Origin of the sequence: Streptococcus sp. 449_SSPC, assembly GCF_001073005.1 — a bacterium.
Classification (GTDB): Bacteria; Bacillota; Bacilli; order Lactobacillales; family Streptococcaceae; genus Streptococcus; species Streptococcus salivarius_F.
Genome location: NZ_JVGR01000015.1, coordinates 1 through 56,165, shown reverse-complemented (window position 1 = coordinate 56,165; position 56,165 = coordinate 1). Strand labels below are relative to the sequence as shown.

Sequence of the window (56,165 nt, the reverse complement as noted above, 5' to 3'; positions counted from 1 at the left end):
CCAAAGAAGCTGCTGAATTAGAAAAAGCTAAAGAAGAAGCTTCAGATAAAACAGAATAAAATAAGCTTTAGAGAGGGAGTTCACACTCTCTGCTAAGGTAGCTGATAAAGGTGAGAATAGCGCTGCTATTGTCAATAGAACAAAAGAAAGGTAATACTAGTGGTTGACGTAAATCGATTTAAAAGTATGCAAATCACACTAGCTTCACCAACTAAGGTCCGTTCATGGTCTTATGGTGAAGTTAAGAAACCTGAAACAATCAACTACCGTACGCTCAAACCAGAACGCGAAGGTCTCTTCGATGAAGTAATCTTTGGTCCTACTAAAGACTGGGAATGTGCGTGTGGAAAATACAAACGTATCCGTTATAAAGGTATCGTTTGTGACCGCTGTGGTGTTGAGGTAACACGTGCTAAGGTTCGTCGTGAACGTATGGGTCACATCGAGTTGAAAGCACCAGTATCACACATCTGGTACTTCAAGGGAATCCCTTCTCGTATGGGATTGACTTTGGACATGAGTCCTCGTGCGCTTGAAGAAGTTATCTACTTCGCAGCTTACGTGGTTATCGATCCAAAGGAAACACCACTTGAACCAAAATCTCTCTTGACAGAACGTGAATATCGTGAAAAATTGCAAGAGTATGGACATGGTTCATTTGTCGCTAAAATGGGTGCAGAAGCTATCCAAGATCTCTTGAAACAAGTGGATTTGGAAGCTGAAATTGCTGAACTCAAAGAAGAGTTGAAGACAGCAACTGGTCAAAAACGTGTTAAGGCTGTTCGTCGTTTGGACGTTCTTGATGCCTTCTATAAGTCTGGTAACAAACCAGAATGGATGGTTCTTAACATTTTGCCAGTATTGCCACCAGACCTTCGTCCAATGGTTCAATTGGATGGTGGACGTTTTGCGGCATCAGACTTGAACGATCTTTATCGTCGTGTTATCAACCGTAACAACCGTTTGGCTCGTTTGCTTGAATTGAATGCTCCAGGTATCATCGTGCAAAACGAAAAACGTATGTTGCAAGAAGCGGTAGATGCCCTTATCGATAATGGACGTCGTGGTCGTCCAATTACTGGACCAGGTAGTCGTCCACTTAAATCTTTGAGCCACATGCTTAAAGGTAAACAAGGTCGTTTCCGTCAAAACTTGCTTGGTAAACGTGTTGACTTCTCTGGACGTTCCGTTATCGCCGTTGGTCCAACACTTAAAATGTACCAATGTGGTGTGCCACGTTTGATGGCCATCGAACTTTTCAAACCATTTGTGATGCGTGAAATCGTTGCGCGTGAATACGCAGGTAACGTGAAAGCCGCTAAACGTATGGTTGAACGTGGTGATGAACGTATTTGGGATATTCTTGAAGATGTTATCAAGGAACACCCAGTACTTCTTAACCGCGCACCTACCCTCCACCGTTTGGGTATCCAGGCCTTTGAACCAGTCTTGATTGATGGTAAGGCCCTTCGTCTTCACCCATTGGTATGTGAGGCCTACAATGCCGACTTTGACGGTGACCAAATGGCCATCCACGTTCCATTGTCTGAAGAAGCTCAAGCTGAAGCACGTTTGCTCCTTCTTGCGGCTGAACACATCCTTAACCCTAAAGACGGTAAACCGGTCGTAACACCATCTCAGGATATGGTTCTTGGTAACTACTACTTGACTATGGAAGAAGAAGGCCGTGAGGGTGAAGGTATGGTCTTCAAGGATATTGATGAGGCAGTGATGGCTTATCGTAATGGTTATGTTCACTTGCATAGCCGTGTCGGTATCGCGGTAGACAGCATGCCTGATAAACCTTGGAAAGAAAACCAACTTCACAAGATTTTGGTTACAACTGTTGGTAAGATTCTCTTTAACTCAATCATTCCAGCGGAAATTCCATATCTTCAAGAAACAACAAATGAGAACTTGACAGATAGTACACCAGATAAGTACTTCCTTGAACCAGGTCAAGATATCCAAACAGTAATTGATAGTTTGGAAATTAATGCACCGTTCAAGAAGAAAAATCTTGGTAACATCATCGCTGAAACCTTCAAACGTCTTCGTACGACTGAAACATCAGCCTTCCTTGACCGTTTGAAAGACCTTGGTTACTACCACTCAACACTTGCTGGTTTGACAGTGGGTATCGCCGATATCCCAGTTATCGATAACAAACAAGAAATTATCGATGCTGCTCACCACCGTGTTGAAGAAATTAACAAGGCCTTCCGTCGTGGTTTGATGACAGATGATGACCGTTATGTTGCTGTTACAACAACATGGCGTGAAGCGAAAGAAGCCCTTGAAAAACGTCTGATTGAAACACAAGATCCTAAGAACCCAATCGTTATGATGATGGACTCAGGAGCTCGTGGTAACATCTCTAACTTCTCTCAACTTGCCGGTATGCGTGGTTTGATGGCCGCTCCTAACGGACGTATCATGGAATTGCCTATCCTTTCAAACTTCCGTGAAGGTTTGAGCGTTTTGGAAATGTTCTTCTCTACTCACGGTGCGCGTAAAGGTATGACCGATACGGCCCTTAAGACAGCCGACTCAGGTTACCTTACTCGTCGTTTGGTTGATGTTGCCCAAGATGTTATCATCCGTGAAGACGACTGTGGAACAGACCGTGGTCTTCTCATCCGTGCGATTACTGATGGTAAAGAAGTTACGGAAACACTTGAAGAACGTCTTCAAGGTCGTTACACTAAGAAATCAGTTAAGAATCCTACAACAGGTGAAGTAATCGTAGGTCCAGATACTTTGATTACTGAAGACATGGCTGCTGCTATTGTCAATGCTGGTGTTGAAGAAGTAACTATCCGTTCAGTCTTTACATGTAACACACGTCACGGTGTCTGCCGTCACTGTTACGGTATCAACTTGGCAACAGGTGATGCGGTTGAAGTTGGTGAAGCAGTTGGTACTATCGCCGCTCAATCTATCGGGGAACCTGGTACACAGCTTACTATGCGTACCTTCCACACCGGTGGGGTAGCCTCAAACACCGATATCACACAGGGTCTTCCACGTATCCAGGAAATCTTTGAAGCACGTAACCCTAAAGGGGAAGCGGTTATCACTGAAGTTAAGGGTACTGTTATTGAAATCGAAGAAGATGCTGCAACACGTACTAAGAAAGTCTTCGTTCAAGGTAAGACTGGAATGGGTGAATACGTTGTTCCATTTACAGCTCGTATGAAAGTTGAAGTGGGTGACGAAGTACACCGTGGTGCGGCCTTGACAGAAGGTTCAATCCAACCTAAACGTCTCCTTGAAGTACGTGATACCTTGTCAGTTGAAACTTATCTTCTTGCAGAAGTACAAAAAGTTTACCGTAGCCAAGGGGTAGAAATCGGTGACAAACACGTCGAAGTAATGGTTCGTCAAATGCTTCGTAAAGTACGTGTTATGGATCCAGGGGATACAGATCTCCTTCCAGGTACACTTATGGACATTTCTGACTTTACAGACGCTAACAAGGATATTGTTATCTCTGGTGGTGTTCCTGCAACATCTCGTCCAGTCCTTCTTGGTATTACGAAAGCCTCACTTGAAACAAATTCATTCTTGTCAGCGGCTTCCTTCCAAGAAACAACACGTGTCCTTACAGATGCAGCTATCCGTGGTAAGAAAGACCATCTCCTTGGTCTTAAAGAAAATGTTATCATTGGTAAGACTATCCCTGCTGGTACAGGTATGGCTCGTTACCGTAACATTGAACCACTTTCAGTTAACGAAGTTGAAGTTATTGAAAACATTGCTGTTGACGAAGCAATTGTGGAATCATCTGAAGACTAAAATGAAAGCAAAAGAACTCACAATGAATTGTGGGTTCTTTTCGTATTTATATGACTAGAATTTCTTCTATTTTTGATAAATATAAAATATAAGACCATTTTTTTTATCTTTTCCAGAAAATTTTGTATAATAAGAACACCAAAGATGAAGTGAGAAAGAAAAATGTACCAAGTAGTTGAAATGAAAGGGGATTTGGAACCGTGGTGGTTCCTAGAAGGATGGCAAGAGGATATCATCAGTACTAAGGAATTTGAAAATTTTTACGATGCCCTCAAGTACTATAAAAAACTTTGGTTTGCGATGGAAGAAACCTTGCCAAGTTATATCAGCCGTAGTAGTGTCATGACTGCTTTTTGGGATCAAGAGGATAAGCACTGGTGTGAGGAGTGTGACGAATACCTGCAGGTCTATCAATCGATTGCTCTTTTGGATGATTGGCAGGAAATTCCTGAGGAAAAATACCGTCCGGGATATGAAAAGCGAAATGACCTTCCAAATCATGCCCACTGTAAAATTAAACGTTAAATAATCCAGAAGCTCGAAAATTTCGAGCTTTTTTTCATTTTCTTAAACTTTTTACGAATAGGTCTATGAGGAGGTCCTTATGGTAACAGAATTTGCTAAGGAAATGATCAAAAATGCTGATAGTTGTGGGGCTCAAGACATTTATGTCATTCCACGTCAGGATAATTACGAGCTCTATATGCGAGTTGGTCAGGAGAGGAGATTAATTGATGTATATCGGCCTGATTTCATGGCTAGTCTTATTGGTCACTTTAAATTTGTGGCGGGAATGATGGTGGGTGAGAAGCGTAGGAGTCAACTAGGTTCCTGTGACTATGATTGTGGTGATGGTCAAAGGGTTTCTCTGCGTTTGTCTACCGTTGGGGATTATCGCGGCTTAGAAAGTTTAGTTATTCGTGTTCTACATTCTGAACGTCGAGAATTAGTGTACTGGAATCAAGGAATCCAGCCTATTATGGATGCTTTGGATTATCGTGGCTTATATCTCTTTGCAGGTCCCGTTGGTTCTGGAAAGACTACGCTTATGCATGAGTTGGTTCAGGAGCGTTTTAAGGGGCAGCAGGTGATTTCGATTGAGGACCCTGTGGAAATTAAACAGGATAATGTCTTGCAACTCCAGGTGAATCAAGCAATTGACATGACCTATGATAATTTGATTAAGCTATCATTACGTCACCGCCCGGATGTTTTGATTATTGGAGAAATTCGAGATAAGGAGACTGCTCGAGCGGTTATTAGAGCTAGTCTGACGGGAGTTACTGTTCTTTCAACTATTCACGCAAAGAGTGTGTCAGGTGTTTATGAGCGTCTTCTGGACCTTGGTGTAGATAAGTCCGAGTTGGATAATGCTCTTCAAGGGATTGCCTACATGCGTCTGATTAAGGGAGGAGGTGTGATAGATTTTGCCAGTGAAAATTTCCAAAGCCATTCGTCAACCAGCTGGAACCAGCAGTTGGAAGGCTTGGTTAAACAAGGATATCTCACTGAAGGGGATATCCAAGGGGAAAAAATTAAAGATTAATCAGCAACTCAAGGTTATCCAGCTTTTCAAACAACTGTTAAAGGCAGGGTTTACCTTGACTGAAATCGTAGCCTTTTTGGAGCGAAGTCACCTGTTGAAAGAATCGTCATTGTCTCTTATGAAAGCGAGCTTAATGCGAGGCGATAGGTTGGACCAGATGTTTGCGGCAGTGGGCTTTTCGGACAATATTGTTACTCAGATTGCCCTTGCTGATAAGCACGGTAATCTTCTAGGGAGTTTAACCAAGATTGAAACCTATATGCTTCGTATGACCAAGGTTCGTAAGAAACTCATGGAGGTAGCAACCTATCCTATTCTACTTCTGGGTTTCCTAGTTCTGATTATGTTGGGGCTCAAAAATTATCTTCTGCCTCAACTGTTAGAGGGGGATGGTAAGGAGAATTGGGCTGTACAGTTGGTTCAAATTTTTCCCCAACTCTTTTTTGTGACTTTGTGCGGACTTCTTGTATTAAGCTTAATTCTCTATCTATGGGTCAAACGCCAGTCAGCCCTTGTCTTTTATCGACGAATGGCCAAAATCCCTTTTATAGGCCAAACTGTCAGGCTATATACGACTGCCTATTATGCTAGAGAATGGGGAAATCTCTTAGGGCAAGGTATTGACTTGCTAGACTTAGTTGCTCTAATGAAAGAGCAAAAATCAAAGCTTTTTCGTGAGCTGGGGGCTGATTTAGAGGAAGCCTTGATGCTAGGACAGAGTTTTCCTGATCGTATTGCTAGTCACCCTTTCTTCACTAAGGAACTATCCTTAATTATTGCTTATGGAGAGGCTAATGCTAGGTTGGGCTATGAGTTAGAAGTCTATGCTGAAGAGGTTTGGCAGGCTTTCTTTAACCGTCTTAATAAGGCAACAACCTTTGTGCAACCCCTCATTTTTGTTATTGTTGCTATCGTGATTGTAATGATTTATGCAGCTATGCTATTACCAATGTATCAAAATATGGAAGGAATGATGTCATGAAAATGATGTTGAAAAAATTGAATGCCGTTAAATTACGAGCTTTTACACTGATTGAAATGCTGGTCGTGCTTCTCATTATCAGTATTCTCCTTTTGCTCTTTGTACCTAACTTGAGCAAGCAGAAGGATTCTGTTAAAGAGACTGGAAATGCGGCTGTGGTCAAGGTCGTGGATTCTCAAGCAGAACTTTATGAAATGAAGAATAACAAGACAGCTAGCTTAGCCGCTCTTGTTTCAGAAGGTCAAATCACGCAAAAACAGGCAGATTCATACAATGATTACTATGCGAAACATGGTGGCGAAAGCCGCTCAGTGGCCAATTAGAGCCTTTACCTTGTTGGAGAGTCTGGTGACTCTAGCAGTGGTTGCCTTTCTCACTCTGAGTTTATCAGGCTCAGTCACAGGTATTTTTCAGCAGGTTGAGACTAATCTTTTTTATCTGCGCTTTGAGTACCTATACCGAGATAGTCAGCGCTTGGCAGCGGCGGAAGGGTCCAATGTTGAATTGCAGTTGTCCAAGGATAAAATCAGTAACGGAAAATCAAGTCTGGTGATTCCTAAAAATATACATCTGGATAAGGGGCAGACGCTAGTATTTGATGCCAAAGGAGGCAACTCTAGCCTCACCAAGATTCGTTTTTCAAGTGATAAGGAGGTGGTGACCTATCAGCTTAACATGGGCAGCGGTAAATATAAAAAGACGGTCTCTTAGAGGCTATATTCTTATCGAAAGCTTGATAGCAATGGCTGTCTTAGTACTCGTCAGTGGTCTTATCTTGGATCAGATTAATACCAATCGTAGGCTAATGGCTAGGAATCTCCACCAACAGGAGGTTTTGAGTGTGGCAACCATGGCAGTTCAGACCAAACAGGATCAGTTGACCTTAAATGGCATCACAGTGACAGTAAAACGTAGCAAGCAAGGTATCGCGGTTTATGAATCAGGAAAGGAGATTATTCATGTCTCTCAATAGCAAGGTTCGTGCTTTTACCCTCTTGGAGTGTCTAGTGGCCTTGTTGGTGATTGCTGGTTCAGTTCAAGTTTATCAAGGTCTGACCACAGTATTGGTGAGCAATGTTAAGCAGGTCAAGCAACAAGAAAGCCAAGACTGGCTTCTATTTGTTCAACAAATGGAGGCAGAGTTAGAAGGTTGTCAGTTGGTAAAGGTAGAAGGGAACAAGCTCTATGTCAAGCAGGATAATCAAGACCTGGCTTTTGGCCTTTCAAGTGCTACTGATTTTCGAAAAACAAATGCTGACGGTCGAGGCTACCAACCAATGCTTTTCAATGTAAAAGCTAGTACAATTAGTCAAAATAACCAGATAGTCACCATCCAAGTGACTCTTAAAAATGGGCTACAAAGGAGTTTTGTTTATGCTTTTGAAAAAACAGGTTAGGGGAGGCGTTCTTCTCTACGCTCTTTTTATGGCTGGCATTTTCACACTTCTTCTGCATGTTTATCTGGAGCGGGTGGTTGCTAGCTCTAGGCAGAACCAAGCGCAAATGATCTCCAGTCAGAGTCGTCTCATGGCAGAGATGACCATGGACTTGGCGGACAAGGAAGCAGGTGCTTTTAGTTTTTCCCAGGGAACTACGACTTACGAGGTTAAGGACAAACAAGTGATTGTTAGAGTTGCCAGTAAAGGCCAAATCAAGACCTATCGTTATGTGAAGAAGCAGGAGCAGAAATAGAAATTCTCTTTCCTTTTTGATATGATAGAAGGACGGAGGAAATCATGAATTTTGAAGCAATTGAGACAGCCTTTGAGCTGTTGTTAGAAAATGTCCAAACCATTGAAAATGATCTTGGAACCCATGCTTACGATGCGCTTATTGAGCAAAATTCCTATTATTTGGGGGCTGAGGTAGCTAATGAAGTCATCATCAAAAACAACGAGAAATTACGTGCCCTTAATCTAAGCAAAGAGGAGTGGCGTCGTGCTTTTCAGTTCTTGTTTATCAAGCTAGGGCAATTGGAAGCCTTACAAGCCAATCACCAGTTTACACCTGATGCTATTGGATTTATCATCCTCTACCTACTCGAAGGTTTGACCAAGGACGACCAATTAGATGTTTTGGAGATTGGTTCGGGGACAGGAAACTTGGCTGAAACTCTTCTAAATAATAGTCAGAAAACCCTTAATTATATGGGAATGGAAGTTGACGATCTTCTTATCGATTTGTCAGCTAGTATTGCTGATGTGGTGAATTCAAGTGCAGTTTACATTCAAGAAGATGCTGTTCGACCACATATTCTCAAAGAGAGTGATGTTATTATTAGTGACCTACCTGTTGGTTACTACCCTAATGATGAAATTGCGAGTCGTTTCAAGGTTGCAGCAACCGGTGAACACACCTATGCCCATCACCTTCTCATGGAGCAATCACTCAAGTACCTGAAGAAAGATGGTATTGCTATTCTTTTGGCACCAACTAATCTTTTGACAAGCCCACAAAGTGATTTGCTTAAGAAATGGCTATCAGGATATGCTGATATTATTGCCGTTATCACTCTTCCAGAAGCAGCTTTTGGCAATAAACATAACATGAAGTCTATCTTTGTGCTTAAAAAACAAACTGAAAATGCTCCTGAGACCTTCGTTTATCCACTTAGTGATTTGCAAAACCCAGAGGTCCTCAAAGATTTTACAGAGAATTTCCAAAAATGGAAATCAGATAATTCCATTTTCTAGCAAAACATGTTAGAATAAGACTATATTATTGAAAGCGTTTTACAAAGAGGTGGCTTATGACAAAAACAATAGCAATTAATGCAGGAAGCTCAAGCTTGAAATGGCAACTATATGAGATGCCAGATGAAGTTGTTCTTGCTAAGGGTTTGATTGAACGTATCGGCTTGAAAGATTCTGTTTCAACAGTAAAATTTGATGACCGTTCAGAATCGCAAACTCTAGATATTGCTGACCATGTTCAGGCAGTAAAAATCTTGCTTGATGATTTGATTCGTTTTGATATTATCAAGAGCTATGATGAAATTACAGGTGTTGGTCACCGTGTGGTTGCTGGTGGAGAATATTTCAAAGAATCAAGCTTGGTGGATGAAGATGCCTTGGCTAAGATTGAAGAATTGTCAGCTTTAGCACCTTTACACAATCCAGGTGCAGCTTCAGGGATTCGTGCCTTTAAGGAGCTCCTCCCAGATATTACAAGTGTTGCTGTTTTTGATACAGCCTTCCATACATCTATGCCGGAAGTGGCCTACCGTTATCCAGTGCCTAATCGTTACTATACAGACTACCAAGTCCGTAAGTATGGAGCACACGGAACTAGCCACCAATATGTTTCTCAAGAAGCAGCTAAGTTGTTAGGTAAGCCAATTGAAGAAACTAAGATTATCACAGCCCATGTGGGAAATGGTGTTTCTATTACTGCCGTTGATGGTGGTAAATCAGTAGACACGTCAATGGGGTTGACACCACTTGGTGGCGTTATGATGGGAACACGTACTGGGGATCTTGACCCTGCGATTATTCCATTTGTTATTGACCGTGAACCTGAGATGGCAGATGCTGAGCGTATCCGTCACGTCTTTAATAAGGAATCAGGCCTTCTTGGCATTTCTGAAAAATCAAGTGATATGCGTGATATCATTGCTGGTAAGAATGCTGGTGATGAAAAATGTGCCTTAGCTTATGATCTTTATGTGGATCGTTTGCGTAAATACATTGCTCAATACTTCGGTGTGTTGAACGGAGCGGATGCTATCGTCTTTACAGCAGGTATTGGTGAAAACTCTGCGGAAGTTCGTGCTTCAGTTTTAGATGGTCTCACTTGGTTTGGTATTGAAGTGGATTCTGAAAAGAATGTCTTTGGACATGTAGGCGACATTACAACAGCAGAGTCAGCTGTTAAAGTATTTGTTATCCCAACAGATGAAGAGTTGGTGATTGCGCGTGATGTTGAGCGCCTTAAAACTAAATAAGTTATCAAAAATTTGATAAGACCAGAAAAGTTGGCCGAGTGATTGGCTAGCTTTTTTGAATGCACTGACAGAATCATTCGAATATTTCTATTTATGTGTAATTCTATAAGTAAAGAAAACTTTACAAAAAATGTAAAAAAGACTTTACAAAACATGTAAAGTGAACTATACTATAAATGTAAAGTTAACTTAACAAAGAAAAGTAAGGAGTTTAACTATTTGAGAATAAACGATAAGGTTGAGGTGCCACATGGAAACAAAAATTCAGGAACTTCGCAAGGCTAATAAGATTAGTCAGGCAGAGTTAGCAGATGAGATGGGGGTCACGAGGCAGACCATCATTTCACTCGAAAAAGGTCGCTATAATGCGTCGTTGGAACTGGCTTTTAAAATTGCTAGATATTTTGGAAAGACTATTGAAGAAGTCTTTATTTTTGAGGAAGATTAAGGAGAAAAGATATGTTTAAACAAGTCATGAAGAAAATTGGTGTTATTGTTTTAGCGCTCACTCTACTAATCTTAGATTTAACACTATTAGGTGCTTTCCCGCTACTTACTCAGGATGGTAAGTTTTCACTTGTGGAGCAAATAGGTTACGGTATTTGGGCATTAGGGAGTTTGGCTATTTTTATCGTGATTGCTTATAGATTTAAACTCTTATCGCTTAAAGAGATTAATTGGAGACGTCTCGTTGCGATTGCTTCTCTTAATCTCGTCATCTTTTTCCTAGGTGATCTTCTAGGGTATTTTATTGGTCAGTTAACACACAATGCGACTATGGAAAATCAAGATGCTTTAAATGCTATCTTTGCCCACGTACCATTCTATCTTTACCTAGTAGTCGCCGGTTTTATTATTCCGATTATGGAAGAAATCATTTTTAGAGGACTCTTAGCCAAGGTGCTCTTTGGAAAATACTTTAAGACGGGTCTTGTTATTTCCAGTCTTCTCTTTATGGCTGGTCACTCAGCATTTACGCTTCAGACAATTGTCATCTATGGTATTATGTCAGCTGGTCTTGCGATAACATATTATAAGACTAAGCGTATCGAGTACAGTATGGGTGTCCATATCTTAAACAATAGCATAGTTGTACTACTCAGCCTTTTCGTTTAAGGTGAATAAGTGTTTAAAGTTGTCAGTGAAAAAAGTTATATTGCTCTTATAAAGGATAATAAAGGGAGTGTTAAGATATGTTAATAAAAATGTTATTAGGAAATAGAAAAACAGAGGCCGAATTTAAGAAATACATTACACGAGTAGCCTGCTCTTTCTTTTCTTTGGGTATTTTGGGATTATTTATTGTTCGCTCTAACAGTCTTAGTGATTATGCTCTAGGCTTAGTTTTAGGACTTACCATTGGGGTTTATGTTTTGTCAATCTATTATTTTGCGACGCTTACTCATCCTAAACGTCTTCACCAGATGTATATTGCTGCCTATGATGAGCGAAATAAACAGATTTTAATGGCGACAGCAGTTGCAACTCTGATTTTAGAGTTTTTGCTTATCTTTGCTTTGATTGCCCTATATGCCTTTGTCAATATTCAGTTGCCATATGTTACAGTCTTATCAGTCTTGCTCTATGGCTTAGTATTGGGATTTGCTCTTATTCGTCTCATCCTATCTAAAATAGGATAAGAGCCTATATTATCTTGAAAAACTCCTCTTTCGTTTTCTTTTTGTCTTGTCAAACAAGTTTCGTTGTATTATAATAAAGATACAAATAAATGATGAAAAGAGGTGGATTCTCATGAACAAAGGGTCAATTCTCAAACGCTTTCTTTATTTTTTACTAGCTTTCCTAATACTAATTATTGATCAAGTTCCAACCATCTATTTAGGTGTCAAAGATATAAGGCTGGTCTGTCTCTTAATTTTTGTCTTGCTTCTTATGAGCGCAGGAGCTCTTTTCTTAGGAAAACATCTTGGGCTTTTCGAAGGCTTTAAGGCCCTTTCTTCCCTGAAGGCCTGGGGTATGATTGGCTTGACCTACCTAGGTATTTATATCGTTACTAGGATTGGTTCTATAGTCATGATGATGGAAGGTGTTAGTAATAGCACCAATCAGGCAGCCATAGAAAATGCCCATATGAATCCCTTCCTTCTCATAACGTTTACAGTAATTATGGCACCAATTGTGGAAGAGCTGGTTTTTCGCGGGCTCCTCATGGGACGCGTCTTTAATCCAGATTCTATTGTTGGCTTGATTGTTAGTAGTTTACTTTTTGGCCTTGTTCATATGCCGAATAGTATCGGTGTTTGGATTGTATATGCAGGTATGGGTCTTGCCCTTGGAATAGCATATCGTAAGTTTCAAAAGTTAGAGTACTGTATCATGGCCCATATCATTAACAATAGTATTGCGGTTTCAATGTTGTTACTCTTACAATTTTTAGCGCCATATATCAAATAAAGCTCGGAAGATTCCGAGCTTTTTTCTTATAGTTTTTTGGCTTTAGCAATGGTTGTATCAATACTTGAAACTACACTATGGGTGAGGCCTGTACGCTCAAGTTCCATGAGACCGGCGATAGTAGTCCCACCAGGGCTACAGACCTTGTCAATAAGATCATGTGGACTGTCGCTACCAAGACTGAGATTTTCAGCAGTAGCTAGAACCGTCTGTGTGGCAATGGTCAGAGCGACCTGCTTACTTAGGCCATTTTTGACACCAGCCTTGGCTAGAGCCTCGATAAAGAGGGCGATGTAGGCAGGGCTAGAACCTGCTAGGGCAGTAAAGGTATCAAAGTCTTTCTCAGCCAATTCAACAGTGGTTCCAAAACTGTCTGTGATTTCCTTGGCAACTGCCAAAAGGTCCTCGGATACCTTATCATTAGTGCAAAGACCAGTAGTGCTTTTGAGGATCTGAGCATTAAGGTTCGGCATGATACGAATAAGAGGAAGGTCTGGACTGGTGAGGGAAGCAAGGCGTTCTAAGGTCACTCCAGCAGCCATACTTATGATAGGTTGATGAAAATTGAGACCGGCTAGTACCTTGTCAAACATTTGAGGTTTGATACCAAGGATGACCAGGTCAGCATTATCCAACAATTCCTGATGGGAAGCAGCCGCTTCAACCTCTAGTTCCTCTGCAAGCTGGCGTGAACGAGCCAAGGAAGACCCTGAAATAATGATACGATGTGAGCTTGTATTTAGGCCGTTGATAATGGCTGTCGCCATTTTTCCGACACCGATAAAACCTATAATCATGGGTTACTCCTTGTCTTAGTAGTTTTTAATTAAATCTACTGTTGAGCGATCCAACTTCTTAACAATAGCTTGTAAGAAGGCCTGTGCTTCTAGGAAGTCATCCATCGCATAAAGGGTTTGGTGCGAGTGAATGTAGCGGGCACAAACACCGATAGTTGTTGATGGAACACCAGCATTCTGCAAGTGAGCGGCACCAGCATCTGTTCCGCCCGCAGCACAGTAGTATTGGTATTTGATACCAGCTTCTTCAGCTGTAGTCAAAAGGAAATCTTTCATATTGGGCAACATGATGTGACCTGGATCGAAGAAACGAATAAGGGTACCATCGCCTACCTTACCTTGATTACCATAGATATCTCCTGCAGGAGAACAGTCCACTGCAAAGAAAACTTCAGGATCAAATTTAGTGGTAGAGACATGGGCACCACGTAAACCAACTTCTTCTTGAACATTGGCACCAGCGATTAGAGTATTATTGAGTTCTTGATCCTTAACGTTTTCCAAGAGTTCACGAATCATGAGAACACCATAACGGTTATCCCAAGCTTTAGAAATGACATTCTTTTGATTGGCTGTGAGAATCGTTTCTGATTCAGGAATGATGACATCACCTGGGAAAACGCCGTAGGCATTAGCCTCTTCTTGGTTGGCAAAACCAGCATCAAAGACGATATCAGAAACACTAGGAAGACTTGAAGCTCCACCGCTAGCACGTAAGAAATGAGGTGGCACTGAACCTGAGATGACAGGATAGACACGACCGTCACGAGTGTGTAGGGTGAAGCGTTGTGAGCTGACAACCAGTGGGTTCCAACCACCAAGTTCGACGACACGGAAAGTCCCGTCTGCTTTGATTTCCTTAATCATAAACCCAACTTCATCCATGTGGGCAGCCACAAGCACCTTAGGGGCATTTTCTGCTTGGCTATGCTTGATACCGAAAATACCACCGAGACCGTCTGTTTGGACCTCATCTACAAGTGGGGTGATGTTTTTGCGAAGGTAGTCGCGTACAGGAGCTTCAAAGCCTGAAGTAGCACTGAGCTCGGTTACTTCTTTAATTTTGTCAAATAGGGTAGTCATAAAATCCTCCTTGAGTAGTACTTGCTACTATTTTAGCACGATTCTCAAGAGATAGGTAGCCTCTCCCCATTCGTCTAAAATTATGGTAAAATGTTTCTTATGAAACGTAAAACATTGGCCTTGTTTGCTGGAGGCGTAGGAGCTTTAGGTCTCTTGGCAATGGCAGAGAAGTATAGACAGTCACGTGCAGAAATGAAGAAGGCTGCATTAATCCAAGATATTAGACAAGAATTATCTCACTTGGGGACTATCGCAGTCCTTTATACAAATCCCACTGATAAGGAAAATCCAGGACTTACAGGAGGTATCGTCTTAGAGGATGGACGTTCCTATAGCTTTGTTTATGCAGAGGATATCTTGACCTATGAGGAGGAGCAGGCATGATTATTCCTAAGAATCTTGAAGAATTGGCAAGCTATGTTGAAAGTGATCAAAAGGTGGTTTTCTTTTTCACTGCTGATTGGTGTCCAGACTGCCAGTTTATCTATCCCGTTATGCCTGAAATTGAAGCCCTCCATCCAGATATGACCTTTGTGCGTGTTAACCGTGATGATTATATGGCTTTGGCACAAACTTGGAATATCTTTGGTATTCCAAGTTTTGTCGTGACTCAGAAAGGTCAGGAATTGGGACGCTTGGTCAATAAAGCTCGTAAAACCAAAGAAGAAATCAATGCCTTTTTGTCGGAGATTTAAAAGATGAAAATCAATCACTTTCCTAATATCTCTCTTGATATTTCAGAAACTAAAGAAAAGTATCTGACAGAAAAAAATGAGGAGATCATCGAAGAATTATGCCAAATTTTAGTAGAGCATTCCAAAATTGAAAGTGATATCTTCCTAAAACACCAAGAAATAAACACCTACAAAAAGGAAAATAATCTTCCTACACATCAAACTATTCCTGGAGAAATGGAGTTATTTGATGAATTTAAAGAGAAGTTGACTCCTTTAGCTCAAAAACACTTGACTGATAACTGTTATAAAAGAGGTTTTTCAGCTTCTTTTGGTTCTCCAGGCACCTATGATTTTGTGTTAGAGCCCTGTCGAGTTAAGTTTATTATGAAGAGTAAGGCTAAGATGTTTCTCGAATTTTCTTATGGGAATGACTTTTGGTACCATAAACAATTTATCGTAAAATTAACAGAGAGTGACTGGAAAATTGACAAGATTAGTTATCGCTATGGTAGTAATGACGATTCTTGGCATGTCAGTCGATTTTAAAATCTATAAAAGAACTATTGAAGGAGAACCCATGATTTTTGCATACAATAAGGAACAAGTTGGTGACGTTTTGTTGGTTATCTTGGAAGATACTAAGGACATCAAACGTAGCGTAGAACGTAAAGGTAAAGTGGCGCGTGTCACAGCTGATGAAACAGGCAAGACTCTTGCTTGGAATATTTTTGAAGCGTCAAGCCTCATTGATATCGAAGGTAACGGTCAAGTTTTCTTGTCAGACCAAGATGTAGCTGTCTTGAACGAAGAATTGGCTAAAGAGGGCTTTGAAGAGCGTTTGGAAAACACACAAGGACCAGTCTTTGTGGTTGGACAAATTGATGAAATGGTTGCACATCCAGACAGTGACCACCTTAACATCTGCCAAGTGAACATCGGTGATAAGAAGGTCCAAATCGTTGCAGGAGCACCAAACGCAGCGCTTGGTCTTAAAACTATTGTAGCTCTTCCTGGTGCTATGATGCCTAGCGGTGCCCTTATCTTCCCAGGAAAACTTCGTGGTGAAGATAGTTATGGTATGATGTGTGCCCCACGTGAGTTGGCCCTTCCAAATGCCCCACAAAAACGTGGTATTATTGAACTTGATGATTCAGCAGTAGTCGGTGAGGCTTTTGATCCAGCTAAACACTGGAAAGGGTAAATAAGACAAGAAGCGGTAAGTATATACCGCTTTTTTTTAGGAGAGCTCGTCTTGGCAAATGGTTCAAAATTTCGAGAACCTCTTTATGCTTACCAAGTTCATCATCAAAATATAATAGTATTGCTCTCAATCTCTATTATTTGCCAAAACAACTTTATCCGAGCAATTATCTAAAAAATGTGGCTTCAAGTTTATTAATCAAGTTGTGTTTTATTTATCTGTCAGACTCAGATTTGGTGATGATTATATAAAGAAAGGAAAGTTCAATGGTTTACAACAAACATAAGGGAGTCCTTGTTTTTATGATTCTCTATACAGTCCTTTTTGTTTTTGACGGTATACGAGTATTTGATGCTCCCTTACCTTCTTCTTTAACGACCTATTTAGTTTATACCATCATGTTTTTGTATGGTTGCTTCTTATTTAAGTCTGAATTGCTCAAAAAGTGGAAAGAGGTCAGAAGTTCTAAAAGAAAATTTTTCTTGGGGGTTTTAAAAGGCTGGCTCTTACTTGTCCTGGTGACCATTTTCTTTGGACTACTATCGGCAATATTGAGGCAGGTTTTGGGACTAAGTGAACAAGGACTAAACGAGGCTAATATACAAAGTACCTTTAAAGAACAACCACTACTGATAGCAGTTTTCGCCTGTATCATTGGACCTTTGGTGGAAGAACTCTTTTTCCGTCAAATTTTATTGCATTGTTTACAGAGACATTTGCCAAGCTGGCTAAGCATTTGTGTGGTAGGATTTGTTTTCGCCTTGACCCATATGCACAGTTTGTCTTTATCAGAGTGGGTCATTGCAGTTGGTTACTTAGGTGGCGGAGTAGCCCTTTCAATTATTTATGTGAATGAAAAGGGAAATATTTACTATCCCTTGATGGTTCATGTGCTAGGAAATATTTTATCTTTTATAGTATTGGTCATTGGTAGTGTGCAATAAGTGAATTCCAAACTATTTCAGCTTACAAAGAAAAGGCAAAGGACTCTCGTCTCTCTTCTATCAATAAAACAACTTCAAAACGGAGTGTTAAAATTATTTTAAGTGGTAATTCTGGGTCAGCAGAGGATGATTTGAGTAAGTAAACTAATGACAAGTTTGTATGGCGATAACTGTTCTTTGAATCGACAGCTCATACCAAGCTTCCTACTTCCTTTGCTAGTAGCTCAGCTCATCTTTAGATGTCTAATATTTAGTGACAAGTACATTTATTGCAGAACTCATCCTGCTTTTCACCCGAATAGATTTTACTTTTTTCTATTTAATTGAAATCAATAATGTGATATATATATCTTATTTTTATTCTTGCTTTTTCAAAATCTGTCACTTTTTTTACTTCTGCTTACGAATAGATAGGTGGAGGTAAAAAAATGTATAACAAAGTTATTTTAATTGGACGTTTGACGGCGACTCCTGAAATGGTAAAAACTGCTAGCGATAGGTCTTTTACACGTGTTACAGTTGCGGTTAATCGTCGCTATAAGACGCAAAATGGTGAGCGTGAGGCTGACTTTATTACAGTGGTTGTCTGGGGGCGTTTGGCTGAGACCTTAGCATCTTATGCTAGCAAGGGGAGTTTAATTTCTCTTGATGGTGAGCTTCGTACTCGTAAGTACGATAAGGATGGTCAAACTCATTACGTTACTGAAGTGCTTTGTTCCTCTTTCCAACTTCTGGAGAGTCGTGCTCAGCGTGCTGTTAGGGAAAATAATCCTGATAATGACTTGGCTGACCTCGTCTTGGAAGAAGAACTTCCCTTCTAGTTTATCCTTTGACTAGCTATCTAGGTCTCCTATCTTTGAAGCAACCTCTCTAAAAAATCATTATCTTGTTCCATACCTTGTTTTGAAGAATTGTTGAAGATAAAATATTAAACACTTGTTAGACTAATAAACAGTAAAATTAGATAAGACTTAGGATGATAGGTGTTTAATAGTGTAGATAGACTAGAAAAAATAGTTTAAGAAGCCTTAAAACGTTGATATATCAACGTTTTAAATGTTAAGCAAAATATTCAACACAATGCATACAATTAACAGTTATTTCTAATGTATATCATTATTTTATTACCGATTTTTAAATTAAATGATAGAGGTTTCATGATAAACTATAGGTGGGTAAGGAAAAAGCTATAAAAGTTACTTTTATAGTAGGCATTATTTGTTTGGAAGGAAAGTGTGAAATATCACAACTATAACGCTATCCTTGCAATTGTTTGAGACAGTTGCATTTTTGTTTATCGTTGTGAGGCCTTAGGCCTATATAATGATTTCACAGACAATTGACTATGACACTCCGACTGACATATGAATTAGGATGTTAAGCGGTCGTTGACTTTTCGTCTAGCCTTGGGGGAACACATTGGTGTGATTCCTAAGACTCACCAGACTAATGTGTTTGAAGCTAGGATGATTCGTCTTAGCTTTTTTTGTGTCCTTTAAAATGGAGGCCTTCGGTATTACTTTTCTTATGCTATAATAGAAGAACTAAGCGAGATATTGTCTCGCAAATCTTGGAACGGGAGTGACACAAATGCTTGACTTTACCCAAGAAGAGAAAGACTTTTTTATGTCTGAAGCTCTTAAGGAGGCCGAAAAATCTCTAGATAAAGCAGAGATCCCAATTGGCTGTGTCATCGTTAAAGATGGCGAAGTCGTAGGTCGTGGACACAATGCACGTGAGGAGCTCAATCAAGCTATCATGCATGCGGAGGTCATGGCTATTCAGGAGGCTAATAGGACTGTGGGCAATTGGCGTTTGTTAGATTGTACCCTCTTTGTGACCATTGAACCCTGTGTCATGTGTAGTGGAGCAATTGGCTTGGCTCGTATTCCTAAAGTGATCTATGGAGCAAGCAATCAAAAGTTTGGTGGTGCGGGTAGCCTTTACGATATCCTAAGAGATGAGCGTCTCAACCATCGCGTAGAAGTAGAGACTGGTGTCATGGAGGAAGAGTGTGCTAAGATTATGCAAGACTTTTTCCGTCAGAGTCGTGAACGCAAAAAAGAAGCCAAACGATTGGCTAAATTGGAAACAAGGCAAGATATGTAAACAAAAGTGCAAGTCCAAAGGGCCTTGCACTTTTTAATGGAAGATGAGTTTTTGTTTTCCTGAAAGCAATTTAGGTCACTCTTTCTATGCTTTATTTTTTTCTTTCTCTCTTGTTAAAAGAAAAATAGGCATAAAGAGAATCAGAGTACCAAAAGCGGACTTCAAATTAGTATCAATAATTGGTGTTCCTAATCGTACATGAAAGATAAGGTTGATTAGGAGTATCAGAAGTAAGCTACTGATAATTCCAGCTAAAGCTATTTTTACGAGCAAATAGTTATTCATTTTAGGTGATTGATTAGCAGTAGTATCATTTGTTTGATTTTTTGTATGTTTCATGAGTTATCATCCTCAAAATCTTTGAGATGTCAGGTGAGTGCTGTTAGTTAGTGGGTGAGGTTATAGAAAGATTTACCTGCGGCATAGCTAAGGTCATAAGTTAGTTTTGCAGCAGCAATGCCAACAGAAATAGCGGCCCAAGGAACCACTCCACCTGATACAGCTTCAAGTTCTTGAGTAGTCATGTTTTTACGATTGTTAATGGTCTTAGTCATTGTTCATATGTCCTTTCTTTTATCGCGCAGAGTCCATGTAGCCATTGTAGGCTCCAAGGCATACCATAGTTCCAATAGGTCCTGAAGTTAGGCAGAGCCCTCCAATGGCAAGGTTGGTCTTCCATCCGCCTCCTGTTACTGAGGCTAGGTCAGCTACCTTCATTTCTTTGTTAATCATTGTCATTCTCCTTTTTTTATTTTTGGTGAGTCTTTAAATCTCATACCCTCTCACCACGAGTTAAGAGATATGTTAAACATGACTTCTCCTTTAAATAAAGTCAGCCATGTCACTAGCTTTTGGTACTTCCTCAAGCTATGGATTTATTATAAGGTGTCGAGAAATAAAAAAGTAGTGACATAAATGTCACCACGGTAAGTCTTATGTTTTATCGAAGTTTAGACTGACCGAAGTAAATAATAGGGATTGATAGGGGTAGGTCTAGCTAGTCTTATCATAAGTTCTCTACTTGCAATCACTTCAATTTATGGTATAATATTTTTCGGAGCAACATCTGTGCGTGAAGCGGGTCAGGGGAGGAATCCAGCAGCCCTAAGCGATTTCAGGTGTGTGCTCTTTTTTTGTGTTAAGGAGGATTTATGGCCAAATTTAGTGTTTTTAAAGATCAAGAAAGTCTTTTTGCGTGTCCTATCTGTCAGGCGCCAATGCATTTGGATTTGTCTAGCTTGGTTTGTCAGAATAGGCATACCTTTAATATCGCCAAGCAGGGCTTTGTCAATTTTTTGAGACAGACTAAGGGAGATAAGAACTATGATATGGCTTCTTTTGAAAAGAGGAGTCAGATTCTTGCGGCAGGCTATTACGATCCTATCCTGGAGGTGATTTCAGAGCGCTTGCGTGACCTTCCTGAACACTCGCACGTTCTAGATGTTGCCTGTGGTGAGGGATATTATAGCCGTCAGTTGGCTCAAGAGTTTGACAAGGATTTCATGGCCTTTGATTTGTCTAAGGATTCTATCCTTCTTGCGGCTCGTCAAAATCCTCATAAAAATGTAGCTTGGTTTGTTGGCGATTTGGCTCAATTGCCTTTACGTGAACACAGTATCGATGTGATTTTAGATATCTTTTCGCCAGCTAATTATCAAGAATTTGGACGACTTTTGTCTGATCATGGCTTGATTTTTAAGGTTATTCCTCATGAGGATCATCTTAAAGAGTTTCGCCAATTGTTACCGGAGGTGCAGGCTTATTCGAACCAGGATGTTCTGGAACATTTTCAAGAGTCCTGCGACCTTTTGGAGCGTGTGACGATTGCTAAGACTTGGTCTATGCCATCAGAGCATGTTCAAACATTTGCCGAGATGACACCTCTTTTCTTCCATGCCAATAAGGATACTTTGGACTTGACTTCAGTGACGCAATTAACCGTTGCGGGAGAACTGCTGATTGGCCGTATTAGAGATGATAAGCAATCCTAACAATCGTTGGGATTTTTTTGATGGGAAATGTCTCAGTTAGCTTGTTTGGTCTTCCTAAAAGGAGTATGATGAGAGCAATAAGTAAGAAAGTTTCAGTAATGGGTAAAAAGCGATGAAAAATAGAGCCTATAAGAACTACATTTTTGATTTTTATGGTACCTTGGTTGATATCCTAACCGATGAGAAGGATCCTGTGTTATGGGATAAACTATGCCAACTATATCAGGCTTATGGAGCGGCTTATGAGGGCGAGACTCTTAAAAAGGCTTATGCTAAGCGCGTGGATCAGGCCCGTAAGGAGTTAATAGATCTCAAAGGAGTTGCTTATCCAGAAATTGATTTAGCCCACATTTTTAACCAGCTTTATGTAGATGCTCGGCCTCAGTCTAGTAGTTCTAATCAGCCGGAAGATTGGGGACAATTGATAGCAATGGTCTTTCGCGTCTTATCTCGCAAACATGTGACGGCTTATCCCCATACCAAGGAGGTGCTAGCCTTTCTAAAAGAGCAGGGCTGTCGGATTTATCTCTTGTCTAATGCTCAAGCAGCCTTTACTAACGCTGAGATTGACCTAATGGCGTTAAGACCTTATTTTGATGCTATTTACTTGTCTTCGGATGCCGGTATCTGTAAGCCACAACCTGAATTTTTAAAGCAAGTTTTGGATGATCATGGGTTAAACCCGTCTGAGACTGTCATGATTGGAAATGACTTGACGACTGATATTGCTGTGGCTGAAGCAGTTGGGATCGATAGTATCTTGCTCAATACCTTCCCTTATTCTCGTCGAGAACTGGAGAATTCCCCAATCAAGCCAGACCGAGTGATTACTGATATAGAGACTCTAAAGACCAATTTTACATAAAAATACACTGTATTTGGCAAAAGCAAAGACAATTATCAGAATTTTTGGTATAATAATTCCTAACTTTATGTGAATGGAGAATCTCATGACTGCACAAAAAATGTCTGCACAAGAAATTATTGCTTTTATCGGTAATGCTGAAAAGAAAACGAATGTTAAAGTAACTTTTGAAGGGGAATTGGCAACTACTGTTCCAGCTTCTGTCACTAAACTTGGTAACATTCTTTTCGGAGACTGGAAAGATATCGAACCACTTCTTGCGAATTTGACTGAAAACAAGGACTATGTTGTGGAACAAGATGGCCGTAACTCAGCTGTTCCACTGCTTGATAAACGTCACCTTAATGCACGTATTGAACCAGGTGCTATTATCCGAGACCAAGTAACTATCGAAGACAATGCTGTCGTTATGATGGGTGCTGTAATCAATATCGGTGCTGAAATTGGTGCTGGTACTATGATTGATATGGGTGCTATCCTTGGTGGTCGTGCTACTGTTGGTAAAAACAGCCATATCGGTGCGGGTGCAGTCCTTGCTGGTGTGATTGAACCAGCTTCAGCAGACCCAGTTCGTATCGGTGATAACGTTCTTGTTGGTGCTAATGCTGTTGTTATTGAAGGTGTTCAAGTTGGTAACGGTTCAGTCGTTGCTGCTGGAGCGATCGTTACTCAAGATGTCCCTGAAAATGTGGTTGTAGCTGGTGTTCCAGCTCGTATCATCAAGGAAATCGATGAAAAAACACAACAAAAAACAGCACTCGAAGACGCTTTGCGTAACTTGTAACATATTGATAGTAGAGGCCTGTAAGGCCTCTATTTCTAGATTCTCTATAAAATAAGACAATAAAAAGGGTAAAAACATGACACTTGATTTAATTAAAATCAGACGAGACCTTCACCAAATTCCCGAAATTGGGTTGGAAGAATTTAAAACTCAGGCTTACCTCTTAGAGCGTATTGCCGAAATGACTGAAGGGAAGGACTTTGTGGAGCAACGTACTTGGCGTACAGGAATTCTTGTCTATCTTCACGGGCATGCTCCTGAAAAAACCATTGGTTGGCGTACAGATATTGATGGCCTCCCAATCGTAGAGGAAACAGATCTTGACTTCAAGTCTACTCATGAAGGTCGTATGCATGCTTGTGGACACGATATGCACATGACCACAGCACTTGGTCTTTTGGACCAGATGCTTCAAGTACAGCCTAAAAATAACATGCTCTTCCTCTTCCAACCAGCCGAAGAAAATGAAGCGGGTGGTATGCTTATGTATGAAGATGGTGCCTTTGGAGATTGGTTGCCAGATGAGTTCTATGGCCTCCACGTCCGTCCAGATTTCAAGGTGGGTGATATTGCGACTAACACAAGTACTCTTTTTGCTGGGACTTGTGAAGTCCTCGTTACTTTCAAGGGGAAAGGTGGACATGCGGCCTTTCCACATGAGGCCAATGATGCCCTTGTAGCAGCTTCTTACTTTATTACTCAAGTGCAAACGATTGTCAGTCGTAATGTTGACCCTATCCAAGGTGGGGTAGTTACCTTTGGTTCTTTCCATGCAGGAACTACTAATAATGTTATCGCTGAAACTGCGGAGGTTTATGGAACTATTCGTACTCTTACTCAGGAAATGAGTCTCCTTATCCAGAAGCGCGTGCGCCAGATTGCAGAAGGTGTAGCAGCTAGCTTTGGTATGGAAGTGGATATCATGTTGAAACAAGGTGGTTATCTTCCGGTGGAAAATAATCCAGCCTTGGCCAAAGAGTTGATGGCCTTCTTTGATGCTAGCCCAGAAGTTAACCTGATTGATTGTCCACCGGCTATGACTGGAGAGGATTTTGGTTATTTGCTTAGTAAAGTTCCTGGTGTCATGTTCTGGTTGGGAATCGACACGCCATATGCACTTCACCATCCTAAGATGAGTCCAAACGAAGATGCCCTCGCTTTTGCAGTGGCTGAAATTGGAAAATTCCTTAAACACAAGGCAGAAGCCTAATCAGAGTCGATAAAGCTAAAAAATCTACCAAGTCTGACTTTTGGTAGATTTTTTGATATGATAAACCTATGAAAAATGAACTTAGAAAAACAGTCTTGGCTCAATTAACTTCACAAGAACCTGAGACTAAGGCTAAGATAGATAAACATCTTTTGGAGCAATTGATTGCCTTACCTGCTTATAAAAAGGCTAAGGTGATTGCGACTTATTTGTCTTTTCCTCATGAATATGATACCAGTCTTTTAATCAATCAGGCTTTAAAGGATGGTAAACGACTTTTGATTCCTAAAACATATAAACAAGGTCGAATGATTTTTGTGGATTATGATCCAGATAATCTTGTTGCAACCTCTTTTGGCTTGATGGAACCTGCGTCTGATTTGGCTGTGGAAAAATCAGAGATTGATTTGATTCATGTGCCAGGAGTAGTTTTCAATGATGAAGGCTATCGCATTGGTTACGGAGCAGGTTACTATGACCGCTATTTGTCTGATTTTGAAGGGAATACAGTTAGTACGGTTTATCCTTGTCAGAAACATGATTTTCAATCAGACAGCTATGATATTCCTGTTAAGGAGGTCGTCACATGCCAGTAAATGAGTGGAAGAAATACCCAGCAACCTATCTATTGTTGGGGCTTACGACGTTGACTTTTATCTGTCAATATCTTTTAAACGGCTTTCAAGCGACCTCGCCTTTGAGCCTTTTTAAGATGGGAGCTATGTACGGTGCGTTTGTTCAGTACAGTCCCTTGAACCTTTGGCGTCTTGTAACACCAATTTTTGTGCATATAGGTGTTGAGCATTTTCTATTTAATATGCTTGCTCTTTACTTTATGGGGAAAATGGCTGAGCAGATTTTTGGGACTCCACGTTTTCTAGGGCTTTATTTGTTAGCTGGGGTTATGGGAAATGCCTTTACCTTACTTTTTACGCCTAATGTTATTGCAGCTGGTGCTTCGACATCCTTGTTTGGACTTTTTGCGGCTGTTGTGATTCTTGGTTATTACAGTCACAGCCCCTTGCTTAATCAGTTAGGCCGTAATTATTTGGCTTTGATTGTTATTAACTTAATCTTCAACCTTTTTACACCTAGTGTTGGGATTACAGGCCATCTCGGTGGTTTAGTTGGAGGTGCTCTTGCAGCTATCTTTTTGGCCAACAAGGTTGAAAGTCGCTTATTTAGTAGAGGTTGGCGTTCTACAGCTCTTTTAACCTATATTTTACTATTGCTGATTCTTCTAGGGTTTACCTATCTTTAAGTCATATGAAAAAACCATCGAATGTCATGTTCGATGGTTTTTATATTAGTCTTTTTTAGCTGCTTTGCCTTCAAGTTTGTGTCCCAAGTCAATGAGGTATTGCTTGAGGTCATCTTTAACTTGAGGATGTTTAAGTGCGTAATCGATAGACGTTTTCATGAATCCGAATTTGTCACCGACATCATAACGGTCTCCAGTAAATTCGCGAGCAAAGACGCGTTGTGTCTTGTTAAGTTTATCGATAGCATCAGTCAATTGGACTTCATTTCCAGCACCTGGTTCTTGAGTTTCCAAAATACCGAAAATTTCAGGTGTTAGAAGGTAACGCCCGATGATAGCAAGATCACTTGGTGCATCCTCTGGATTTGGTTTTTCAACGAAAGTTTCAACACTATAACGTCCATTTTCGCCTTTGCCTTGAGGGGCGATGACACCATAAGAAGACACTTCTTCGTGAGGTACAGGCATAACTGCAATGGTTGATGCGTGTGTTTCCTCATAGTCATTAATGAGCTGCTTAGTCAAAGGTACTGCTTTGTCATTAGTGATATCCATGAGGTCGTCACCAAGCATGACAACGAATGGCTCATTTCCGACAAATGCTTTGGCTTGAAGAACTGCATCTCCAAGACCACGTGGATGGCTTTGACGGATAAAGTGGAGGTTGATAGCAGTGGTGTCATTAACCAATTTCAACAAGTCTGTCTTACCTTTTTGTTCCAAGTTGTATTCTAACTCGAAGTTTGAATCAAAGTGGTCTTCGATAGAACGTTTTGACTTACCAGTAACCACCAAGATATCTTCAATACCTGATTTGAGGGCTTCTTCAACGATAAATTGGATGGTTGGCTTGTCAACGATTGGCAACATTTCTTTGGCCAAGGCCTTAGTAGCTGGTAAAAAGCGTGTTCCGAGTCCTGCAGCGGGGATGATAGCTTTTCTAACTTTTTGATTCTTCATGAGAACTCCTTAGATTTTTATTTTTTATCCCATTCATTTTCAGAGCGCAATTCATTGGACATCATATTGAGAATAGATTCCTTGATATCAGCACCCTCATAGATAGATTTGTAGATTGCTGTTGTAATTGGCATGTAGACACCGAGTTCTTGGGCGATTTCGTAGGCAACCTTTGTGGTTGAAATACCTTCGATTACCATTCCCATGTTACGTTCAATGTCTTCTAGTTTTTCTCCACGACCGAGCGCATCCCCAGCACGCCAGTTACGTGAATGGATAGAAGTTCCTGTAACAATAAGGTCACCAACCCCAGATAGACCGCTGTAAGTCAAAGGATCGGCACCGAGTTTCACACCAAGACGAGTAATTTCTGCAAGTCCACGAGTAATAACGGCTGCCTTAGCATTGTCCCCATATCCCATACCGTGGAGGGCACCTGCACCTACCGCGATAATGTTTTTAAGAGCACCAGCTGTTTCAACACCAATCACATCTGAATTGGTGTAGAGGCGGAAGTAGTTATTACTGAAAATGCCTTGGACATAGCGCGCCACTTCAAGATCCTTAGATGCTGCTGTAATCAAAGTGATATCGCGAACGATAGTTTCTTCAGCGTGGCTTGGACCAGATACGACAACAATGTCACTGCGAAGTTCCTCAGGAATCTCTTCTTCAAGGATTGTTGAAAGACGTTCGTGTGTTCCAGGTTCCAATCCTTTTGAAGCATGCATGACAACAACCTTGTGGTCCAAAAGTTCGGCAACTTGTTTAGCAACTAAGCGAGTAACCTTGGTTGGAACAACAAAGAGAACAGCGTCGACACTATCTAGGGCTTCAGACAGTTCCTTGTAGGCTTTAATGTTTTCATCCAAAACCACATCCTTGAAGTAGCGGGTGTTGGTGTGTTTCTCGTTAATTTCATCAATTTGTTCAGGGATGTTTCCCCAAATACGGACCTCGTGTCCGTTGTCGTTGAGTACCTGAGCAAGGGCAGTTCCCCATGAACCAGGGCCCAAGACAGCGATTTTTTGTTTTTTCATCATTAGGTCTCCCTTTAGGTCCTTTCTGACAAAGTAGAAAAAGACTGTATTCTTTCTCATTATAACATAAGAAAAGCATGTTTGTCTTGTACTCTCTGTTAGGAAGGCTGATGGCTATTTATTTTTTCAGCCAATTTTGGGCAATGTAGCCTCCAATGAGGGCAGCCATGAGCGTTCCTCCAATCAGGATTAAGATATGACTGCCTGTAAAGGGAACCATAACTTGATTTACATAATCTTGAGTTTTCCCTTTGGCCAGGAGTTGTGCGATATAAGCTTTGGGCGCAAGCCACATGGTGATAATGGGTGCTAAGTTTCCTAGAGAAAAGATCATATAGGAGAGTAGATTAAGTTTATTATTCTCATAGTTCCCTTTCTTAGCTAGAAAATCAGCGACAAGGCCAGCTAAAAAGCTAGGAAGAAAGGCTAGAACAAAGTGCCCAGAGGCAAAGAAGAAGAGGGACATAAAGATACCCAGACAGGTAATAGCTCCAAATTGTTTAGTTTTTCTGATAAGCCCCAAATAGACCCAACCTGCAAAGATAGCAGCTAAAGCAGGCGTATGATACATATTTTTGACTTTGAAAAAGATTAAATCAATGGCAACTGCAAGGGCTAGGCAAATAAAATATAGTAGAATAGCTAGACTGGTTTGTTTGATGAATGTCTTTTGACGCATGAGGTCTCCTAATCAATGTGAGGTGTTTTAGTTTTATTGAGCCAAGAGTATGCCAAACCAATGAAAATACCTCCGCCAATCCAGTTACCGAAGAAAACGACTATCCACTGACGTAGAATATTTGCCAAAGTGAAATTATCCACAGCGTCACGCACACCGTTGAAACCGAGCAACATGAAAGAGGCAAAGTTAGCAATCAAGTGTTCATTAATTAAAAATACAAACATGAAGATAGCTGATAGCGCAATGAAAATCTTAGCAGATTCTTCTTTGAGGAGCATGTAGCCCAAGATGGCAATATTAACGAACATATTCGCTGTAATACCTTCTGTAAAGTTCATCCAATCTGTTTTTCCAAGCTTGGTTGAGACAGCAGTAACTAAGAAGCTCTTGTCAGTCAAATGTTGGAAAGAGAAGGATTGGTTGAAGAACCAGGCCAAGATAAGGGCGCCGACAAAATTAAAGAAGGTACAGTAGAGGAGGATGGTACACACCTTGCTCCATTTGATTTTACCATAATAGGCACCACTGGTCAGGAACATCATGTTTGAAGTAGCCAACTCTCCATTGAATATGAGAACGAAGACCAGTCCGATGGCAAAGATAAAGGCAAAGACAAAACGAGAAAGGGCTGGAATACCTGTTGCGATAACATCTGCACCAATAATTCCTACAGCAGTCGACATGGTAAGATAAGCTCCTGCAAGCATAGAACGCAAGGCATAGCGCCCCAGGCTTTCGTCAAAGAGAGCTTCTTTTTTAGCACAAGCAGCGAATACTTTTTCTTGAAATTGAGACATAGTTTTACCTCTAAAATATGTGGCATGGAGCATGGCAAATGCGCAAGCTCGAGTGAAACTTAATCTAGGATGACCATGAAAAAAAGTCAGGACAGTTGTCCCAACTTTTCCAAGTCTTAATATGAGGATGCTCCAGATGTGGCATCTGCGGCTGGGGCTGCGTCGCCACCATGACCACCCGCATCTGATGCACCAGATGTGGCGTCGCTACCGCCATGACTAGCTGCAGCTGGTGCAAAAGGACCGCTTCCTCCGACAAGGCGTTGACCAGTTGTTTCGAGATACCAGTCAAGCCATGGTTTAAAGTTAAAGACGATTTCATTGATTCCTGCATAAGAACCATCATCATAGTACATAGCCTGATAGTTATGCGTATTGATAACTCCTTCAGGTGACCCTGGAACAATCGTACGAACATATTCTTGGTTACCATTACGAAGTGTACCGATAACCCATTCCACATTTTTCATACGAGCTGGTGGAAGTGAGCCGTGAACAGTTGACATACGGCTACCAGATTGAGGTGGTACACGTTTGGCGAACATAGTATCAGGATCTTGATGGGCGTTATTGTAGTAGAGGAACTGGTTGTTATCATCGGCATAGGTCAATTCAAATGGCATAGCCTTGAGGAACATGTCAATTTGATTAACCGTCAAAATACCGTGGTCCAATTTCACGTAGGTATCACCAGATACCGCACCAGTGATTTCAGCTACTTTTTCTACCCACTCTGGATCGTCAGGATCAACATCGGTAACAGTTGTAGCGATTGGGTTGTTACAATCCAAGTCTTCAGGTTCAATTGGTTTTGGTTTTTTCAATTTAGAAACCACTCCTACATATTGGATGAAATTGTCTAAGCATTGTTCAAGGAAATTAATAGTACCTTCGTTGGTAATGTTTCCCTCAAGGTCAAAGGCTTCTTTAGCCTTTCCAAGCAAGAATTCATTACCTGGAAGTGTATAGGCATTGACACCAGGTGCTTCAAGGATTTTACGCAAATGCACTTGGGCACGTGAAGTCCCTTGATCGTAGTAAGAAGCACCAACAATCATTACAGGCTTGTTTTCAAAAGGGTGCACTTCGAATGATAGCCACTCTAATACTGATTTAAGTGCTGCAGAGATAGTGTGGTTGTGCTCAGGTGTTGCAATGATGACACCGTCAGCGCGTGTAATTTTGTTATTAAGTAAGCGAAGTTGGAAACTTTCATCCCATTTTTCATCTTGGTTAAACATAGGGACTTCATCAATTTCTAAAACTTCAAGTTCAAATTTAATTTTAAAATGTCTTCTGATAAATTCGAGCAGTTTACGGTTATATGATTGATCATAATTTGCTCCAACGAGTCCAACAAATTTCATAGTTTATATTCTCCTGTCCTATAGGCTTTCCCAGTCGAAGTCTTCAGCTTCTTTATGTAATAACTCTGTAGCATGTGAGAGTTTACCAGTAATTTTGACGTAGAGACGGAAGTCATCGAAAATAGCATCTAATTTTTTGATGACATCGAGGTCAACTAAATCGCCGTTGCTATCAAAAGCTTGAAGGGAATGTGAAAGCAAGAATTCGTCTGGAAGCACGTTAGCTTTGATTTCTGGAGCATTCAAAATTTGACGAAGTTGTAGCTGTGCACGAGAAGCTCCTAGAGTTCCATAAGAAGCTCCTGTAATCATAACAGGCTTATTCAAAAGAGGGAAAACACCGTATGAGACCCAAGCTAAAGCATTCATGAGAACAGCTGGAATTGAGTGGTCATACTCAGGTGTTCCAATAATAACCCCATCAGCCTCATCGATTTTTTTAACGATTTCAAGGACACTTTCTGGCAATTGTTTGTTAGCGGGTTTGTTAAAGACAGGGAGGTCTTTGATTTCAACAAGTTCGATGTCTGCCTTATCTGCAAAATGTTTCTGAATATATTGCAATAATTGTCTATTAGTTGAACGTTTTGAATTCGTACCAACAAGTCCGATGAATTTCATGACAATTCTCCTTAAAAGTATTATATCTATTATTATGTTAGCGTTTTCCTGGTTAAAAGTCAATCTTCGTTTAATGAGAAAGTGATTAGACTATTACCTTTGTCATCTTATTTCGAATAGATTATAATAGGATAGATTTAAAAGTCTGAAGCTAGCATGGCTAGTTTTACAAGAATTAATTTATAGATGTATCGAAAGGAAAAATAATGACAAAAATTCGTGGATTTGAACTTGTATCAACCTATACCAATCAGGACTTGCTTCCAAAACGGGAGACAGCCCATGCAGCTGGCTACGACTTAAAGGTGGCAGAGCGCACAGTGATTGCACCAGGAGAAATCGTCCTCGTCCCAACTGGGGTCAAGGCTTATATGCAAGCGGGTGAGGTGCTATATCTTTATGATCGTTCTTCTAATCCTCGCAAAAAAGGTCTGGTCTTGATCAACTCTGTTGGAGTTATTGATGGCGATTACTATGGAAATCCAGGGAATGAAGGTCACATCTTCGCCCAGATGAAAAATATTACGGATCAGCCCGTGACTCTTGAAGTTGGGGAACGCATCGTTCAAGGTGTCTTTATGCCCTTCTTAATTGTAGATGGAGATGAAGCTGACGGTGTTCGTACAGGTGGTTTCGGATCGACAGGGAAATAGAGAAAGAATATGGCAGACTATTTATTAGTTGTAGATATGCAGTCAGATTATGTTGCTGTTGGAAAAGCGTATCATGAAGAACTGATTGCAGCTGCGAATGACAAAATTGCCAGCTATCCCAGTGACCGGGTTATCTATATTCTCAATCGTTTTTTCTGGGAGAGAAAAGATAGAAAGAAGAAATTTGCGACCGGCTTGCTGCTTGTATCTTCTCGTATCTTTGAGAAGCGTCGGGCTTCTTGCTTTACTAATCCAGATTTAAAAGATTTTTTAGAGGGAAATGGTGCTAAAAGCATAGAGTTTATAGGGGTAGATGGCAATGGCTGTGTCAAGGCTTCCGTTTTGGCAGCTGTCAAGGAGAATTATCAGGTTTCTGTCGATTTGTCCGCTGTCGGAGTTGCCAACCAGAAGAAATTAAAAAAAACATTGCATAAGTGGCATTCTGTCGGAGTAATCGTAGAAGGAGAATTATCATAGCAAAGAAAAAATCAACTTTTGTTTGTCGAGAATGTGGCTACAATTCACCCAAATATCTAGGGCGCTGTCCCAACTGTTCTTCTTGGTCCTCTTTTGAGGAAGAAGTTGAGGTGCAGGAGGTAAAAAATGCTCGTGTCAGTTTAACGGGTGAAAAGTCTAAACCTACTAAATTAAAAGAAGTCTCTTCAATTAATTATGCCCGCATAAAGACTGACATGGACGAGTTTAACCGTGTTTTAGGTGGCGGTGTGGTTCCGGGTAGTCTGGTTCTTATTGGAGGAGATCCAGGGATAGGGAAATCGACTCTTCTCTTACAAGTGTCAACACAGCTGGCTAACAAGGGAACTGTCCTCTATGTTTCTGGGGAAGAATCTGCCGAGCAAATCAAATTGCGGAGCGAACGTTTAGGTGATATTGATAACGAATTTTATCTTTATGCTGAGACTAATATGCAAGCCGTTCGCAGCCAAGTAGAGGCTATAAAACCCGATTTTCTCATTATCGACTCTATTCAGACCATCATGAGTCCAGAGATTTCTGGCGTTCAAGGTTCTGTATCTCAGGTTCGTGAAGTCACTGCTGAACTTATGCAGATTGCCAAAACCAATAACATCGCCACATTTATTGTTGGGCATGTGACCAAGGAGGGACAACTGGCTGGACCACGTATGTTGGAACACATGGTGGATACTGTGCTCTATTTTGAGGGAGAACGTCATCATACCTTCCGTATTTTGCGAGCAGTCAAAAACCGTTTTGGTTCAACTAATGAGATTGGGATTTTTGAGATGCAGTCTGGTGGTTTGGTAGAAGTGCTAAATCCTAGCCAAGTTTTCTTAGAGGAACGCCTAGACGGAGCCACAGGTTCTGCCATTGTTGTAACAATGGAAGGTAGCAGACCTATCTTAGCTGAAGTTCAAGCCTTGGTGACCCCAACCGTCTTTGGTAATGCCAAGCGGACAACAACAGGACTGGATTTTAACCGCGTCAGCCTCATTATGGCTGTTTTAGAGAAACGTTGTGGCCTTCTTCTCCAAAATCAAGATGCTTATTTAAAATCAGCTGGTGGTGTCAAATTGGACGAGCCGGCTATTGACCTTGCTGTCGCTGTTGCTATTGCTTCTAGTTACAAGGAGCTTCCAACCAATCCACAAGAAGCCTTTATAGGAGAAATTGGCTTGACTGGAGAGATTCGCCGAGTAACTCGCATTGAACAGCGTATTAATGAAGCTGCTAAACTAGGTTTTACTAAGATTTATGCTCCGAAGAATTCTCTTCATGGTATGAAAATTCCAGAAGGTATCCAGGTGGTTGGCGTTACGACAGTGGGAGAAGTACTCAAAAAAGTCTTTTCTTAGAAAGTGATAGAAGGTCATTTTGGAAACGCTTGCAAAATTATATCTCCAATGCTATACTTTTCATAAGGATAGGGAGGTATTTATTATGCAATTTTTCACAGACAGCAACATGCAATTCCCTTTAGTAGAGTTATCTCTTAATCAAGGTGAAACAGTCTTTATCCAGCGTGGCAGTATGGTATATCACACACCAAATGTGACACTGAGTACCAAATTGAATGCCAGTGGATCAGGTCTAGGTCGCTTTGTAAAAGCCGTTGGGCGTTCAATGGTTTCGGGCGAAAGTAGCTTTATTACTCAGGTTGTCTCACAGTCCAATAACGGTTATATAGCCTTGGCCCCTGATTCTCCTGGTCAAGTGATTCCACTTTATTTAGGTGAAAAACAGTACCGACTAAATGACGGTGCCTTTCTAGCACTTGATGGCACAGCTTACTATACAATGGAGCTCCAGTCAGTTGGTAAGGCTATTTTTGGTGGTCAGGGTGGTTTCTTTGTGATGACAACCCAAGGTCAAGGAACACTCTTGGCGAATGCCTACGGTTCTATTAAAAAAATTGAGCTAAACAACCAAGAAGTGACTATTGATAATGCTCATGTCGTTGCCTGGAGTCAGACACTTGATTACAATATTCACTTGGAAAATGGTTTCTGGCAGTCTATTGGGACAGGAGAGGGTGTTGTGAATACCTTTAGAGGAACAGGTGAAATTTATGTTCAAAGTCTCAATCTTCAAACCTTTGCAGGCTTGCTTAATAGATACTTACCAAAACGTTCATAGTATAAATTGAAGGAGAGTGGATGCTTGTTAGCATCTATTCTCCTTTTTATATTGCGAACTCAATAGCTGACAAGTTAATAAAAAGATGATAAGATAGTGTTTAAATAATTTGATAGTCAAATTATTTTCTTCATTAGAAAGTGAGTTATTATGTCTTATTTTGAAAACTTTCTCAATGCCAACAAAGCCTATGTTGACCTCCACGGGACAGCCCATCTTCCCTTGAAACCAAAGACTAAGGTGGCTATTGTGACTTGTATGGATTCACGCCTTCACGTTGCCCAGGCCTTGGGGTTGGCCCTAGGTGACGCTCATATTTTGCGTAATGCGGGTGGTCGTGTGACGGAAGATATGATTCGTTCTTTGGTCATTTCTCAACAACAGATGGGGACACGAGAAATCGTAGTTCTTCACCATACAGATTGTGGTGCTCAGACCTTTAAGAACGACGAGTTTACCGCCTATCTCAATAAGGAACTTGGTGTTGATGTTTCTGATCAAGATTTTCTTCCATTCACAGATGTAGAAGAGAGTGTTCGTGAAGATATGGCTATTCTTCGTCAGTCACCGCTTATCCCTGAGGATGTTATCATCTCCGGTGCGGTTTATGATGTAGATACTGGTCGAATGACTCAAGTTCAACCCTAATACCGAAAAGTTTAGCAGGCATGGTTGCCTGCTTTTTTCATGGTTGGATATAAAAAAACTCAGCACACAATAAATCTGCTGAGTTAATCTAGTTTTTAAGAAACGATAAAAATGAGAATCACAGTCCCTAAATAGAAAAGACTAGTGATAAAAAAGCTTATACGCCAGAACAACTTAAGAAAACGTTTAAACTTGAAAGATTGTGTTTTTCTTAGCATCTGAATCGTGATAATGATAGCCGCCAAGGATAATAAGATGGTGATGTATGGCAAAAAGCTATGGGTGAAGAAACGGGCTGACACAGCAACTACCTCAATAAAATAAAGAGGGAAGGTAAGGTCAGCAAAATTAAGCCCGAGGTATTTTAAACTGAAGAAGCGGTGGATAATAAAAGCAAAGATAGGTGTTAATATCAAAAATGCTATAGCAAAGAATTTATATAGAATCATAAGTCTATTTTACCTCGAAAAGGCCTTTATGTAAATTTTTTCCTAAACTTAATAAGAAATTCTTGCATCTAAAAAGAATTTCTGTATAATAGATAAGGTATGTAAAAACATACTTGTGGGAGGTAACAAAACTTACTTACCGCCAAAACCACAATAGGAGGAAATTACAAAATGGCTAAAAAAGTCGAAAACATCGTAAAACTTCAGATTCCTGCTGGTAAAGCGACTCCAGCTCCACCAGTTGGACCAGCTCTTGGTCAAGCCGGAATCAACATCATGGGATTCACTAAAGAGTTTAACGCTCGTACAGCTGACCAAGCTGGTATGATCATCCCAGTTGTTATCTCTGTGTATGAAGATAAATCATTTGATTTCATCACTAAAACACCACCAGCTGCTGTTCTTTTGAAAAAAGCTGCAGGTGTTGAAAAAGGTTCAGGTACTCCAAACTCAGTTAAAGTTGCTTCAGTAACTCGTGCACAAGTACAAGAAATTGCTGAAACTAAAATGCCTGACTTGAACGCTGCAAACATCGAATCAGCTATGCGTATGATCGAAGGTACTGCACGTTCAATGGGATTCACTGTTACTGACTAATTCAGTTAACAAGAAAACCACAGACGTCGTCTCACTTCGCTGAGTGACGTGGAAGATGAAAGTCGTTATGACCACATTACACAAGGAGAAATAATTAACATGGCTAAAAAAAGCAAACAAATGCGTGCTGCTCTTGAGAAAATCGACAGCACAAAAGCTTACAGTGTAGAAGAAGCTGTAGCTCTTGCACAAGAAACTAACTTCGCAAAATTCGATGCTACTGTTGAAGTATCATACAACCTTAACATCGACGTTAAGAAAGCTGACCAACAAATCCGTGGAGCAATGGTATTGCCAAACGGTACTGGTAAAACTCAACGCGTTCTTGTATTTGCTCGTGGTGCTAAAGCTGAAGAAGCTAAAGCAGCAGGTGCTGACTTCGTTGGTGAAGACGAACTCGTTGCTAAAATCAACGGTGGATGGCTTGACTTTGACGTTGTTGTTGCAACACCAGATATGATGGCAATCGTTGGTCGTCTTGGACGTGTCCTTGGACCACGTAACTTGATGCCAAACCCTAAAACTGGTACAGTAACTATGGACGTTGCTAAAGCAGTTGAAGAGTCTAAAGGTGGTAAAATCACTTACCGTGCTGATAAAGCAGGTAACGTACAAGCTATCATCGGTAAAGTTTCATTCGAAACTGAAAAATTGGTTGAAAACTTCAAAGCATTTAACGATGCAATCCAAAAAGCTAAACCAGCTACAGCGAAAGGTACTTACATCACAAACCTTTCAATCACTACTACACAAGGTGCTGGTATCAAAGTTGATCCTAACTCATTGTAAGAGTAGTAAAAAACCTATCTTCGGATAGGTTTTTTTTCTTACTCTAGACACGAAATTTGAGTAGAAAATAAAAAATATTCAGAAAGTAGTGCTGCTTTTTCGAATTTATGGTATAATTTAAACGTATACACATAATTATTGATTTTGAACTTTTTACGTTGCGAATTAAGGAGGCAATGAATGAAAAAGAGTAAGGTATTTTTACTAGCAGCCGTAGGCCTATTATCTGTAGGTGTTTTAACGGCTTGCTCATCATCAAGTAAGACATCTGGTAAGACTTATAATTATGTTTACGGTGGCGATCCTGCAACCCTAGACTATGTTTCTACAAATAAGAAAAACATGACGACAGCCGTTAGTAACGGTGTTGATGGTCTGTTTGAAAATGACCAATATGGGAATCTAAAACCTTCTGTCGCTGAAAACTGGTCTGTTTCTCAAGATGGTTTGACATATACTTACAAGATTCGTAAGGGTGTCAAATGGTACACTTCAGACGGCGAAGAGTATGCCAATGTAACAGCTAAAGACTTTGTAACAGGTCTTAAGCATGCTGCTGATACTAATTCTGAAGCGATTTATTTGCTACAAAACTCTGTTAAGGGCTTGAATGATTACCTGTCAGGTGCCAACAAGGACTTCTCAAATGTAGGTATCAAAGCAGTTGATGATTACACTTTGCAATATACGCTTAGTCAACCAGAACCTTACTGGAATTCAAAATTGACCTACTCAGTTACTTGGCCTGTTAATGAAGATTTCTTGAAATCTAAAGGTAAAGACTTTGGTAAGTCAACAGACCCAACATCTATTCTTTATAACGGTCCATATCTTCTTAAATCTTTGACAACGAAGTCATCTATTGAGTTCACCAAGAATGAAAACTATTGGGATAAGGATAATGTCTATTTTGATACAGTCAAATTGACTTACGATGATGGTACAGACCAAGAATCCTTGGAACGTAACTTCACAGATGGAGTTTATAACTTAGCTCGTCTATACCCAACTAGCTCAAACTATTCTAAAGTTGAAAAACAGTACAAAGACAATATTTTCTATACACAACCTGGAGCAGCTGTAGAAGGTGTCGGTGTTAATATCGATCGTCAAACTTATGACCATACATCTAAAGAAAATGATCAACAAAAGACATCAACTAAGACAGCTCTTCTTAACAAAGATTTCCGTCAAGCAATAGGTTTTGCTATTGACCGTACGAATTATGCTGCACAACTTAACGGTAAAGAGGGTGGTAGTACTGCCGTTCGTAATATCTATGTTAAACCAGACTTTGTTCAAGCAGATGGTAAGGACTTCGGAACAATGGTAATGGATCAACTTCCAGCTTATGGTGATGAGTGGTCTGGTGTGAATCTTGCAGATAGTCAAGATGGTCTTTATAATCCAGAAAAAGCTAAGGCTGAATTTGCTAAAGCCAAAGAAGCTCTTCAAGCAGAAGGGGTTCAGTTCCCAATCCATTTGGATGTTCCTGTCAATCAGTCAAATAAAATCTTTGTGAACCAAGTGCAGTCACTTAAACAATCTATTGAATCAGCTCTTGGAAAAGATAATGTTGTACTTGATCTTCACCAATTGTCAACTGATGATTTCTATAACATTACCTACTCTGCTTCAAATGCAGCGGCAGAGGATTGGGATTTGTCAGTAGGTGTGGCTTGGGAGCCTGATTACCTTGATCCATCAACTTATCTTGATGTTTTGAAGACTACAAATAGTGAAAATACTAAATCTTTCATGGGTTATGACGATCCAAATAGTCAAGCGGTTGAAAAAGTAGGTCTTAAAGAATATGACCAATTGGTTGATGATGCTTCTAAGGAAACAACAGACTTGACGGCTCGTTATGAAAAATATGCAAAAGCTCAGGCATGGTTGACGGATAGTGCACTTTATATCCCAACGACTACTTATAACGGTGCAGCCGCTGTAGTTTCTCGTATTAAGCCATTCTCAGGAGCTTATGCTCAAGCTGGTGATAAAGGTTCTACATACTACTTCAAGTATCTTAAATCTCAAGATGATATTGTGACTAAGAAACAATACGATTCAGCTTATAAAGATTGGCTTAAAGAAAGAGCGAAATCTAATGACAAAGCTCAAAAAGATCTTGCCAAACACGTTAAGTAATCTATCGAAAACGTCTACCTTTAGGTAGTCGTTTTTTTAACAAAATTTCTCGAACCACCCCTAGATTGTGATATAATAAGAAAGATTGGTACTCGCTTCTAGATTTTTATTTGGAAAGTTTGGGGGATAGAGTTGCCTACTGGTACTTATCATCTTAAGTTAGTCCTAAGAAAGGGACTTTAGGCTCAATAGGTATCCAAAGACTGAAGAATGAAACATAAAAAGGAGATTTATCTTGGCTAAAGATATCCGCGTTCGTTACGCACCAAGTCCAACAGGGCTTCTACACATTGGTAATGCTCGTACAGCATTGTTTAACTACCTTTATGCACGTCATCATGATGGTACATTCATTATCCGTATTGAAGATACTGACCGTAAACGTCACGTTGAAGATGGTGAGCGTTCACAGCTTGATAACTTGCGTTGGTTGGGAATTGACTGGGATGAAAGTCCTGAAACACACGAAAACTATCGTCAATCAGAACGTTTACCGCTTTACCAAAAATATATTGATCAACTTTTGGCAGAAGGTAAAGCCTATAAGTCATACGTAACTGAAGAAGAGTTAGCTGCAGAGCGTGAACGTCAAGAAGCAGCTGGTGAAACTCCTCGTTACATTAACGAGTTCCTTGGCATGACTGAAGAAGAAAAAGCTGCCTACATCGCAGAACGTGAAGCGGCAGGTATTGTACCTACAGTTCGTTTGGCGGTTAATGAGTCAGGGATTTATAAATGGCATGATATCGTTAAGGGAGATATCGAATTTGAAGGTGGTAATATCGGTGGTGATTGGGTTATCCAGAAGAAAGATGGATACCCAACTTACAACTTTGCGGTAGTTGTTGATGACCATGATATGCAAATTTCACACGTTATCCGTGGAGATGACCATATTGCCAATACACCAAAACAACTCATGGTTTATGAAGCTCTTGGTTGGGAAGCACCTGAGTTTGGACACATGACCCTTATCATCAATTCTGAAACTGGTAAGAAGTTGTCTAAACGTGACACTAACACCCTTCAATTTATCGAAGATTACCGTAAAAAAGGTTACCTTCCAGAAGCAGTCTTTAACTTCATTGCTCTTCTTGGTTGGAATCCTGGCGGTGAAGACGAAATCTTTTCTCGTGAAGAACTCATTAAACTTTTTGATGAAAACCGTCTAAGCAAGTCACCAGCGGCCTTTGACCAGAAAAAATTGGACTGGATGAGCAACGACTACATTAAGAATGCAGATTTCGATAAGGTCTTTGCTCTTTGCAAACCTTTCTTGGAAGAAGCTGGTCGTTTGACAGATAAAGCTGAAAAATTAGTGGAACTCTACAAACCACAAATGACAGCAGCAGAAGAAATTGTCCCTCTTACAGATCTCTTCTTTGAAGATTTCCCAGAATTGACAGAGGCTGAAAAAGAAGTTATGGCTGGTGAAACAGTACCAACAGTACTTAAAGCTTTTAAAGCTAAACTTGAAGCTATGTCTGATGATGAGTTTGTTGTTGAAAACATTTTCCCACAAATCAAAGCTGTTCAAAAAGAAACAGGAATCAAAGGGAAAAATCTCTTCATGCCAATCCGTATTGCTGTTTCAGGAGAAATGCACGGTCCAGAATTGCCAGATACTATTTTCTTGCTCGGACGTGAAAAATCAATCAAACATATTGATCAAGTTCTTGCAACACTATAAAAACAAACCCAACAATTGTTGGGTTTTCGAATGCACATAAGTGATGTGTCAATGATTATATGATAATTGCTAGGCCTGCATTTGTAATATAATGATGATATTTCGTAACCATATCATCATTTTCAAAACTTTAAATTAGTTTTATAATAGATTGGTAATAAAAATTAGGGAGGAGTGAGCATTATGAGAAGATTTGGTTGGTATTTCTACTACGTTATTGGCATGTACCCATAAAAAGAGGTAATGAGTCAGTTAAAGAGCTTAGTTTTTCTAAGCTCTTTTTTATGTTTATGAAAAGTAGGGGACATGTGGAATCGTCTGATGTTAGATTGTTCTTAATCAGGAAAAAATAGCTTTATATTTTTAGCTTTTTCTAATAGGAGTGACGCTAAATTATATATTTATGTTACAATAAAGTAGGTTGATTTTTGAAAGGAAGGGGGGAGTCTAGAGATGATCGTTTTATTTACGTTTCTACGTCTATTGGCTATTTTAATTGTTAGTCACGATATGTCAGGTTTGCTCAAAACTTGGAAGAGTAAATGCTGGTTTATCGCAGGGAGTCTCTTGCTCTCTCTATTTGTTGGAGGCATTACAGGGTCGCTCTTAGCACTTTTGTTCTGCTATCTTTTCTTAAATAAAATATCAAGTAGTGAAAAGAATTCTTTTCTTTTCACCTTTTTGCCGTGGGTTTTTGTTGAAGTCACCTCGAAGCTGCTTCAACTTTACTTTTTCCCATGGATTTTTCAAATTAATTATTTACAGGTCAAAGACACCCCAGTACTCATTGCTTTGTCTTATCTCTTGATTTACCCAATTTTTCATCTGATTGTCAAAGTGTTCTTTATTGACTTTGGTGCTCTCAATGTTATGGGAAATAACCATACTTACCAAGTTAGACAACGCTTATTGGTTGGGGTGACTCTGGCTTATATTATTTTATCTTTAATTATTTTCTATGCTAGTAACATCTTTCCTTACACAGGCCTCTTTATTTATTTAGCAGGCAGTATTACGGTTGTCTACTCCATCCTCTTTATTTTGCTCTTTGCTCAGCTTAATATTTATTCTAAGAGAAGAGTGAAGGATCAGTTGGCTGAAGAAATGGCTAGACACGAGGAAAGTTTAGAAGAATATAGTCACCGTTTAGAAAAACTCTATAATGATATTTCTCAGGTGAAGAAGGATTATCTCGAAGGGCTTAAGACAATGGAGGTTAGTATCCAACGTCGAGACTTACCTGCTTTGAAGCAAGAGTATGCAGAACTTTTAGAGAAATCTGGTAATAGCTTAACGTTGTCAAATTATGAATTATCACGTTTGATCAACTTAGAAATCACATCTCTCAAGAGTCTCTTTTCTGCTAAAGTGCTTGAGGCAGAGAACTTAGGAATTAAGGTTAACTTGGAGTTGCCAGATGTCATATCGTCAACTCAGATAGAGGCCTTAGATTTGGTTGTGATTTCTTCTGTCTTCTTAAATAATGCTATTGAGTCGGCGGTGGATTCTGAAGATCCTACTTTAACTATATCTTTCTTTAAAAATCAAGGTTATCTTATCTTGGTTATTGACAATACAACCAGAGAAGAACGTATTCCTGTGTCAAGGATTTTTGATGAAGGGGTTTCTAGCAAAGGTGAAGGCCGAGGGCTTGGTTTGTCTAAGGTCGCAGATATACTTAATCGCTATCCAAAAGTAAATCTTGAGACTCGTAGTTGTGACCATCATTTTACACAGGTCCTCTCTTTTCAGGATAATTGATAAATCAAAGATACTATTTGTGGAGGATAGGATGAGGGAAATAGAAAGGGGGAAAGCATATGCAACTTGCGATTGATGGCCTTATTGCTTTGGTTGTTGTCGTTTCACATCTTGTGATTTTAGCTAGAATGGCTTATCTAGATGTTTTTACTTACCGTTACATTCCTTATGTAATCGTAGTAACTGCCGTTAAGTGGTTAGCCAAGGTGCTATGGCAAATTGACATTCCAGATGCAATCTATCTCCTAGTCTTTATTTTTATTGAAAAACCTCAGGCTCTACGAGAAGAAAAGTATTTTTATGCTTTCTTTTCCCCTGTCTTTTGGACTCTGATTACAAGTTTCTTTAGTTTTTATCTTTTCCGAGTTTTCTTTAATAAGCCGGTCGAGTTGGTTCCAAACCATTTAGGAATCCTGGCTGTAGATAGTGTTGTTCTTCCCTTCTTTCTAGGCTTGCAAAAAATGTTCGGTTTAGATAGCTTTTTCCAGGAACCATATCAGGACTTGCAGGATAAATATAAGAGCATGCTCTTGCAAGTTGATTATATTTTAATTATCAGTTATCTTCTTATCCTCTTTAAGCAGGAGATATTCTCCTTGCTTCTTAGTCAGACCTATCTCCCAGGTTACCCTCAAATTTATATTTGGGTTGGTTTCCTTATACACATGTATATTCTTGTTCGTTTTGTTTCCTACGGTAAAGACGTACGTGATAGCAAAATTCTCAGAGAACAAGAGGAGCACTTGAGGAGTCTGGAAGCTTATAATGAAAAAATCGAAACTGCCTATAAGAGTGTACGTTCGTTTAAACATGATTATGAAAACATACTCATTAGTATGCAGACAAGTATTGATAGTGGGGATTTTGACCTTATTGAACAAACCTATCAAGATATTTTGAAAAAGGCAGGTCAAGAACTCATTGAAGAAGATGACGAAAATGTCTCTTGAGTATAAACAGGAAATATTATCATGAACTTACAGCTTTGGACCATGGTATCCCTTGAAAATAGTATTATTCAGATTATTAGTTTTCATATTACCTGGTTTATTTATAAAAAACTAACAAGGAGCACATTAGCTTACTGGAAAGTATTTTGTCTAAGTCTCTTAGGTATAGTGGTATCACTTGGTAAGGGTGATGGCTTCTATTATCAAGTTGTTATCTTTTTAGTTTTGGCCTTAAAGGAACGTCGGGAACATCGTTTGACGATCTGGGCAAGCCTCTTTTTTGGAGCTTTCTCGGTTATTTTTACAGATTTATTTGCGACTTTTACTCCATTTTATGTATTCAATAATCTGTTTACAAATATGACTTTGAGTGAGATTCAAGAAAACTTCTTCCTCAAATTGTTATCGTTTGTACTGATTTACCCATTCTTTCTCTATATCAATTACCTTTCCAGTTCAGATGTTGATAAGGTCAAGGAATTGATTTATTCACGTGGTCGTGAGCGTCTGTTGATAGCCGTTGATCTGACCTTTGCACTCTACATTACTTGTAGTACTCTTTTGGTATCAACAGGTAGTGATGTGGGAGGGCCAATTTTTATTGCAATGGCAGTTTATCTCCTAATGGTAACAACCTTGAACCGCTATTCTCATAAATTTGTCAGAGAACGTAGTAAGGAAGCTGTGGAGACTTATGTCTATAACTTGGAAGTCTATAATAAACATATTGAGGATCTTTTTACAAAAGTAAAACCTATTGAAAAAGATTTTGAGAGTCTTTTGGTAGCTCTTGAGACCCCATTGGCTAAAAATCAATTATCAGAAGTTTTATCCGTTTATCATGAGCATTTGAATCATCTTAAACTTGATAATTTGGACTTAAATGATAAGTTGGCTCCTCTGTTTGAGATTCCTTATCCGGTATTAAGAAGTTGGATTGTAAACCAAATCATTCCTTTGGAACAAAAAGGTATCACCGTTAGGTTGGATGTCAATGTTGATGCTTATCCTAACAATTTAAATATTGCAGTTCTTATTGGAGTTTTAGAACGTTGCATGAACTTAGCTGAAAAACTTTGGGCCAAGGAGCCGGAGACAGATATTGGGTTCCTTATTCAACAGAATGAGGATGGTAATCTCAGCTTTATTCTTGAGAATACCAATCAGGAAGCTGATCCGAAACTCGATGATAGTCTGGCTATTAGTCGTGATTTTGCCCAGTTTTGCTGGTCAAACGGTATCGGTTTAAAAAATAAAAAAGAATTATTTAAAACCTATCAAATTGTCACGGTAGGACTATAATCGTAGAAAGGAGAGGGACAACTATGCTGGGTAACATCCTATTTCAAATTTTGATGTTTATCATTATTTGGGATATCTACTTACGTATTGGTGGACAAAACACTAATCTTAAAAATCGTATACTTTATTTGTTATTTGATGTTGCTCTATGCATTTGGGGACAACTCATTGGACGCTATATAGGCATAGTACCTCCCTTAGTAGCCATTGTAACATTGACATTTAGTTACCAATTGAATAAAAGTGTCACCTCTGTAGAGCGCTTTTTTCTAGGTTTTTACCCGGTGGTACTAGTCGATTTGGCAAGACGTTTTTTGGCTACCTTCTTCTTTCCACCGATACTTGGTATAACTGTTGACACTTTAAATACTAATATTTGGTGGTCTATGGTACCACTTTCCTTCGTCATGTTGACGGTCAGAATAGTAGATTTTATTTTACGTCTAGATTTTACAGATATCTTGAAAGTTGCTGCCCAACAAGAAAAAAAGAACCGTCTGGGTTTGGTCAACATGCTTCTTTTACTTTATTATTTAGTTATCTTTTTAGTGTCGACATTTGATACTTATTTCCCAGAGTTACATCTTGAGAGTAGATTTAGGTTGCCATTAGTAATGGGATATCTCTATTTACTCCTCTTTGTACTTGGTGCTGTAAACCAGTTTGCTAAGGAAAAAATAGAGCAGGATTTAGCGATGAAGCAAGCCAACTATCTTGATGATTTGAAGCGTGAGAATACCAGGGTAGAAGGTTTGTATAGAGACTTGATGCATGTTCGCTCTAACTATAATTTCCTACTTAATAATCTGAGAGATATCGAAAGAACAGGGGATATTCGTTCTTATAAAAAAGATTTGGTTGATCTTTATGTCAATCGAGATCAGCATAGTTTTTCAACTCAGGTCACAGATTTGGATAATATCCAAAATCCAAGTATTCATAGTCTACTTTCATCAAAATATCATGAAGCTCAGATGCATCGCCTCAATATTCATGCAGAGATTCCAGATCCAGTGATTCATAACTATCTAACTGATTTAGATTTAGCTGTTGTTTTGGGTCACCTCATGGATAATGCTATTGATGGTGCTCGTAAAGCCAGTGAAGGTTTTATTAGTCTGGCCTATTTTGATGAAGAGGACTGCCAGAGTTTTATTATTGAAAGTACAATTGCAGAAGAGCAAGTGCCACTTTCAATGATGAGTACCCAGCTTTCTCATCCTGAGGGTGGTATAGGTGTTAATGCTGTTCAAGATATCTTGGAACGTTATCCGAACACTTCCTTTTCTGTCCGTAGTCAGAATCGTAAAATGATGCAAATACTAGAAATGAGGCCCTAATATGAATATATACATTTTAGAAGATGACTTAATGCAGCAAACACGCATTAGCGACATCATCCGAGAATTGGTTTCAGAGGGCACGTTTTCTGTACGAAAACTTGAAGTTTTTTCTAAACCTCACAAACTATTGTCCAGTATCAACGAGAAGGGCAACCATCAGGTTTTCCTTTTAGATATCGATATTGATGGTGAGCGAAAGAAGGGGCTAGAAGTCGCCTCAGAAATTCGCCAACAAGATGCTAATGCAGTTATTATTTTTGTAACAACTCACTCAGAGTTTGCACCGATTAGTTTTAAATACAAGGTTTCTGCACTAGATTTCATTGATAAGACAGTTTCTAATGCAGAGTTCAAACAACAACTAAAACAAACATTGACTTTTGTGAACCAAAAAGTTGGAGATGTGGATGATGATGAGATATTTGTGTTTGAAACAGCGCAGTCTCGGATCCAAGTCCCTATGAGAGATATTTATTATTTTGCGACTGCTGTGACACCTCATAAGGTGATGCTAATTACCAAAACAGAGCGTCTGGAGTTTTATGCCAATCTTGGAGATATTACTTCGGTAAATAAAAAACTCTTTTCTTGTCATCGCTCCTTTTTAGTTAATTTGGATAACATATCTCGTATTGATAAGACTCAGTTGATGATTTACTTTGAAAATGGTGATTCTTGTCCAGTTTCACGTTTGAAAATGAAGGCTCTGCTTAAAAAATGGTCAGAGGTAAAAGAACATTAGTCGATGACTAATGTTCTTTTTAGTCTAAAAAAGCATGTGTTTATTTCATAGGTGATTGATTATCTTATGAGTGAACAAATTCTGTAAAAACACAAAATAGATGTCCTTTAGTGATAAAATTTAGAGATTTATAAAAAAATGACTAAAAAAAATGCAGTTCAGGATGAAAAAACGACATTCTATGAAATCGTATAGACAATTAAATTGAAAAAAGTTAATATATAATCAAGATATGTGATTCGGAAATGAGACATCGTCAATCTTATTGAAATCTACATACACTTTATGAAAATAAATAATGTACTTTTATATAACTTTTTCCTAATCCCCATTTTTTATTGGCCGCTCGTCCAATTACATATCTTTTTTATAGAAATTAATAGGCTTGAGAAATCAAGCCGTTTTTTTGTTTTTAAGGGCATTAGTACAGATTAGGATAAAAAAATACATTCTGTGAGTGAAATTCGACATTTTAGGAAATGAAGATATACATTTGGGGATTGCATGCTATAATGTAATCAAGGTTAGAGAGCAAGAAGAATGTATGGTTTAAGTTAGTCCCTTAAACATAATAATTTCCCTCATTCATTCTATCTAAAATTGCTGTTGTGTTCTCTACCGATGATGCTGTTGTTCAAAAGGTCTGTACTTTGTACAGGCCTTTTGGCATTTTAGAAGATAAATAGTTAAAGATGCTTTTGAATCTATTTGTATAGTTTCAAAAGTGTTTTTTATTTTTCATTACTTCTTGCATAAAATTGAATAAAAATTAAGAATTAAGCACTTTTTAGGTCAAAAGAATAAGTAAAAACAAATAAAAACTAAATAAATATAAAAAAATAACAAAAAAGTGTTGACAAGTGAATAAATATGCAATATAATTAATCTCGTAAGGTTGATAGAGATAGCAACCACAAGAAAATATAAGAAAAGAGAAAATATTATGTCAAAAGAGAAAGTTATTCTTGCCTATTCGGGAGGTCTTGATACCTCAGTCGCTATTACATGGCTTAAAAAAGATTATGATGTTATTGCTGTTTGTATGGATGTCGGTGAAGGTAAAGATCTTGAGTTTATCCATGACAAAGCTTTGACAGTTGGAGCTGTCGAGTCATACGTGCTTGATGTTAAAGATGAGTTTGCTGAAGATTATGTGCTTCCAGCACTTCAAGCTCACGCTTACTATGAACAAAAATATCCTTTGGTTTCAGCGCTTAGTCGTCCAATTATTGCTAAAAAATTGGTTGAGATTGCTCATAAAACAGGAGCAACGACTATCGCTCACGGTTGTACTGGTAAAGGTAATGACCAAGTTCGTTTCGAAGTTGCCATTGCTGCCCTAGACCCAAGTCTTAAAGTAGTAGCGCCAGTACGTGAATGGAAGTGGTCTCGTGAGGAAGAAATTGAGTATGCTAAGGCTAATGGTGTTCCAGTTCCAGCAGACCTTGATAATCCTTACTCAGTCGATCAAAACCTTTGGGGACGTGCCAACGAGTGTGGTGTTCTTGAAAATCCTTGGAATCAAGCTCCAGAAGAAGCTTTTGGGATTACCAATTCACCAGAGTCTGCGCCAGATGAAGCTGAATATGTCGATGTAACCTTTAAAGAAGGGAAACCAGTTGCTCTTAACGGTAAAGAAATGAAATTGGCTGACCTTATCCAAGAAATGAATGTTATTGCTGGCAAGCATGGCGTCGGACGTATCGACCACGTTGAGAACCGTCTTGTAGGTATCAAATCTCGTGAAATTTATGAATGTCCAGGAGCTATCGCCCTTTTGACAGCTCATAAAGAAATTGAGGACTTAACTTTGGTACGTGAAGTTTCTCACTTTAAACCAATTCTTGAAAATGAATTGTCAAACCTTATCTACAATGCTTTGTGGTTTAGCCCAGCAACACAAGCTATCATTGCTTATATTAAGGAAACACAAAAAGTTGTTAATGGTATCGCTAAAGTTAAGCTTTACAAAGGGCATGCTCAAGTAGTAGCACGTCAATCAGCTAATTCATTGTATGATGAAAACTTGGCTACTTACACATCAGCTGACAGCTTTGATCAGGATGCTGCAATTGGATTTATCAAGCTTTGGGGTCTTCCAACTCAGGTTAATTCACAAGTTAACCATCCATTTGACAATTAATGACAGATTACATAAGAAAAGTAGGCTATTAGAAGAAAAACGCTTCTTATCAGATAAAAGTGGACAGAGAGCCACATCTGATACTCTTTTCTTATAACTTATATTATTATCGTTAAGGCGTTCTGAGAGGCGTCACGAGCCTAAATAAACTACGACAGAGATCGGGTTTTAGGAAAACAAGTGTCCAGAGAGACAAATTAAGCTAGACAAATACTATCTAGCTTTTTTCATTTAAGTTATTGTGACCAAAGAGGTCGTTGCTTGTTATAAGTATTAAGAAAGGATGGAAGATTATCCCAGTGTGGGGTAATCTTCAAAATAAAACTATGGCAGAAAATCATAAACTATGGGGCGGTCGGTTCGAAGCTAGTCTTGAAAAATGGGTAGAAGAATTTGGTGCTTCAATCTCATTTGACCAAAAGATGGCAGAGTTTGATTTGAAAGGGTCTATTGCCCATGTTACGATGCTTGGTGAGACAGGAATTATTACCAAAGAGGAAGCATTGCAAATTAAACAGGGCTTGGAAGAACTGCTTGAGGAATATAAGGCTGGTAAACTAGAATTTGATGTTTCCAATGAAGATATCCATATGAATATGGAGAGTCTTTTAACGGCTAAAATTGGACCAGTAGCAGGAAAACTTCATACAGCACGTTCACGTAACGACCAAGTGGCAACGGATATGCACTTGTATCTAAAAGCCAAACTAGTGGAAGTTATTGAGAAGCTTGATAATTTACGTGGTACTTTGGTCAATCTAGCAGACAAACATACCTACACGATTATGCCAGGCTACACCCACTTGCAGCATGCACAACCGATTTCTTTTGGTCACCACTTGATGGCTTATTACAACATGTTTACACGTGATGCCGAACGTTTTGAATTTAATATCAAGCATACGGATATCTCTCCACTCGGAGCTGCTGCTCTAGCCGGAACAACTTTCCCAATTGATCGTAATATGACATCTGACTTAATGGGCTTTGCAAAACCATATAGCAATTCCTTGGATGCTGTTTCCGATCGTGACTTTATTCTCGAATTCTTGTCAAACTCAAGTATTCTCATGATGCATATGACACGTATTTGTGAAGAAATCATTAACTGGTGTTCTAACGAGTTTAAGTTTGTAACTCTATCTGATACTTTTTCAACAGGCTCTTCCATTATGCCTCAAAAGAAAAACCCAGATATGGCAGAACTAATTCGTGGGAAATCAGGTCGTGTCTATGGTAATTTGATTGGATTATTGACCGTGATGAAGTCATTACCTTTGGCCTACAATAAAGATCTCCAAGAAGATAAAGAGGGTATGTTTGATACGGTAGAAACGATTACTGTCGCTATTGATATTCTCGCAGGCATGCTCAATACAATGACTGTTAACGACAAACATATGGCAGAGTCAACAGAGAAAGATTTTTCAAATGCTACAGAGTTGGCTGATTATCTTGCATCTAAAGGCCTACCATTCCGTGAAGCACATGAGATTGTTGGAAAACTTGTCCTTGAGTGTACCAAAGCTGGTTATTACCTTCAGGATGTTCCTCTCGAACGTTATCAAGAAGTTTCAGATTTAATTGAAGAGGACATCTATGAGACACTTAAATCTCATACAGCTGTTGAACGTCGTCATTCCCTTGGTGGAACTGGTTTTGACCAGGTTAAATGGCAAATCAAAGAAGCTCAAAAAGCTCTAAAAAAATAAGTCTCTAAGGCCCTAACCATAAGGTTTTGGGCTTTTTTGCTATTTATGATATAATAGTACTAATTTTGAGTTTGGAGTCGCATTTTGAAAAAATCTTATCGCGTTAAGAAAGAGAAAGACTTTAAAGCATTATTTGATGCAGGGCACAGTGTTGCTAATCGGAAATTTGTTGTCTACTGTCTGGATCGTGATCTGCCTCATTTTAGAGTGGGTTTGTCAGTCAGTAAGCGTCTTGGTAATGCGGTTACTCGGAATCGGGTAAAACGTCGTCTACGACATGCACTGATGGACATGTCATCTCAGTTAGAACATCAAGATTTTGTCGTTATTGCTCGTAAAGGTGTCGAAGACTTAAGTTATCAAGACATTTATAGCAATCTCGTTCATGTCTTAAAAATAGCAAAGTTATATAAGGACTAAAAAATTATTTTGCTTCTTTACATTGTAGGATAAACTAAAATCACTCCTGATTTTTGAGATACTCTTAATGAATGGAAGCGAAGCAGTTCTTTATCGTATTAAAAAGGAGTTTTTAGTGAAGAAAAAACTTAATATATCTGTTTTAGGTGCAGGAGCTCTCTTGCTTTTGTCCGCGTGTGGACGAAGTGATGTTACAAGTCACTCCACAGGCCTTTGGGAACGTCTTATTTTAATGTTTGGGAAGGCTATTCAAGGGCTCTCATTTGGTGGTTCTATTGGATTAGGTATTATTATTTTCACGATTTTAATTCGTGCGGTAATGATTCCTCTTTATAATCGCCAAATTAAGTCAAGCCGTGAACTACAAGAGTTGCAGCCAGAGTTACGTCGCTTGCAGAGTGAGTATCCTGGACGCGAGAATCGTGAAGCTCTTGCTTATGCACAACAAGATCTTTATAAAGAGCATGGTGTAAATCCTTACGCAAGCTTCGTTCCTCTCTTGATCCAATTTCCTATTTTGATGGCTCTTTATGGAGCGCTCACACGAGTGCCAGAGTTGCGAGAAGGAACATTCCTCTGGGTTGACCTAGGTCAGAAAGATCCTTACTTTATTCTTCCGATTTTGGCGGCTGCTTTCACCTTCCTTTCAACTTGGTTGACAAATAAGGCGGCTAAAGATCGTAGTGCAATGCTTCTTGTTATGAATATCATGCTTCCAATCTTTATTTTCTGGTTTGGAACTCAGATTTCTTCAGGGGTAGCACTTTACTGGGCAGTTTCAAACGCCTTCCAAGTTGTTCAGATTTTGGTTTTTAATAATCCGTTTAAAATCATTGAAGAACGTAATCGTTTGGAAGCGGAAGAAAAAGAACGTAAAGCTAAGATTCGTCGTGCCAAGAAAAAGGCGCATAAACGTAAATAAGGAGGCTTATTATGGTTGTCTATTCTGGACGAACAGTCGAACAAGCTATCGAAAAAGGTTTGAAAGATCTTAATTTACCCCGTATGAAGGCTCATATTAAGGTGATTTCTCGTGAGAAAAAAGGTTTTCTAGGGTTCGGAAAGAAACCAGCTCGAGTTAGTGTTGAACCAATAAATGAAAAGATAGCTCACGAAGCAGATCAAAACACCGTTAAAGTGGCTCCTGATGCTGTAAAACAATTAGACGATTCTGTCGCAAGTCCAAAAGACGAAACGATTGCTTTCAATAAAGTGACAAAACTCGTTACGATTTCAGATAGTAAGGAAATTGCACAAGAAAACTTAAAGCAACCAGTGTCTACAGAGACCCTTGGTGAAGAGTTGCCAGATAAGAAACAGGAGCAACCAAAGGCAACAATTATTCCTCTATCTGTTAAACGTGAGTCATCGGAAGAGGATGCTACAGAATTTATGGCAAATTCGCTTGAGCCCCAACTAGAACCGGTGGCTCAAGTTCAGACTCCGGAAACTTCTGAAGGAGATTTCAGTTCATTTGTGGCATCTGAGTTTAGTTCAGATGAGTCTTCTGAAAATAATTTAGAAGATATTCAAGCGGCTGCAGATGATGTTTTATCTTACCTCGAAAAAATTATCTATGAAATGGATGTCGATGCTAGCCTAGAGGTTAGTCACAATCGTCGCAATATTATCATTCAGATTGAAACAGACCAACCTGGTCGTGTTATTGGTTATCATGGCAAGGTTCTCAAGTCTTTACAACTTTTAGCGCAAAATTATTTGCACGATCGTCATTCTAAACGTTTTAGTGTTGTTCTTAATGTTCGTGATTATTTGGAGCAACGCACAGAGACTTTGATTGATCTAGCAGAAAAAACGGCGGCTAAAGTAAAAGAAACAGGTCGAGAGTACGTTATGGATCCAATGACGAATAGCGAACGAAAAATTATCCATAAGGCACTTTCTCAAATTGAAGGTGTTGAAAGTCACTCAGAAGGAGACGATCCTAATCGTTACGTTGTTGTGACAAAAGTATAGTTAAAATAGCGTTTATTGCTTACAGAAGCTAGTCTTATTTGAAGGCTGGTTTTTTTGACAATAAAAAGTAGACGGTGTATACTTTATTTAAAAGGTAGTCGCTGTCTACTTAGATGGAAATAGGAGTCAAAATGAAACGTAATACTGCTGAATTGAAGGAAAAGTTAATCGAAACTGGAGTCGAGGAAATAAGAACAAGAGGTGTTGATCAACTATCTATCCGAACGGTGGCTCAAAGATGTGGGGTCACCCATGGAGCGCCCTATAAGCACTTTGAAAATAAGGATGTCTATCTTCAGGTAGTTTTAGAGCGTTTATCTGAGATCTTTTTGAAGTGTCTGACAAAAGGGGTAGACTCTTCGCTTGATGTAAGAGGTCAATTAGTATTAATGGGCTGTAATTTTGTGGAATTTGCTCAAAAAGAAACAAATAGTTTTGAGGCCTTGTTTATTAAGTTTCCTTTCAATTATATGGAGCTCACTCGAGACAGTATCTCTGTTAATGCCCATTTACCAGGGTTTGAGCACTTTAAGAGTGTGGTTCTGAAGCTGAAAAGTAACATGAATATTTCTGGTAGTGAGGCAGAAATATTAGTTCATATCTGGAGTTTTATTACTGGATTAGCCGTTTTGGTAAGGAGTCCTATTGGTGATAATTTCAATAGTAACACTATTGAAGAGACTGTTAGTACTATGTTAGACATCTATGTTAAAGGAGCTAAACAATGAAAACCTTAATTATCTACGCCCATCCAAACGACAAGAGCTACAATGCCTCTATACTAGAGACTGTTAAAGAAAATTTATCGTCTAAACATGAGTTAAAGATTCTAGATTTGTATAAAGAGAAGTTCGATCCTGTTTTACGTTTTGATACAACACATAGGAGAAGAGACTTAGCGCACGATGTAGCTATGAAAGACTATCGAGATTTAATAACTTGGGCAGATCAGTTGATTTTTATTTTTCCAACTTGGTGGAGTGGAATGCCAGTTATCTTGAAAGGATTTATTGAACGCGTTTTTGTTGCTGGCTTTGCCTATGAAAATACACCCCGTGGATTGGATGGTAAATTAACTGGGAAAGCTTGGATTATTACAACCCACAATACACCAAAGATTGTTCTACCTTTAGTTCAAGATTATTGCAAAGTCCTAAAATTTCAAGTCCTAAAACCTTGTGGTATTAAATCGGTCAAAGTTACCCAGGTTTCACCCGTTGAGTATATGAGTGATTATAAGCGAAAAGAGGTACTCAAGAAAATAGCTAAACTAGCAAGAAGGTTATGAGCAAGCGATGATATAGGAACGGCATTGTAGTTTACAGTTATCACTAGCCTTCGGGCATCGAAGATATAATGAAATTAATATCTAAGTAATTCTTGACAAGATTAAGCTATTGCTATAAAATAGTATGGTATGTTTAGTAACTGATCAAAAATAGCCGGCTAAACGAATACGAAAATCTATCAGGAGGTATTCAACGTGAAACGTACTTATCAACCAAGTAAAATCCGTCGTCAACGTAAACACGGATTCCGTCACCGTATGTCAACTAAAAACGGACGTCGTGTTCTTGCAGCTCGTCGTCGTAAAGGACGTAAAGTTCTTTCAGCTTAAGACATTATTGAAAGCAACAGTGCTCGAGACTGTTGCTTTTTGTTTTTGCTATAATGATAGTGTTGATGTTTGCTGTTGTTCATCGAAAGTTTGAAAATATAGAGCTGACAATTCTTGTAATTTTTGATAAACTAAAGCGGTTGTGGATAATGACCACTTACTAAAAAATACTTAGGACTGTTTTTCCTAATGTAAGGAGTATAAATGACTGACCTTCCTATTAAATATCATCTTATAAAGAAAGAAAAACACACAGGGGCACGCTTGGGGGAAATTATCACGCCTCATGGAACTTTTCCAACACCGATGTTTATGCCTGTAGGTACCCAAGCTACAGTAAAAACGCAATCTCCTGAAGAATTAAAACAGATGGGTTCAGGAATTATTTTGGCCAATACCTATCATTTATGGCTAAGACCTGGTGATGAGCTCGTTGCTAAAGCTGGAGGACTCCATAAATTCATGAATTGGGACCAAGCGATTCTTACTGATAGCGGTGGTTTCCAAGTATATTCATTGGCCGAAAAACGAAATATCTCGGAAGAAGGTGTAACTTTTAAAAATCACCTTAATGGAAGTAAGATGTTTTTATCTCCTGAAAAAGCAATCTCGATTCAGAATAATCTTGGCTCAGATATTATGATGAGTTTTGATGAATGCCCCCAATTTTACCAACCATACGATTATGTGAAAAATTCTATTGAACGTACAAGTCGTTGGGCAGAACGAGGGCTAAAAGCACATCGTCGTCCACATGACCAAGGTCTTTTTGGAATCGTACAGGGAGCAGGTTTTGAAGATCTTCGTAGACAATCTGCACAGGATTTAGTTTCTATGGATTTTCCAGGTTATTCAATTGGAGGTCTTGCAGTAGGAGAAACCCATGAAGAGATGAATGCAGTTCTAGACTTTACTGTACCTTTACTTCCTGAGAATAAACCACGTTATCTTATGGGGGTAGGGGCACCAGATAGTTTGATCGACGGTGTTATTCGTGGCGTTGACATGTATGATTGTGTTCTCCCAACACGAATTGCTCGTAACGGAACTTGTATGACGAGTCAAGGACGTCTCGTGGTTAAAAATGCGGCGTATGCAGAAGATTTTAGCCCTATAGATCCTGAGTGTGATTGTTATACATGTAAGAATTACACACGTGCTTATGTGAGACATTTGTTGAAAGCAGATGAAACGTTTGGAATTCGCCTGACAAGTTATCATAATCTCTACTTCTTGGTAAATTTAATGGCCAAAGTACGACAAGCTATTATAGATGACAATTTACTTGAGTTTCGCCAAGACTTTATAGAAAAGTATGGTTACAAGTCAAGTAAAAGAAATTTTTAAATAATGTATTTAGCAGTACATGATTGTACTGCTTTATTTTTTTCAAAAAACCTATTGACAAGCATTGATTTGGGTGATAAGATATAAAAGTTGTCTTAACTGACTTGCCACAAACTTGAAAAGGTTCCAAAACTTTAAAAAAGTTATTGACAAGACAAGTGAGAGATGATATTATAAATAAGCT

64 protein-coding genes and 1 other RNA gene (1 of these 65 running past the window's edge) are annotated in these 56,165 nt (G+C 39.3%); 53 read left to right on the top strand and 12 right to left on the bottom strand.

The annotated features are described in order from the left end of the window. The 16 genes from rpoB to ADH51_RS02625 form a co-directional block, all read left to right on the top strand. On the top strand, positions 1-59 hold the 3' portion of the coding sequence (rpoB, locus tag ADH51_RS02700; protein ID WP_002885744.1) for a DNA-directed RNA polymerase subunit beta. It extends 3,523 nt beyond the left edge of the window; 59 of the gene's 3,582 nt are visible here — the last part of the coding sequence; the start codon falls outside the window, past its left edge; it ends in the stop codon at positions 57-59. Between the two features lie 100 nt (positions 60-159). Further along, positions 160-3,798 (top strand): DNA-directed RNA polymerase subunit beta', encoded by a 3,639-nt coding sequence (gene rpoC, locus ADH51_RS02695; RefSeq protein ID WP_002887020.1) that lies wholly within the window; start codon positions 160-162, stop codon positions 3,796-3,798. Between the two features lie 162 nt (positions 3,799-3,960). Further along, entirely contained in the window at positions 3,961-4,323 is a 363-nt protein-coding gene (locus ADH51_RS02690) for a DUF1033 family protein (protein WP_002887019.1), read from the top strand. A gap of 79 nt (positions 4,324-4,402) precedes the next feature. Beyond that, on the top strand, positions 4,403-5,344 hold the full coding sequence (gene comGA / locus ADH51_RS02685) for a competence type IV pilus ATPase ComGA (protein WP_048674224.1): 942 nt from the start codon (positions 4,403-4,405) through the stop codon (positions 5,342-5,344). Beyond that, positions 5,226-6,326, top strand: coding sequence for a competence type IV pilus assembly protein ComGB (comGB, locus tag ADH51_RS02680; RefSeq protein ID WP_129852292.1), 1,101 nt, complete (start codon positions 5,226-5,228; stop codon positions 6,324-6,326). The genes comGA and comGB overlap by 119 nt, the downstream gene beginning before the upstream one ends. A gap of 8 nt (positions 6,327-6,334) precedes the next feature. Next, the gene (gene comGC / locus ADH51_RS02675; RefSeq protein WP_037611125.1) at positions 6,335-6,649 is read left to right on the top strand and encodes a competence type IV pilus major pilin ComGC; all 315 of its coding nucleotides are present in this window, start codon (positions 6,335-6,337) and stop codon (positions 6,647-6,649) included. Continuing rightward, positions 6,609-7,037: a competence type IV pilus minor pilin ComGD gene (gene comGD / locus ADH51_RS02670; RefSeq protein WP_014632541.1), complete on the top strand. Its 429-nt coding sequence runs from the start codon at positions 6,609-6,611 to the stop codon at positions 7,035-7,037. Before comGC ends, comGD begins: the two co-directional genes overlap by 41 nt. A gap of 31 nt (positions 7,038-7,068) precedes the next feature. Beyond that, a complete protein-coding gene (gene comGE, locus ADH51_RS02665; RefSeq protein WP_013991265.1) occupies positions 7,069-7,299 on the top strand; it encodes a competence type IV pilus minor pilin ComGE in 231 nt (76 codons plus the stop codon). Then, positions 7,286-7,723, top strand: coding sequence for a competence type IV pilus minor pilin ComGF (gene comGF, locus ADH51_RS02660; RefSeq protein WP_002887014.1), 438 nt, complete (start codon positions 7,286-7,288; stop codon positions 7,721-7,723). The genes comGE and comGF overlap by 14 nt, the downstream gene beginning before the upstream one ends. Further along, entirely contained in the window at positions 7,701-8,018 is a 318-nt protein-coding gene (gene comGG / locus ADH51_RS02655; protein ID WP_021144683.1) for a competence type IV pilus minor pilin ComGG, read from the top strand. Before comGF ends, comGG begins: the two co-directional genes overlap by 23 nt. Before the next feature lie 44 nt (positions 8,019-8,062). After that, positions 8,063-9,019: a class I SAM-dependent methyltransferase gene (locus ADH51_RS02650; protein ID WP_002887012.1), complete on the top strand. Its 957-nt coding sequence runs from the start codon at positions 8,063-8,065 to the stop codon at positions 9,017-9,019. A gap of 56 nt (positions 9,020-9,075) precedes the next feature. Beyond that, positions 9,076-10,269 (top strand): acetate kinase, encoded by a 1,194-nt coding sequence (locus ADH51_RS02645; RefSeq protein ID WP_048674220.1) that lies wholly within the window; start codon positions 9,076-9,078, stop codon positions 10,267-10,269. Between the two features lie 250 nt (positions 10,270-10,519). Further along, positions 10,520-10,717, top strand: coding sequence for a helix-turn-helix transcriptional regulator (locus tag ADH51_RS02640; RefSeq protein ID WP_002885716.1), 198 nt, complete (start codon positions 10,520-10,522; stop codon positions 10,715-10,717). Positions 10,718-10,728: 11 nt separating this feature from the next. After that, positions 10,729-11,385, top strand: coding sequence for a CPBP family intramembrane glutamic endopeptidase (locus tag ADH51_RS02635; protein ID WP_048674218.1), 657 nt, complete (start codon positions 10,729-10,731; stop codon positions 11,383-11,385). 77 nt (positions 11,386-11,462) lie between these two features. Then, positions 11,463-11,909: a hypothetical protein gene (locus ADH51_RS02630; protein ID WP_021144682.1), complete on the top strand. Its 447-nt coding sequence runs from the start codon at positions 11,463-11,465 to the stop codon at positions 11,907-11,909. Positions 11,910-12,021: 112 nt separating this feature from the next. Continuing rightward, a complete protein-coding gene (locus tag ADH51_RS02625) occupies positions 12,022-12,684 on the top strand; it encodes a CPBP family intramembrane glutamic endopeptidase (protein WP_021144681.1) in 663 nt (220 codons plus the stop codon). A gap of 26 nt (positions 12,685-12,710) precedes the next feature. Here the strand turns inward: ADH51_RS02625 and proC are convergent, their stop codons facing one another. Together proC and pepA are read right to left on the bottom strand one after the other, a co-directional pair. Then, positions 12,711-13,481 carry a pyrroline-5-carboxylate reductase gene (proC, locus tag ADH51_RS02620; protein ID WP_048674215.1) on the bottom strand — a complete coding sequence of 257 codons (771 nt, stop codon included), beginning with the start codon at positions 13,479-13,481 and terminating at the stop codon, positions 12,711-12,713. A gap of 15 nt (positions 13,482-13,496) precedes the next feature. Further along, positions 13,497-14,564: a glutamyl aminopeptidase gene (gene pepA, locus ADH51_RS02615; protein ID WP_048674213.1), complete on the bottom strand. Its 1,068-nt coding sequence runs from the start codon at positions 14,562-14,564 to the stop codon at positions 13,497-13,499. 99 nt (positions 14,565-14,663) lie between these two features. On the opposite strand from pepA, the gene ADH51_RS02610 reads away from it, so the two are divergent. The 7 genes from ADH51_RS02610 (at position 14,664) to tadA (ending at position 19,495) form a co-directional block, all read left to right on the top strand. Further along, the gene (locus tag ADH51_RS02610; RefSeq protein WP_002885838.1) at positions 14,664-14,948 is read left to right on the top strand and encodes a DUF4651 domain-containing protein; all 285 of its coding nucleotides are present in this window, start codon (positions 14,664-14,666) and stop codon (positions 14,946-14,948) included. Next, the gene (locus tag ADH51_RS02605; RefSeq protein ID WP_002887006.1) at positions 14,945-15,259 is read left to right on the top strand and encodes a thioredoxin family protein; all 315 of its coding nucleotides are present in this window, start codon (positions 14,945-14,947) and stop codon (positions 15,257-15,259) included. Before ADH51_RS02610 ends, ADH51_RS02605 begins: the two co-directional genes overlap by 4 nt. A gap of 3 nt (positions 15,260-15,262) precedes the next feature. Next, complete coding sequence (locus tag ADH51_RS02600) at positions 15,263-15,787, top strand: hypothetical protein (RefSeq protein ID WP_002885713.1); 525 nt, start codon at positions 15,263-15,265, stop codon at positions 15,785-15,787. A 31-nt stretch (positions 15,788-15,818) separates the two neighbouring features. Then, complete coding sequence (ytpR, locus tag ADH51_RS02595; RefSeq protein ID WP_002885779.1) at positions 15,819-16,442, top strand: YtpR family tRNA-binding protein; 624 nt, start codon at positions 15,819-15,821, stop codon at positions 16,440-16,442. A gap of 266 nt (positions 16,443-16,708) precedes the next feature. Continuing rightward, complete coding sequence (locus ADH51_RS02590) at positions 16,709-17,386, top strand: CPBP family intramembrane glutamic endopeptidase (RefSeq protein WP_048674211.1); 678 nt, start codon at positions 16,709-16,711, stop codon at positions 17,384-17,386. A 428-nt stretch (positions 17,387-17,814) separates the two neighbouring features. Next, positions 17,815-18,207, top strand: coding sequence for a single-stranded DNA-binding protein (locus ADH51_RS02585; RefSeq protein ID WP_002885697.1), 393 nt, complete (start codon positions 17,815-17,817; stop codon positions 18,205-18,207). Positions 18,208-18,976: 769 nt separating this feature from the next. Next, positions 18,977-19,495, top strand: a complete 519-nt coding sequence (gene tadA / locus ADH51_RS02580) for a tRNA adenosine(34) deaminase TadA (RefSeq protein WP_002885785.1) — start codon at positions 18,977-18,979, stop codon at positions 19,493-19,495. Positions 19,496-19,579: 84 nt separating this feature from the next. Here the strand turns inward: tadA and ADH51_RS02575 are convergent, their stop codons facing one another. The 3 genes from ADH51_RS02575 to ADH51_RS02565 are packed head-to-tail and all read right to left on the bottom strand — an operon-like array spanning position 19,580 to position 20,227. After that, entirely contained in the window at positions 19,580-19,834 is a 255-nt protein-coding gene (locus ADH51_RS02575) for a hypothetical protein (protein ID WP_048674209.1), read from the bottom strand. A gap of 47 nt (positions 19,835-19,881) precedes the next feature. Then, positions 19,882-20,049: a class IIb bacteriocin, lactobin A/cerein 7B family gene (locus tag ADH51_RS02570; protein WP_002885883.1), complete on the bottom strand. Its 168-nt coding sequence runs from the start codon at positions 20,047-20,049 to the stop codon at positions 19,882-19,884. Positions 20,050-20,068: 19 nt separating this feature from the next. Then, positions 20,069-20,227 (bottom strand): class IIb bacteriocin, lactobin A/cerein 7B family, encoded by a 159-nt coding sequence (locus ADH51_RS02565; RefSeq protein WP_048674207.1) that lies wholly within the window; start codon positions 20,225-20,227, stop codon positions 20,069-20,071. A 319-nt stretch (positions 20,228-20,546) separates the two neighbouring features. Here ADH51_RS02565 and ffs point away from each other — a divergent pair. The 7 genes from ffs (at position 20,547) to ADH51_RS02535 (ending at position 25,606) form a co-directional block, all read left to right on the top strand. Next, an RNA gene (gene ffs / locus ADH51_RS09690) (signal recognition particle sRNA small type) lies at positions 20,547-20,632 on the top strand. A 14-nt stretch (positions 20,633-20,646) separates the two neighbouring features. Next, positions 20,647-21,486 (top strand): methyltransferase domain-containing protein, encoded by an 840-nt coding sequence (locus ADH51_RS02560; protein WP_048674205.1) that lies wholly within the window; start codon positions 20,647-20,649, stop codon positions 21,484-21,486. 112 nt (positions 21,487-21,598) lie between these two features. Then, on the top strand, positions 21,599-22,351 hold the full coding sequence (locus ADH51_RS02555) for an HAD family hydrolase (RefSeq protein ID WP_048674203.1): 753 nt from the start codon (positions 21,599-21,601) through the stop codon (positions 22,349-22,351). Between the two features lie 85 nt (positions 22,352-22,436). Further along, positions 22,437-23,135, top strand: a complete 699-nt coding sequence (gene dapD / locus ADH51_RS02550) for a 2,3,4,5-tetrahydropyridine-2,6-dicarboxylate N-acetyltransferase (RefSeq protein ID WP_048674201.1) — start codon at positions 22,437-22,439, stop codon at positions 23,133-23,135. A 76-nt stretch (positions 23,136-23,211) separates the two neighbouring features. Beyond that, entirely contained in the window at positions 23,212-24,345 is a 1,134-nt protein-coding gene (locus ADH51_RS02545; protein ID WP_002891992.1) for an N-acetyldiaminopimelate deacetylase, read from the top strand. A 68-nt stretch (positions 24,346-24,413) separates the two neighbouring features. Beyond that, the gene (locus ADH51_RS02540; protein ID WP_048674199.1) at positions 24,414-24,941 is read left to right on the top strand and encodes a 5-formyltetrahydrofolate cyclo-ligase; all 528 of its coding nucleotides are present in this window, start codon (positions 24,414-24,416) and stop codon (positions 24,939-24,941) included. Continuing rightward, positions 24,932-25,606 (top strand): rhomboid family intramembrane serine protease, encoded by a 675-nt coding sequence (locus ADH51_RS02535; RefSeq protein WP_048674197.1) that lies wholly within the window; start codon positions 24,932-24,934, stop codon positions 25,604-25,606. The genes ADH51_RS02540 and ADH51_RS02535 overlap by 10 nt, the downstream gene beginning before the upstream one ends. Before the next feature lie 45 nt (positions 25,607-25,651). Here ADH51_RS02535 and galU read toward each other — a convergent pair whose 3' ends face one another. The 6 genes from galU to ADH51_RS02505 form a co-directional block, all read right to left on the bottom strand. Further along, positions 25,652-26,566, bottom strand: coding sequence for a UTP--glucose-1-phosphate uridylyltransferase GalU (gene galU, locus ADH51_RS02530; protein WP_003091906.1), 915 nt, complete (start codon positions 26,564-26,566; stop codon positions 25,652-25,654). A 17-nt stretch (positions 26,567-26,583) separates the two neighbouring features. Then, complete coding sequence (locus ADH51_RS02525; RefSeq protein ID WP_037598511.1) at positions 26,584-27,606, bottom strand: NAD(P)H-dependent glycerol-3-phosphate dehydrogenase; 1,023 nt, start codon at positions 27,604-27,606, stop codon at positions 26,584-26,586. Between the two features lie 118 nt (positions 27,607-27,724). Then, positions 27,725-28,285 (bottom strand): MptD family putative ECF transporter S component, encoded by a 561-nt coding sequence (locus ADH51_RS02520; protein WP_002891982.1) that lies wholly within the window; start codon positions 28,283-28,285, stop codon positions 27,725-27,727. A gap of 8 nt (positions 28,286-28,293) precedes the next feature. After that, complete coding sequence (locus ADH51_RS02515) at positions 28,294-29,085, bottom strand: formate/nitrite transporter family protein (RefSeq protein ID WP_014635096.1); 792 nt, start codon at positions 29,083-29,085, stop codon at positions 28,294-28,296. Positions 29,086-29,201: 116 nt separating this feature from the next. Beyond that, the gene (locus ADH51_RS02510; protein ID WP_002891978.1) at positions 29,202-30,452 is read right to left on the bottom strand and encodes an NAD(P)H-dependent oxidoreductase; all 1,251 of its coding nucleotides are present in this window, start codon (positions 30,450-30,452) and stop codon (positions 29,202-29,204) included. Positions 30,453-30,470: 18 nt separating this feature from the next. Then, the gene (locus ADH51_RS02505) at positions 30,471-31,073 is read right to left on the bottom strand and encodes an NADPH-dependent FMN reductase (protein WP_002886986.1); all 603 of its coding nucleotides are present in this window, start codon (positions 31,071-31,073) and stop codon (positions 30,471-30,473) included. A 206-nt stretch (positions 31,074-31,279) separates the two neighbouring features. Here ADH51_RS02505 and ADH51_RS02500 point away from each other — a divergent pair, with 206 nt between their 5' ends. From ADH51_RS02500 to ADH51_RS02480, 5 genes are all read left to right on the top strand, one after another. Beyond that, entirely contained in the window at positions 31,280-31,726 is a 447-nt protein-coding gene (locus ADH51_RS02500) for a dUTP diphosphatase (RefSeq protein WP_002886985.1), read from the top strand. 9 nt (positions 31,727-31,735) lie between these two features. Then, positions 31,736-32,203, top strand: coding sequence for an isochorismatase family protein (locus ADH51_RS02495; RefSeq protein WP_048674194.1), 468 nt, complete (start codon positions 31,736-31,738; stop codon positions 32,201-32,203). After that, positions 32,200-33,561, top strand: coding sequence for a DNA repair protein RadA (gene radA, locus ADH51_RS02490; protein ID WP_072903619.1), 1,362 nt, complete (start codon positions 32,200-32,202; stop codon positions 33,559-33,561). The genes ADH51_RS02495 and radA overlap by 4 nt, the downstream gene beginning before the upstream one ends. An 85-nt stretch (positions 33,562-33,646) precedes the next feature. Next, positions 33,647-34,342, top strand: coding sequence for a TIGR00266 family protein (locus ADH51_RS02485; protein ID WP_002885783.1), 696 nt, complete (start codon positions 33,647-33,649; stop codon positions 34,340-34,342). A gap of 150 nt (positions 34,343-34,492) precedes the next feature. Beyond that, entirely contained in the window at positions 34,493-34,990 is a 498-nt protein-coding gene (locus ADH51_RS02480) for a beta-class carbonic anhydrase (RefSeq protein ID WP_002886981.1), read from the top strand. Positions 34,991-35,085: 95 nt separating this feature from the next. Here ADH51_RS02480 and ADH51_RS02475 read toward each other — a convergent pair whose 3' ends face one another. Beyond that, positions 35,086-35,439, bottom strand: coding sequence for a DUF3397 domain-containing protein (locus tag ADH51_RS02475; RefSeq protein ID WP_002885872.1), 354 nt, complete (start codon positions 35,437-35,439; stop codon positions 35,086-35,088). A 171-nt stretch (positions 35,440-35,610) separates the two neighbouring features. On the opposite strand from ADH51_RS02475, the gene rplK reads away from it, so the two are divergent. The 18 genes from rplK (at position 35,611) to tgt (ending at position 55,981) form a co-directional block, all read left to right on the top strand. Next, the gene (gene rplK / locus ADH51_RS02470; protein WP_002885648.1) at positions 35,611-36,036 is read left to right on the top strand and encodes a 50S ribosomal protein L11; all 426 of its coding nucleotides are present in this window, start codon (positions 35,611-35,613) and stop codon (positions 36,034-36,036) included. 99 nt (positions 36,037-36,135) lie between these two features. Next, entirely contained in the window at positions 36,136-36,825 is a 690-nt protein-coding gene (rplA, locus tag ADH51_RS02465; protein WP_002885800.1) for a 50S ribosomal protein L1, read from the top strand. Between the two features lie 180 nt (positions 36,826-37,005). Continuing rightward, positions 37,006-38,976, top strand: a complete 1,971-nt coding sequence (locus tag ADH51_RS02460) for a peptide ABC transporter substrate-binding protein (protein ID WP_048674192.1) — start codon at positions 37,006-37,008, stop codon at positions 38,974-38,976. Between the two features lie 235 nt (positions 38,977-39,211). After that, complete coding sequence (gltX, locus tag ADH51_RS02455; protein WP_022496041.1) at positions 39,212-40,666, top strand: glutamate--tRNA ligase; 1,455 nt, start codon at positions 39,212-39,214, stop codon at positions 40,664-40,666. A gap of 453 nt (positions 40,667-41,119) precedes the next feature. Continuing rightward, the gene (locus ADH51_RS02450; RefSeq protein ID WP_048674190.1) at positions 41,120-42,427 is read left to right on the top strand and encodes a GHKL domain-containing protein; all 1,308 of its coding nucleotides are present in this window, start codon (positions 41,120-41,122) and stop codon (positions 42,425-42,427) included. Between the two features lie 59 nt (positions 42,428-42,486). Next, positions 42,487-43,377 carry a hypothetical protein gene (locus ADH51_RS02445; RefSeq protein WP_022496040.1) on the top strand — a complete coding sequence of 297 codons (891 nt, stop codon included), beginning with the start codon at positions 42,487-42,489 and terminating at the stop codon, positions 43,375-43,377. A gap of 21 nt (positions 43,378-43,398) precedes the next feature. Beyond that, a complete protein-coding gene (locus ADH51_RS02440; protein ID WP_048674188.1) occupies positions 43,399-44,679 on the top strand; it encodes a hypothetical protein in 1,281 nt (426 codons plus the stop codon). A gap of 23 nt (positions 44,680-44,702) precedes the next feature. After that, positions 44,703-46,019 carry a GHKL domain-containing protein gene (locus tag ADH51_RS02435; RefSeq protein ID WP_038676818.1) on the top strand — a complete coding sequence of 439 codons (1,317 nt, stop codon included), beginning with the start codon at positions 44,703-44,705 and terminating at the stop codon, positions 46,017-46,019. 1 nt (position 46,020) lies between these two features. Further along, positions 46,021-46,764, top strand: a complete 744-nt coding sequence (locus ADH51_RS02430; RefSeq protein WP_002885796.1) for a response regulator transcription factor — start codon at positions 46,021-46,023, stop codon at positions 46,762-46,764. 943 nt (positions 46,765-47,707) lie between these two features. Beyond that, positions 47,708-48,907, top strand: coding sequence for an argininosuccinate synthase (locus ADH51_RS02425; protein ID WP_002885646.1), 1,200 nt, complete (start codon positions 47,708-47,710; stop codon positions 48,905-48,907). A gap of 326 nt (positions 48,908-49,233) precedes the next feature. Next, on the top strand, positions 49,234-50,619 hold the full coding sequence (gene argH / locus ADH51_RS02420) for an argininosuccinate lyase (protein WP_037601513.1): 1,386 nt from the start codon (positions 49,234-49,236) through the stop codon (positions 50,617-50,619). Positions 50,620-50,703: 84 nt separating this feature from the next. Beyond that, complete coding sequence (gene rnpA / locus ADH51_RS02415) at positions 50,704-51,039, top strand: ribonuclease P protein component (RefSeq protein WP_002891957.1); 336 nt, start codon at positions 50,704-50,706, stop codon at positions 51,037-51,039. Between the two features lie 115 nt (positions 51,040-51,154). Then, a complete protein-coding gene (locus tag ADH51_RS02410) occupies positions 51,155-51,961 on the top strand; it encodes a membrane protein insertase YidC (protein WP_037605452.1) in 807 nt (268 codons plus the stop codon). Positions 51,962-51,972: 11 nt separating this feature from the next. After that, positions 51,973-53,016, top strand: a complete 1,044-nt coding sequence (jag, locus tag ADH51_RS02405) for an RNA-binding cell elongation regulator Jag/EloR (RefSeq protein WP_048674186.1) — start codon at positions 51,973-51,975, stop codon at positions 53,014-53,016. Between the two features lie 131 nt (positions 53,017-53,147). Further along, the gene (locus tag ADH51_RS02400) at positions 53,148-53,744 is read left to right on the top strand and encodes a TetR/AcrR family transcriptional regulator (protein WP_048674184.1); all 597 of its coding nucleotides are present in this window, start codon (positions 53,148-53,150) and stop codon (positions 53,742-53,744) included. Then, the gene (locus tag ADH51_RS02395) at positions 53,741-54,304 is read left to right on the top strand and encodes an NAD(P)H-dependent oxidoreductase (protein ID WP_048674182.1); all 564 of its coding nucleotides are present in this window, start codon (positions 53,741-53,743) and stop codon (positions 54,302-54,304) included. Before ADH51_RS02400 ends, ADH51_RS02395 begins: the two co-directional genes overlap by 4 nt. A gap of 195 nt (positions 54,305-54,499) precedes the next feature. Further along, on the top strand, positions 54,500-54,634 hold the full coding sequence (gene rpmH / locus ADH51_RS02390; RefSeq protein WP_002885866.1) for a 50S ribosomal protein L34: 135 nt from the start codon (positions 54,500-54,502) through the stop codon (positions 54,632-54,634). A gap of 204 nt (positions 54,635-54,838) precedes the next feature. Next, complete coding sequence (gene tgt / locus ADH51_RS02385) at positions 54,839-55,981, top strand: tRNA guanosine(34) transglycosylase Tgt (RefSeq protein WP_048674180.1); 1,143 nt, start codon at positions 54,839-54,841, stop codon at positions 55,979-55,981. Positions 55,982-56,165: the final 184 nt, after the last annotated feature.

What these genes read in the sequence shown, in the direction of transcription:
- ADH51_RS02400 (WP_048674184.1), top strand. Translation starts at nt 53,148, where the DNA reads ATGAAACGTAATACTGCTGAATTGAAGGAAAAGTTAATCGAAACTGGA.
- ADH51_RS02565 (WP_048674207.1), bottom strand. Translation starts at nt 20,227, where the DNA reads ATGATTAACAAAGAAATGAAGGTAGCTGACCTAGCCTCAGTAACAGGA.
- pepA (WP_048674213.1), bottom strand. Translation starts at nt 14,564, where the DNA reads ATGACTACCCTATTTGACAAAATTAAAGAAGTAACCGAGCTCAGTGCT.
- ADH51_RS02575 (WP_048674209.1), bottom strand. Translation starts at nt 19,834, where the DNA reads ATGAAACATACAAAAAATCAAACAAATGATACTACTGCTAATCAATCA.
- ADH51_RS02505 (WP_002886986.1), bottom strand. Translation starts at nt 31,073, where the DNA reads ATGAAATTCATCGGACTTGTTGGTACGAATTCAAAACGTTCAACTAAT.
- ADH51_RS02650 (WP_002887012.1), top strand. Translation starts at nt 8,063, where the DNA reads ATGAATTTTGAAGCAATTGAGACAGCCTTTGAGCTGTTGTTAGAAAAT.
- ADH51_RS02640 (WP_002885716.1), top strand. Translation starts at nt 10,520, where the DNA reads ATGGAAACAAAAATTCAGGAACTTCGCAAGGCTAATAAGATTAGTCAG.
- dapD (WP_048674201.1), top strand. Translation starts at nt 22,437, where the DNA reads ATGACTGCACAAAAAATGTCTGCACAAGAAATTATTGCTTTTATCGGT.
- ADH51_RS02480 (WP_002886981.1), top strand. Translation starts at nt 34,493, where the DNA reads ATGTCTTATTTTGAAAACTTTCTCAATGCCAACAAAGCCTATGTTGAC.
- ADH51_RS02645 (WP_048674220.1), top strand. Translation starts at nt 9,076, where the DNA reads ATGACAAAAACAATAGCAATTAATGCAGGAAGCTCAAGCTTGAAATGG.
- ADH51_RS02510 (WP_002891978.1), bottom strand. Translation starts at nt 30,452, where the DNA reads ATGAAATTTGTTGGACTCGTTGGAGCAAATTATGATCAATCATATAAC.
- ADH51_RS02635 (WP_048674218.1), top strand. Translation starts at nt 10,729, where the DNA reads ATGTTTAAACAAGTCATGAAGAAAATTGGTGTTATTGTTTTAGCGCTC.
- ADH51_RS02515 (WP_014635096.1), bottom strand. Translation starts at nt 29,085, where the DNA reads ATGTCTCAATTTCAAGAAAAAGTATTCGCTGCTTGTGCTAAAAAAGAA.
- ADH51_RS02585 (WP_002885697.1), top strand. Translation starts at nt 17,815, where the DNA reads ATGTATAACAAAGTTATTTTAATTGGACGTTTGACGGCGACTCCTGAA.
- ADH51_RS02570 (WP_002885883.1), bottom strand. Translation starts at nt 20,049, where the DNA reads ATGACTAAGACCATTAACAATCGTAAAAACATGACTACTCAAGAACTT.
- ADH51_RS02600 (WP_002885713.1), top strand. Translation starts at nt 15,263, where the DNA reads ATGAAAATCAATCACTTTCCTAATATCTCTCTTGATATTTCAGAAACT.
- ADH51_RS02625 (WP_021144681.1), top strand. Translation starts at nt 12,022, where the DNA reads ATGAACAAAGGGTCAATTCTCAAACGCTTTCTTTATTTTTTACTAGCT.
- ADH51_RS02630 (WP_021144682.1), top strand. Translation starts at nt 11,463, where the DNA reads ATGTTAATAAAAATGTTATTAGGAAATAGAAAAACAGAGGCCGAATTT.
- ADH51_RS02395 (WP_048674182.1), top strand. Translation starts at nt 53,741, where the DNA reads ATGAAAACCTTAATTATCTACGCCCATCCAAACGACAAGAGCTACAAT.
- argH (WP_037601513.1), top strand. Translation starts at nt 49,234, where the DNA reads ATGGCAGAAAATCATAAACTATGGGGCGGTCGGTTCGAAGCTAGTCTT.
- jag (WP_048674186.1), top strand. Translation starts at nt 51,973, where the DNA reads ATGGTTGTCTATTCTGGACGAACAGTCGAACAAGCTATCGAAAAAGGT.
- rplA (WP_002885800.1), top strand. Translation starts at nt 36,136, where the DNA reads ATGGCTAAAAAAAGCAAACAAATGCGTGCTGCTCTTGAGAAAATCGAC.
- comGE (WP_013991265.1), top strand. Translation starts at nt 7,069, where the DNA reads ATGGCTGTCTTAGTACTCGTCAGTGGTCTTATCTTGGATCAGATTAAT.
- galU (WP_003091906.1), bottom strand. Translation starts at nt 26,566, where the DNA reads ATGAAGAATCAAAAAGTTAGAAAAGCTATCATCCCCGCTGCAGGACTC.
- ADH51_RS02495 (WP_048674194.1), top strand. Translation starts at nt 31,736, where the DNA reads ATGGCAGACTATTTATTAGTTGTAGATATGCAGTCAGATTATGTTGCT.
- rplK (WP_002885648.1), top strand. Translation starts at nt 35,611, where the DNA reads ATGGCTAAAAAAGTCGAAAACATCGTAAAACTTCAGATTCCTGCTGGT.
- ADH51_RS02520 (WP_002891982.1), bottom strand. Translation starts at nt 28,285, where the DNA reads ATGCGTCAAAAGACATTCATCAAACAAACCAGTCTAGCTATTCTACTA.
- ADH51_RS02545 (WP_002891992.1), top strand. Translation starts at nt 23,212, where the DNA reads ATGACACTTGATTTAATTAAAATCAGACGAGACCTTCACCAAATTCCC.
- ADH51_RS02435 (WP_038676818.1), top strand. Translation starts at nt 44,703, where the DNA reads ATGCTGGGTAACATCCTATTTCAAATTTTGATGTTTATCATTATTTGG.
- ADH51_RS02540 (WP_048674199.1), top strand. Translation starts at nt 24,414, where the DNA reads ATGAAAAATGAACTTAGAAAAACAGTCTTGGCTCAATTAACTTCACAA.
- tgt (WP_048674180.1), top strand. Translation starts at nt 54,839, where the DNA reads ATGACTGACCTTCCTATTAAATATCATCTTATAAAGAAAGAAAAACAC.
- ADH51_RS02525 (WP_037598511.1), bottom strand. Translation starts at nt 27,606, where the DNA reads ATGAAAAAACAAAAAATCGCTGTCTTGGGCCCTGGTTCATGGGGAACT.
- comGA (WP_048674224.1), top strand. Translation starts at nt 4,403, where the DNA reads ATGGTAACAGAATTTGCTAAGGAAATGATCAAAAATGCTGATAGTTGT.
- comGD (WP_014632541.1), top strand. Translation starts at nt 6,609, where the DNA reads ATGCGAAACATGGTGGCGAAAGCCGCTCAGTGGCCAATTAGAGCCTTT.
- ADH51_RS02425 (WP_002885646.1), top strand. Translation starts at nt 47,708, where the DNA reads ATGTCAAAAGAGAAAGTTATTCTTGCCTATTCGGGAGGTCTTGATACC.
- ADH51_RS02500 (WP_002886985.1), top strand. Translation starts at nt 31,280, where the DNA reads ATGACAAAAATTCGTGGATTTGAACTTGTATCAACCTATACCAATCAG.
- ADH51_RS02605 (WP_002887006.1), top strand. Translation starts at nt 14,945, where the DNA reads ATGATTATTCCTAAGAATCTTGAAGAATTGGCAAGCTATGTTGAAAGT.
- ADH51_RS02475 (WP_002885872.1), bottom strand. Translation starts at nt 35,439, where the DNA reads ATGATTCTATATAAATTCTTTGCTATAGCATTTTTGATATTAACACCT.
- ADH51_RS02440 (WP_048674188.1), top strand. Translation starts at nt 43,399, where the DNA reads ATGAACTTACAGCTTTGGACCATGGTATCCCTTGAAAATAGTATTATT.
- ADH51_RS02690 (WP_002887019.1), top strand. Translation starts at nt 3,961, where the DNA reads ATGTACCAAGTAGTTGAAATGAAAGGGGATTTGGAACCGTGGTGGTTC.
- ADH51_RS02560 (WP_048674205.1), top strand. Translation starts at nt 20,647, where the DNA reads ATGGCCAAATTTAGTGTTTTTAAAGATCAAGAAAGTCTTTTTGCGTGT.
- ADH51_RS02555 (WP_048674203.1), top strand. Translation starts at nt 21,599, where the DNA reads ATGAAAAATAGAGCCTATAAGAACTACATTTTTGATTTTTATGGTACC.
- ytpR (WP_002885779.1), top strand. Translation starts at nt 15,819, where the DNA reads ATGATTTTTGCATACAATAAGGAACAAGTTGGTGACGTTTTGTTGGTT.
- ADH51_RS02610 (WP_002885838.1), top strand. Translation starts at nt 14,664, where the DNA reads ATGAAACGTAAAACATTGGCCTTGTTTGCTGGAGGCGTAGGAGCTTTA.
- ADH51_RS02485 (WP_002885783.1), top strand. Translation starts at nt 33,647, where the DNA reads ATGCAATTTTTCACAGACAGCAACATGCAATTCCCTTTAGTAGAGTTA.
- comGF (WP_002887014.1), top strand. Translation starts at nt 7,286, where the DNA reads ATGTCTCTCAATAGCAAGGTTCGTGCTTTTACCCTCTTGGAGTGTCTA.
- ADH51_RS02535 (WP_048674197.1), top strand. Translation starts at nt 24,932, where the DNA reads ATGCCAGTAAATGAGTGGAAGAAATACCCAGCAACCTATCTATTGTTG.
- ADH51_RS02445 (WP_022496040.1), top strand. Translation starts at nt 42,487, where the DNA reads ATGCAACTTGCGATTGATGGCCTTATTGCTTTGGTTGTTGTCGTTTCA.
- tadA (WP_002885785.1), top strand. Translation starts at nt 18,977, where the DNA reads ATGCTTGACTTTACCCAAGAAGAGAAAGACTTTTTTATGTCTGAAGCT.
- proC (WP_048674215.1), bottom strand. Translation starts at nt 13,481, where the DNA reads ATGATTATAGGTTTTATCGGTGTCGGAAAAATGGCGACAGCCATTATC.
- comGG (WP_021144683.1), top strand. Translation starts at nt 7,701, where the DNA reads ATGCTTTTGAAAAAACAGGTTAGGGGAGGCGTTCTTCTCTACGCTCTT.
- ADH51_RS02460 (WP_048674192.1), top strand. Translation starts at nt 37,006, where the DNA reads ATGAAAAAGAGTAAGGTATTTTTACTAGCAGCCGTAGGCCTATTATCT.
- ADH51_RS02430 (WP_002885796.1), top strand. Translation starts at nt 46,021, where the DNA reads ATGAATATATACATTTTAGAAGATGACTTAATGCAGCAAACACGCATT.
- ADH51_RS02450 (WP_048674190.1), top strand. Translation starts at nt 41,120, where the DNA reads ATGATCGTTTTATTTACGTTTCTACGTCTATTGGCTATTTTAATTGTT.
- ADH51_RS02590 (WP_048674211.1), top strand. Translation starts at nt 16,709, where the DNA reads ATGGTTTACAACAAACATAAGGGAGTCCTTGTTTTTATGATTCTCTAT.